This is a genomic window from Butyrivibrio sp. NC2007, from assembly GCF_000421405.1.
GTDB lineage: Bacteria > Bacillota > Clostridia > Lachnospirales > Lachnospiraceae > Butyrivibrio.
On record NZ_ATWY01000012.1, the window covers coordinates 1 to 57,671 of the forward strand.

General features: G+C 39.1%; 44 protein-coding genes (1 of these 44 running past the window's edge). 43 read left to right on the plus strand and 1 reads right to left on the minus strand.

The window, feature by feature from the left end; translation table 11 throughout:
• Positions 1 to 764 precede the first annotated feature (764 nt).
• From G632_RS21215 to G632_RS0110585, 33 genes are all read left to right on the plus strand, one after another.
• Entirely contained in the window at positions 765 to 1,655 is an 891-nt protein-coding gene (locus G632_RS21215) for a tetratricopeptide repeat protein (protein WP_022769078.1), read from the plus strand.
• A complete protein-coding gene (locus G632_RS0110430) occupies positions 1,648 to 2,424 on the plus strand; it encodes a hypothetical protein (RefSeq protein WP_022769079.1) in 777 nt (258 codons plus the stop codon). The genes G632_RS21215 and G632_RS0110430 overlap by 8 nt, the downstream gene beginning before the upstream one ends.
• Positions 2,409 to 2,804 carry an HIRAN domain-containing protein gene (locus G632_RS0110435; protein ID WP_022769080.1) on the plus strand — a complete coding sequence of 132 codons (396 nt, stop codon included), beginning with the start codon at positions 2,409 to 2,411 and terminating at the stop codon, positions 2,802 to 2,804. Before G632_RS0110430 ends, G632_RS0110435 begins: the two co-directional genes overlap by 16 nt.
• A gap of 521 nt (positions 2,805 to 3,325) precedes the next feature.
• The gene (locus G632_RS0110440; RefSeq protein WP_022769082.1) at positions 3,326 to 4,537 is read left to right on the plus strand and encodes a hypothetical protein; all 1,212 of its coding nucleotides are present in this window, start codon (positions 3,326 to 3,328) and stop codon (positions 4,535 to 4,537) included.
• 5 nt (positions 4,538 to 4,542) lie between these two features.
• On the plus strand, positions 4,543 to 5,961 hold the full coding sequence (locus tag G632_RS0110445) for a hypothetical protein (RefSeq protein WP_022769083.1): 1,419 nt from the start codon (positions 4,543 to 4,545) through the stop codon (positions 5,959 to 5,961).
• A gap of 21 nt (positions 5,962 to 5,982) precedes the next feature.
• Positions 5,983 to 9,681, plus strand: coding sequence for a DNA-directed RNA polymerase subunit alpha C-terminal domain-containing protein (locus G632_RS0110450; RefSeq protein WP_022769084.1), 3,699 nt, complete (start codon positions 5,983 to 5,985; stop codon positions 9,679 to 9,681).
• Between the two features lie 20 nt (positions 9,682 to 9,701).
• On the plus strand, positions 9,702 to 10,913 hold the full coding sequence (locus tag G632_RS0110455) for a ParB/RepB/Spo0J family partition protein (protein ID WP_022769085.1): 1,212 nt from the start codon (positions 9,702 to 9,704) through the stop codon (positions 10,911 to 10,913).
• Positions 10,914 to 11,067: 154 nt separating this feature from the next.
• Entirely contained in the window at positions 11,068 to 13,476 is a 2,409-nt protein-coding gene (locus G632_RS0110460) for an SNF2-related protein (RefSeq protein ID WP_242826720.1), read from the plus strand.
• A gap of 242 nt (positions 13,477 to 13,718) precedes the next feature.
• Complete coding sequence (locus tag G632_RS19645) at positions 13,719 to 14,972, plus strand: restriction endonuclease (protein ID WP_022769088.1); 1,254 nt, start codon at positions 13,719 to 13,721, stop codon at positions 14,970 to 14,972.
• A gap of 5 nt (positions 14,973 to 14,977) precedes the next feature.
• Positions 14,978 to 15,439 (plus strand): very short patch repair endonuclease, encoded by a 462-nt coding sequence (locus G632_RS0110470; protein WP_022769089.1) that lies wholly within the window; start codon positions 14,978 to 14,980, stop codon positions 15,437 to 15,439.
• 19 nt (positions 15,440 to 15,458) lie between these two features.
• On the plus strand, positions 15,459 to 16,883 hold the full coding sequence (locus G632_RS0110475; RefSeq protein ID WP_022769091.1) for a Sau3AI family type II restriction endonuclease: 1,425 nt from the start codon (positions 15,459 to 15,461) through the stop codon (positions 16,881 to 16,883).
• Between the two features lie 148 nt (positions 16,884 to 17,031).
• On the plus strand, positions 17,032 to 18,420 hold the full coding sequence (gene dcm / locus G632_RS0110480) for a DNA (cytosine-5-)-methyltransferase (RefSeq protein WP_022769092.1): 1,389 nt from the start codon (positions 17,032 to 17,034) through the stop codon (positions 18,418 to 18,420).
• A 187-nt stretch (positions 18,421 to 18,607) separates the two neighbouring features.
• Positions 18,608 to 19,429, plus strand: a complete 822-nt coding sequence (locus G632_RS0110485) for a hypothetical protein (RefSeq protein ID WP_022769093.1) — start codon at positions 18,608 to 18,610, stop codon at positions 19,427 to 19,429.
• Between the two features lies 1 nt (position 19,430).
• Complete coding sequence (locus G632_RS0110490) at positions 19,431 to 21,884, plus strand: UvrD-helicase domain-containing protein (RefSeq protein ID WP_035782517.1); 2,454 nt, start codon at positions 19,431 to 19,433, stop codon at positions 21,882 to 21,884.
• Complete coding sequence (locus G632_RS0110495; RefSeq protein ID WP_022769096.1) at positions 21,881 to 24,412, plus strand: hypothetical protein; 2,532 nt, start codon at positions 21,881 to 21,883, stop codon at positions 24,410 to 24,412. Before G632_RS0110490 ends, G632_RS0110495 begins: the two co-directional genes overlap by 4 nt.
• Positions 24,413 to 25,093 (plus strand): hypothetical protein, encoded by a 681-nt coding sequence (locus G632_RS21220; protein WP_022769097.1) that lies wholly within the window; start codon positions 24,413 to 24,415, stop codon positions 25,091 to 25,093.
• Positions 25,094 to 25,126: 33 nt separating this feature from the next.
• Positions 25,127 to 27,799 (plus strand): AAA domain-containing protein, encoded by a 2,673-nt coding sequence (locus G632_RS19655; RefSeq protein ID WP_022769099.1) that lies wholly within the window; start codon positions 25,127 to 25,129, stop codon positions 27,797 to 27,799.
• A 20-nt stretch (positions 27,800 to 27,819) separates the two neighbouring features.
• Positions 27,820 to 30,783 carry a hypothetical protein gene (locus G632_RS0110510; protein ID WP_022769100.1) on the plus strand — a complete coding sequence of 988 codons (2,964 nt, stop codon included), beginning with the start codon at positions 27,820 to 27,822 and terminating at the stop codon, positions 30,781 to 30,783.
• Between the two features lie 186 nt (positions 30,784 to 30,969).
• Complete coding sequence (locus G632_RS0110515) at positions 30,970 to 31,773, plus strand: hypothetical protein (protein ID WP_155828876.1); 804 nt, start codon at positions 30,970 to 30,972, stop codon at positions 31,771 to 31,773.
• A gap of 3 nt (positions 31,774 to 31,776) precedes the next feature.
• Entirely contained in the window at positions 31,777 to 32,826 is a 1,050-nt protein-coding gene (locus G632_RS0110520; RefSeq protein ID WP_022769102.1) for a J domain-containing protein, read from the plus strand.
• A 17-nt stretch (positions 32,827 to 32,843) separates the two neighbouring features.
• Positions 32,844 to 33,410, plus strand: coding sequence for a hypothetical protein (locus G632_RS0110525; RefSeq protein ID WP_022769104.1), 567 nt, complete (start codon positions 32,844 to 32,846; stop codon positions 33,408 to 33,410).
• 15 nt (positions 33,411 to 33,425) lie between these two features.
• Entirely contained in the window at positions 33,426 to 34,826 is a 1,401-nt protein-coding gene (locus G632_RS0110530; protein ID WP_022769105.1) for an AAA family ATPase, read from the plus strand.
• Positions 34,827 to 34,872: 46 nt separating this feature from the next.
• Positions 34,873 to 35,691: a hypothetical protein gene (locus G632_RS0110535; RefSeq protein WP_022769106.1), complete on the plus strand. Its 819-nt coding sequence runs from the start codon at positions 34,873 to 34,875 to the stop codon at positions 35,689 to 35,691.
• Between the two features lie 34 nt (positions 35,692 to 35,725).
• Positions 35,726 to 35,920 (plus strand): hypothetical protein, encoded by a 195-nt coding sequence (locus G632_RS0110540; RefSeq protein WP_022769108.1) that lies wholly within the window; start codon positions 35,726 to 35,728, stop codon positions 35,918 to 35,920.
• The gene (locus tag G632_RS0110545) at positions 35,920 to 37,023 is read left to right on the plus strand and encodes a hypothetical protein (protein ID WP_022769109.1); all 1,104 of its coding nucleotides are present in this window, start codon (positions 35,920 to 35,922) and stop codon (positions 37,021 to 37,023) included. Before G632_RS0110540 ends, G632_RS0110545 begins: the two co-directional genes overlap by 1 nt.
• Positions 37,024 to 37,026: 3 nt before the next feature.
• Positions 37,027 to 37,449 (plus strand): HIRAN domain-containing protein, encoded by a 423-nt coding sequence (locus G632_RS19660; RefSeq protein ID WP_022769110.1) that lies wholly within the window; start codon positions 37,027 to 37,029, stop codon positions 37,447 to 37,449.
• 11 nt (positions 37,450 to 37,460) lie between these two features.
• Positions 37,461 to 38,342: a hypothetical protein gene (locus G632_RS0110555; protein WP_022769111.1), complete on the plus strand. Its 882-nt coding sequence runs from the start codon at positions 37,461 to 37,463 to the stop codon at positions 38,340 to 38,342.
• 176 nt (positions 38,343 to 38,518) lie between these two features.
• Positions 38,519 to 39,025, plus strand: a complete 507-nt coding sequence (locus G632_RS0110560; RefSeq protein ID WP_022769113.1) for an Lrp/AsnC family transcriptional regulator — start codon at positions 38,519 to 38,521, stop codon at positions 39,023 to 39,025.
• Positions 38,958 to 39,338 carry a DNA-directed RNA polymerase subunit alpha C-terminal domain-containing protein gene (locus G632_RS0110565; RefSeq protein ID WP_022769114.1) on the plus strand — a complete coding sequence of 127 codons (381 nt, stop codon included), beginning with the start codon at positions 38,958 to 38,960 and terminating at the stop codon, positions 39,336 to 39,338. The genes G632_RS0110560 and G632_RS0110565 overlap by 68 nt, the downstream gene beginning before the upstream one ends.
• 216 nt (positions 39,339 to 39,554) lie before the next feature.
• Positions 39,555 to 39,938, plus strand: a complete 384-nt coding sequence (locus tag G632_RS0110570) for a hypothetical protein (protein ID WP_026512533.1) — start codon at positions 39,555 to 39,557, stop codon at positions 39,936 to 39,938.
• Between the two features lie 77 nt (positions 39,939 to 40,015).
• Positions 40,016 to 40,297 carry a hypothetical protein gene (locus tag G632_RS0110575; protein WP_026512534.1) on the plus strand — a complete coding sequence of 94 codons (282 nt, stop codon included), beginning with the start codon at positions 40,016 to 40,018 and terminating at the stop codon, positions 40,295 to 40,297.
• Between the two features lie 28 nt (positions 40,298 to 40,325).
• Positions 40,326 to 40,964, plus strand: a complete 639-nt coding sequence (locus G632_RS0110580; protein ID WP_022769116.1) for a hypothetical protein — start codon at positions 40,326 to 40,328, stop codon at positions 40,962 to 40,964.
• Positions 40,965 to 40,977: 13 nt separating this feature from the next.
• The gene (locus tag G632_RS0110585; RefSeq protein ID WP_022769118.1) at positions 40,978 to 41,934 is read left to right on the plus strand and encodes a DNA/RNA non-specific endonuclease; all 957 of its coding nucleotides are present in this window, start codon (positions 40,978 to 40,980) and stop codon (positions 41,932 to 41,934) included.
• Positions 41,935 to 42,044: 110 nt separating this feature from the next.
• On the opposite strand, the gene G632_RS0110590 is transcribed toward G632_RS0110585, so the two are convergent.
• On the minus strand, positions 42,045 to 42,551 hold the full coding sequence (locus G632_RS0110590) for a hypothetical protein (protein WP_022769119.1): 507 nt from the start codon (positions 42,549 to 42,551) through the stop codon (positions 42,045 to 42,047).
• Positions 42,552 to 42,569: 18 nt separating this feature from the next.
• Between G632_RS0110590 and G632_RS0110595 the strand changes: the two genes are divergently transcribed.
• The 10 genes from G632_RS0110595 to G632_RS21230 all read left to right on the plus strand — a co-directional run.
• Positions 42,570 to 43,043, plus strand: coding sequence for a hypothetical protein (locus G632_RS0110595; RefSeq protein ID WP_022769120.1), 474 nt, complete (start codon positions 42,570 to 42,572; stop codon positions 43,041 to 43,043).
• A 221-nt stretch (positions 43,044 to 43,264) separates the two neighbouring features.
• On the plus strand, positions 43,265 to 43,915 hold the full coding sequence (locus G632_RS0110600) for a 3'-5' exonuclease (protein ID WP_022769122.1): 651 nt from the start codon (positions 43,265 to 43,267) through the stop codon (positions 43,913 to 43,915).
• 135 nt (positions 43,916 to 44,050) lie between these two features.
• Positions 44,051 to 46,621, plus strand: coding sequence for a PD-(D/E)XK nuclease family protein (locus G632_RS0110605; protein ID WP_022769123.1), 2,571 nt, complete (start codon positions 44,051 to 44,053; stop codon positions 46,619 to 46,621).
• Between the two features lie 3 nt (positions 46,622 to 46,624).
• The gene (locus G632_RS0110610) at positions 46,625 to 50,050 is read left to right on the plus strand and encodes a UvrD-helicase domain-containing protein (RefSeq protein ID WP_022769124.1); all 3,426 of its coding nucleotides are present in this window, start codon (positions 46,625 to 46,627) and stop codon (positions 50,048 to 50,050) included.
• A gap of 11 nt (positions 50,051 to 50,061) precedes the next feature.
• The gene (locus tag G632_RS21225; protein WP_022769125.1) at positions 50,062 to 52,257 is read left to right on the plus strand and encodes an HNH endonuclease; all 2,196 of its coding nucleotides are present in this window, start codon (positions 50,062 to 50,064) and stop codon (positions 52,255 to 52,257) included.
• A 92-nt stretch (positions 52,258 to 52,349) separates the two neighbouring features.
• Positions 52,350 to 52,574, plus strand: coding sequence for a hypothetical protein (locus G632_RS0110625; protein ID WP_022769127.1), 225 nt, complete (start codon positions 52,350 to 52,352; stop codon positions 52,572 to 52,574).
• Between the two features lie 32 nt (positions 52,575 to 52,606).
• A complete protein-coding gene (locus tag G632_RS0110630) occupies positions 52,607 to 53,614 on the plus strand; it encodes a helix-turn-helix transcriptional regulator (protein ID WP_022769128.1) in 1,008 nt (335 codons plus the stop codon).
• A 61-nt stretch (positions 53,615 to 53,675) separates the two neighbouring features.
• Positions 53,676 to 55,013, plus strand: a complete 1,338-nt coding sequence (locus G632_RS0110635) for a DUF262 domain-containing protein (RefSeq protein ID WP_022769129.1) — start codon at positions 53,676 to 53,678, stop codon at positions 55,011 to 55,013.
• An 8-nt stretch (positions 55,014 to 55,021) separates the two neighbouring features.
• Positions 55,022 to 56,839 (plus strand): DUF262 domain-containing protein, encoded by a 1,818-nt coding sequence (locus tag G632_RS0110640; RefSeq protein WP_022769131.1) that lies wholly within the window; start codon positions 55,022 to 55,024, stop codon positions 56,837 to 56,839.
• 154 nt (positions 56,840 to 56,993) lie between these two features.
• Positions 56,994 to 57,671 carry the 5' end (the start) of an AAA family ATPase gene (locus tag G632_RS21230; protein ID WP_022769132.1) on the plus strand. Its footprint extends 1,392 nt past the window's final position, so only the first 678 of its 2,070 coding nucleotides appear in the window; its start codon is at positions 56,994 to 56,996; its stop codon lies off the right edge, out of view.

Consider the following 57,671-nt stretch of genomic DNA (forward strand, 5'->3'; position numbering starts at 1 on the left):
CTTCGTTTTTTTCCGCGACCGTCGGTTGGAATAATTTCCCCTGTTTCTTCGTTTAGCCTGCCTATAAGAGTTCTCTTTGACCGGGATTGTTTCTTTTCTTTGTCCCAAAAAGATTTGCATTCATAGACATACGTGATTCCGGATCTTTTATCTTTTTGATGAATTATAGACATGATTTCACCTCCTATATCGTCATGTATATAGTATAACACATGACGATATTTAACACAATAGAAAAATGCCAAAAAGCATAGGAAAAATCTAGGTTTTTGGCATTTGATGCTGTGGTGAATTAATGGTTATGTATTTTCCTTGTGGTGAAAAAATGAGTCCGGAATGCAGATAGGCTGTGAATAGTAACTTGGTTATAGCCCCAATATGCAGTTGGCGTTTTTATTGGACTGTTGATTTTTTAATATAGGGGTACAAGGAGCGGGTACAAGGAGCGAGGGAATGAGCGAGGGAATGAGGAAAAGCTGGGGTGGGAGATGATCATATATCATTTCCTGCCTATGTTTTTATAGAGAGGAAGGTGAGCATATGAGACGATTTATATATTGGATCAGAAAATGCGTCATGGGTCGGAACAAGTTCTGCAAACATTTCTGTGTTACCTGCGAGCACTATGACATCTGCCATAGAGATGGAGAACTGGGATAAAAACGTAGTCGCTTTTGAAGCGACCTTTCTGAACCCCTGATGCGTTATCATCGTACCAAACAAAAGTGTGAGATAATTATATTAGTCGTCCAAGGAGGATTACCATGACTATAAAAGAAGCTGAAAACATAGTAAGAAGTTTTGATGAAGGCCGTAAATTTTCTGATGAAGAAGAGTTCATGTTTGTCGAAGCAATGAACTTCCTGATCGAAGAACGTAAGGACCCAAGAGACATGATGCACCTGGGTGGATACTATTATGAACTTAAGCGCTTTGATCTTGCTCTTAAGTATTATGAGATGGCAGCTGCCATGGATTACGATGAAGCTTATGAGTGTCTTGGATACATCTGGTATTACGGAAGGACAGGAGAAAGAGATTACAAAAAAGCCTTTGAGTACTTCACAAAGATGATGAACAAAGGTAACCTTGTTGCCACCTACAAAGTAGCTGATATGTACAGGAACGGTTACTACGTGGATAAGGATATGGAAAAGTACAAGAGCTTGATCGAGGACCTATATGACAAGGTGCAAGACTGCAGAAATGTCTTTGATCCTGTACCAGAAGTGTACACAAGACTTGCCAGAATCAGAACGGATGAGGGAAGAGAAGATGATGCCATTGAGCTTTACCTCAGGGCAAAAGACTGGTTAGCTCAGCGAATTAGACACAATGCATTCTTTGGCAACCTTAATATTATGAAGTGGCTCATTGATGACCTTTATAAGCTGATTGAGTTTGGTGAAGACTACTTTGATTTCTTTGACCTTTATTATCTCCTGAACACTCCTCATAAGATAAAGTTCTTTTATGAAGATGAGGAGATGAGCCTGGAGTCAGTAATGGAAGGAGATGAGTGCGTGGTCTGCTTTAATGGCAAATGGTACCACTCAAAAGATGATTTCTTTAAAGATGCTACTACCAAAGATGGAACAAAGCTTACCGCCGTTTACGGCGATCTGTATGGATTTGAGGTGATGGATAATGGCTGATGTTATAAAAGGGCACAATACCTCCTACGCCAGGTATGAGGAACTCATAAACAGAAGAGATGAACTGAAGAAGGAAGCTTTCCAGTACCACGCTGAATATGTGAAAGTGTTCGGAGATCTCATCCTTGAGCTCTTCAGGAAAAAGATAGAGTGCATCAGAAAAAAGAAAACTATCGAATACTGTCAGGCAGCCATCAACCATGGAAACAACGTTGATCAGGCGCAGCTTAAGGCCTATTTGGAAAAAGAGATGGCTGATTTTCAGGCACAGTTGGATGACATGTTAAAAGAACATGAGGCAGCCCTTAAGGCTACAACTGTGACAGAAAAAGATATGCTGGAGATTAAGCGCATCTATCATAGGCTTGTAAAGAAGATCCATCCGGATATCAATCCTGCAGCTACCGGAGCAAGAGAACTCATGGATCTGTGGCACCGAGTGACCATAGCTTATTCCTGTAACAGCCTTAAGGATCTTCAGGAACTGGAGGTTCTTGTGATGCAGGCCCTTGAGTCGGTCGATCTTGATGACTTGGACATTCCTGATATTGAGGAAAAGATATCCGACCTGGAAAAAGAGATTATGAAAATAATGGAGACAGATCCATATCAGTACAAGTTCCTTCTCGCTGACAGCAAGGCAGTGGAGGCTAAGAAGGAGGATTTGAAAACGGAGCTTAAGACCTATGAGGATTACAGCAAGCAGCTGGATGAGGTCCTTGAAGACCTATTGGGAAGCGGGGTAAAGATAACATGGAAAATGAACTAAAGGTAACACAGCAGCAAAGTGCAGTAGCCACAATAGAAGGTCATGAACTTGGCGATATCATTAAGCCGCTCATCAAAGAGATCCATCTTTTTGATTCCTATGTGGCTGGCACAACACATCTGGAGGATAAGTCCGTTCTTGAATCCATCAAGGTTGGCGATATGCTGACCCTAAAGCGTGAGGATAACAAATTCGACAGCAACGCCATCCTAATCCTCAATGATGAAAAGAAAAAGCTTGGCTACGTACCTGAGAAGGACAATATTGTATTTGCCAGGCTTATGGATGCAGGAAAGCTTCTGAAGGCAAAGGTAACGGATATAAAACAAAAGGGAAGCTTTACGCAGATCAGTGTGGGGATATATTTAGTGGATTTCTGATTGATAAAGGTGTGAATGCACAGTTTTACAGGGAATGAATGGATTTGGTGATTATTTTTGTATAAAACAATAAAACTAAGGCAAAAAAAGAAGTCAAACATAGATATTTTCTGAGGCTGATAAGCTAGCATGCATGGCTACCAGCTTTTTCGCGATTTAGGGAGGCATCTCTGCAAAAACGCATGAATACTGGCTTGTACATGTTGGGATAAGAAGGGCTAGTTTTTCAGCTTGTTCTGGGGATATATGGCTTTAATACTGACCAATTGCCGTTTTCATGGAATTGTGCATATTGCACAAATCCAAAATATTTAAATATTAACCTTTTAAGGTTTTGAAGGCGCATATATACTGGAATCTATAAAATTTTTAACCTTTTGGGATTTTTGTTGACAATGCACAAAAATATTGTTATAGTCAATCATGTCAAAATGATGTGCGCACATCTTAAACGATTACTACTGGATTGGCAGACATTGTGATCCTGCCAGGATAATGATGAAGAATGTGAGGATGAAGGTATGTATTTGAATAATAAGCATGTCCAAATTGTGGTGGGTTTATATGATGAAAACGGGGAGGGCCCAAACTTTTATTTTGAAACTCCCAGCGCTGTTGAAACGTTTGTAAATGATCTTTCAGAAAATGGAAGATATAAGGGATATGAATATCAGATAACTTATTCAGTTGATGGAGAGGATACAGGTAGTTTTTCGGCAGATGATTTAAGCGTAGAAGATGGTTTCCCGGATGGTCTAAAGGTTCAGATGCTTTGTTCTTTATTGGGTGAAGCACGTGAGCAAAGTGAGGCGGGAGATGCATTCTTTCCTCTGATTTATTTGGTTGTCGAATATGAAGGTGGTAGACAAATCTTCCGTTATGCAGAGCGAAGTTTAATGGAATATGACTGGTGTGATGACTTTATGGAAAGAGCAAACGAGCACCTTAAGACACTGGATACAAGTGAGTTTGGCGTATTTAAAGTCTATGTGGATGTTGCGCCTTCTGATAACTGGAATGGACAGTATATTGTTAAGTCTGCCAGAAGAATTCTTATTTCAGAGGGCTCCGTAAAAGAATTAGATTATTCGGATATGGAGGCAATTATTCTCGCATCTGTAGATATGTTTGAGAAGGATTACTTTGATCTGTTGGATGATCTTTACTGGTTTACTAACGAAGAGGCCGAAAGGCGAAAGGCTGCTATCTTTGGAGAGGGATATAAGCACGCTGTTACATTCTATAGTGCTGCAGATGATTCGATGATACAGTGCCCAGAATACGCAGAACTTTCAAGATGTGTTGTTGAAGATGGCGGTACAACTATTTTGGAGGCTGTGAATATTCCATACTCTAATGCAAGTTCTAAGTCTGATGCAGTAGTCAAGGCAACTATGGAGAATAAAGCTGGCAGTGATAAGACTATTGAAGTTGAAGGTAATATATTTACAGCTATGATGAGAACTAGCAATAGTGTTACTGATGAGGAACTGATTGAATGTGGTGATTTTATCACGGTAATAGCAGATAAAAAGTATGTAGAAAGCTCTTTGCTTGAAGATGAAGTGCTTCCTTTAGCAGACAGATTTAAAGTTGTTATTATCTATGCGGATGAAACTAGGTTTGCGCAGGAACGTTTGGATATGTTCCCATCATATATGGTGTTTGGCATGGACGATGCAGACAGGTCAGGAAGGATTAACGCATATCTTGCGCTTAATGAAAAGGGATAATTGATATGGATGTTTCTAATAGCTTTGGCGCATCGCTCGATTTTTCGGACGTTATTGCCATGATAAATGAAGAAGTGGGGTATGGACATGGCGAGCAATATGATATTGTCTCCAAGGTCGCATATTTGCTCGGAGTAAACAAAAGAATATTTGAGAATGACCATGAGCCGCCTAAGATGGATGTTTTCAAGAAGCTCGAGCTTGATAAGAAAGCGCGAATTATTAGGAACTTGTGCCTTCTAAGGAATCAGCTTGAACACAACTTTTTGAAAGTGTGCCAGGGAATTCAGCAAGAAGGACGGAGTATCTTGGGGATGCCCGAATACATGTCTATTGATGCCATGCAAGTTTTGTCAAATGACGGAATTGACATTTATTCGCACCTAAAAGAGCCAACTCCATATTTGGCCAATCTTAATATGAATATTAAGAGCAGGATAAATAACTGTAGAGATTTGTTCCCTCAGTGGATTAATTGGGATTATTTATCTGAGATTTTTATTATGCCTGATGGCCTTTCTGAAGAGGGGCAAAAGAAGTCAGCAGCTTTTTTTTACGAGAATATGAGCTTTTACCCTTATGGACAGTACTTGAACTGGCCGGCGCAGGAGGAAGGCAATATTCTTCTTAATGACAAGAAGTTTGTTACTCTTCTGTACAGGTGGAATAATGATGAATTCCAGAATCTTAGCTTTGTATCTGATGTAAGTGATAGGACAAAAGCTAATATTTATACCTTCATAGAGAACAGCGAAAAGTGTGTGTTCATTGTGGATTGTGAGAATTCTGATCCTTACAGCCTATGTGCAGCCATAAGAAATCTTGAGCCTGCAAGACTTGAAAAGATTGAGAAAATCATACTGTTTGATGACGTTCATGCTGCATCTGCATGGGAGCTCCTTGCTTCTTATGTAAAGATTCCCGTAGAGTACATCATGATAGAACGCCTTAAGGATAATAAATCCTTGGCCGATGTGAAGGTTACAGCACGAACATGTAAAGAATTCTATGCCAATAATGTGGACTCTTTTGTTCTTGTTTCCAGCGATTCAGATTATTGGGGACTTATGGAGGAGCTTCCGCAGGCAAAATTCCTTGTAATGGTTGAACATGACAAGTGTAGTTTCGCTTTGAAGGAAACGCTCATGAAGAATGATATTTTCTATTGTTACATTGATAGCTTTTATGCTGGCGGAGCAGAAGATATCAAAAATGACGCTATTCAAAAGGAGTTGGCAAGATCTATTAAGGCCTCATTGGAGCTTAATCTCAATAGTCTCATGAAGGAAGTGCTATTTAGGACAAGAATTCAAATGACTGATGCAGAAGTGGAAAGCTTCATTAAGCGGAAGATTAAAAATCAGCTTGAAATTGAAGTTACAGATAATGGAGATGTTGAGTTGAGTTATAGGTTAAGAAAGTGAATGAAATAGAGGATAAATAATATGTTTCAGATTTTTGATTTGCTGACAGGTGAATTAATACCCAAGGCTGAGTATGCTGACTTGATACGGGTTGAACGTCCATCAAAAGTAAAGGATTCCGATAAGACAAAAAAAGAAATATACGAGATGTCATCTGTTGGATATGGATTTACAAAGAAACCGAGCGTTGATAGTATCAAGGAGCTCACTGCAGATTGGAAGAATTATGTATATGCAAAAGATGTTGAAAAGGTAGGCTTTTGGTACGCTTTACAGTTTGCTGTAAAGAATGTTGATGATGCCTTGATGGTTAGTATCGCCACTAGAATGCATGCAACAGTGATAAAAAGGGATGCTGACAGCGTATGGTTTCAAACAAGCATTCATGGATCATTGCATTTTGTGTCAGTGCATTTTTATAGATTGAAAATAGAGTCGGAAGACGTTTTTGATGTAAAGATTCTTGTTCTTAATGATAAAAGAGAAATAGTAGAAACTTTTGACTCAAATTATGATGATGTTTTAATGAAAATTGCTGAATTGATAAAAGCTTTTCCTAATAGCCAGAAAAAATCCACCTTAGATGATGAGAGTCAAATACCATTAAAGAAAAATGATAATAATATAAAGAGCAAGGAAACAGAACCCGAACAGATAAAAGTGCCATCTGATATAGCAGATAGACTTATCGGATGTCTCAAGTGTTCCAATAGACTTTTAAATGCACTATATAAACAACAAGTAAAAACAATTGGTGAGTTTGTTTCTATGAACAGAGCTGATTGCATGAAGCTTCCTGATGTAGGAGTTACCACAATAAGGGAAGCGATGGCATTGATAAATCACATTAAAAAAGGCGAAACGGATGCCCTTATCGAGTGCTCTGAAAACGAGTCAAAGGACGAGATTAGGTATGGCGAGAGCCTTTCTAATGAGGCTGAGATTGAGCAAGAAAAAGAAACAATTGTTGAATATCCTGAAGTATCAATTGATCAGTTAGGATTGTCTAGTAGAACAACAAATGCATTAAAGAGAAGCGGAGTGTTCACACTTGGGGAATTAATGTTTCTGACAGAGACTGATTTGAACAGTATGAACAACGTAGGATTAAAGAGCATTAACGAAGTCTTAGATTATCAAAGAAGAATCCACTCTGATTTGCAAGATTTTTCATGCGCCGACAGGGAAGATGTTTTATCAACAGGCTCAGGGGTGCACAGAGTGATAGATATGGCTTTTCCAGTATTGTTAGGAAAGGAGCATTATAGTGTATCCTATAGAGATATGTCTGGCCTAATAGAAGAGGACATAAGCATATTAAAAGTTGGATTTTCTATTAGAACGAGTAACGCGTTAGCTAAAAACGGAATAGATTCTGTTAATCAGTTGGCTTTTCTTGATTTTGATAATGTTAGAAAAATAAAGAATTTAGGAGCAAAGTCTTTATCTGAGATCATAGATTATTATAAAAATAATGCGTGTGTAAGTACAATAGATAGCGCTGGTAATGGCTATGATAAAGAGCTCTATGAATATATTTCTTTGGAATTGAAGGATTTACCTTGTTCGAAAGAAATGATGAATACAATTAAAAGGGGATTGATAGAAAATTATGAGCAGATAAACCATCTCAAGGCTAATAAAGACGTTGAATCATTGGTTTGTGATGAGAGGTTTACTAAACTAATTTGGGATAAAGAATCAGTAAGGGAGATCTACGCATCTTATCTTCTTTCTGTAGTTAGTGATGATGAAGATAAATTAGGTGTTTCCGCTGTTGAATTATTTAAAGAGATTGGATTGCATGATAAGACGATAAACTATCTGGTAGAAACGAGCAAAATTGAACTATTGGATGGGGTATATAGACTTAGGCGCCCAAGAATAAGTGACTGGTTAGCTTCTTTGGATGAGAGGGCATCTTCTGTTATTAAAATGCGCTTAGAAGGCAAAACATTAGAGGAATGTGGACAAATAGTGGGGGTTACAAGAGAGCGTATTAGACAGATTGAAAGTAAGGCTATACGAAAAAAACCAGTATTAAGAGAAGACGATTATGGGTATTGGTATCAGAGGTATTGCTATGATAAAGAGTCATTTTCTCTTATTTTTGGTAAAGGCCCAGTTTTGTATAAATATCTTGAATTAGTATACAAACACGGAACTGCTGATGTTGAGCAGATGCTTGATGATGATAAAATTTCAAGGGAGTTATATACACAAGTATCAAAATTTGTTAATAGAAACAGTGTCTTTATAGAAGATGAATATATTTTGTGTCGAAGGGACTTGATTTGTAGAAAACTAGCGGAACTGTATTGCTCGGATAAGGATATTTCTTTTGAAGATTTTTACATCCTATATATGGGATTCCTAAAGGACAATAATCTAGAGGATAATGAGAAACTACTATTCCCTTCTGAACGTGCTTTTGCTGCAAGAATAGAAGACAGTAAATATGCATTAATGAAATACGGCAGGAGATTTAGGTATTATCCTATAGAAGAAGTAGACATTGATGAATTGGTTGGAGGTCTTCACTTTGAGCAGTACAAAGATATTGAGATATCTACTTTAAAACTAATCAGAGATAATATCGAGCTTATGTCCGAGTATGATATACGAGATGAGTATGAGCTGCATAATCTGTTGAAAAAGACAGAGGGATCGTGGAATCATAATCTTGAATGTAAGGTTTTGATTACTCGAATGCCATTCATTTCCTTTGGGGAAGCAGATAGGGAAAGGCAGACACGTGAATTTTTATATAAGATTGCGCCTGTTAGTATGGATGAGTTTTGTACTCGTTACGAGGAAGAATATGGTGTGATTTCCAGAACTGTTTTGGCTAATTTTTCTATATATATTTCAGAGTATTATCATAATGGAATGTGTACAGTTAATCAGCCGCTGTTTAGTCAAGAAGAAAAAGAATTTATGAAAAATTATCTTCTTGGTGATTTTTACTTTGTAGAAGATATAAAGGAAGCATTTGCAGAAAAATTCAAAAACTCCGACATTGGAAAAATTAACCCAAGGACTATTAAGGAATTAGGATTTAAAACGTATATCGATTATGTTATTAGTTCGAAATATTCCTCGGCATATGAATACTTTAAGACATTTCTAACTAGAGCCAATACTATCGATCTGAGAAACCAAGATAGACGATTATCATATGTTCAGGTGTTGAGCGCAGTATTGGAAGATTTGAGGTCATCGTATGAGTTGCTAGAGTATGAGGATATGAAGTTTATAAAACTTGATCACGTCCATTCAGTATATCCACATATAAACAAAGAATATATCAATGAATATGTGTCAAAAGTATTAAAATGTGCTAGCGGAGAGCGCTATTTTACTATCAAGAAGCTCCGAAATGATGGATTTGAACATGATATTTTTGGAACGGCTTTAGGAGATTGGTTTGCATCTGGATTAGTCAAGAATTCTAGACGTGTTCGTTTTTTGAAAACGGCTGGAACAGTAATCTTTTATCAAGGTGAAAGGCAGATAACAACAGCAGATTTTATTAGATATATCCTGAAAAAAGAGAAGAAAATGGATATATATGATTTTATAAATTATGCTCAGGAAGAGTATGGCATTTCACTTGAGAAGGATAAAATAATACAGATGATAAAAAACACCAATATGTACTATGATACAATAATGGAAAAAATATACTTGTCAAAAGAGTACTATTACGATGAGATATAAATATAAGGAGGCCGATAAAGATGAATTTATTAAGAGACGGAATAGCAGACGAGTCCGTGCAGATGACAGAACAAGTTGTAAAACTGACTGTGGATGGAGTCACATCAAATTATCCAGTGTACAGAGTTCGTTTGGACAAACTGTTTTACAATGATCAAAACGATAGAATAGCAACTTGGATTAGTCAGTACAAAGCTGAGCATGGAGAAGATTCTCTTTCAAGGGAAGATGCAAAAAAGTATAACGATGTAATACAAAGCTTTATAGAAAAAAGTAATCCTGACAAAATGAAGACTACGCAAGAAAATATTAACTTGTATGGTCAGCAGCATCATGGGGTGGTATTAAATGATGGACGAATTATTGATGGAAACAGACGATATACATGTTTAAGGAACTTATCTTCCTCAAGTGATAATTTCAATTATTTTGAGACAGTTATTCTTGAAAGAGATTATGACAAGAGTGCAAAGCAGATAAAGATGCTAGAGCTTCAGCTTCAGATTGGATCTGAGGAAAGAGTTGACTATGATCCTATAGATCGTCTGGTAGGATTATATAGAGACATTATTGAAAATGGCCTTTTGACAGAAGAGGAGTATGCACGCAGTACAAATCAAAAGACTTCTGTAGTTAAAAAGGAATTAGAGATAGCGAAATTAGTAGTTGAATTCTTGGATGCGATTAAAGCACCTAAACAGTATTACCTTGCGAGAGAACTTGAAATAGATGGACCTATAAGAGAGCTCCACGCAGCATTGTCTAGTATTTCTGATGAAGACAAGCAGCAAGCTGTAAAATATATTGCTTTCACAAATCTTTTGATGAGACCAGATGGATCAATGACACCGTTTATTCGTAAGTTGAAAGGAATATCAAAATCAGTTTACTTAGATGAATTCATTGATAAGGAAGAAGATATTTGTGAAACTACCTTAGACAATTTGCCAGACGCAGGGAAAGTAAACTCAGAAGTTATTGCAAAAATTAGAACTGATGATAAGACTAAGGAAGATTTGAAGCGAATAATGACGGTTGTCGATAACAAAGTGAAGGTCAAGGAAACAAGAGACAAGCCAAATCAAATGGTGAAATCGGCAATTGATTCATTGAAAGCGATTGATGTAGAAATAATAAAACGTTTGACTGATGAGCAGATAGAGGATATGAAAGCAAATCTTGAAATGTTAGAGGAAGTACTTAACGAGGTAAAAGAATCTGTAAATGTTTAAAGATTTAAAGCTGGAACCAGTATATACATCAGACAGTAATGATATACCGAAAGAGTTCTATAATCCTACGCTGCGGTATGCAGTATCATTTGATAGGACAAGTGCGTATTTTTCTGCGAAGGCCCTCGCTATGTATTCGGAGGGCCTTGAATACATGCGCTTAAAAGGATGTCATTATCGCATGATTATTTCTCATGATATAGCATATGAAGATTACGAAGAGATTAAGCGAGGTTATGCCATCAAAAAATCAGTAAGCGATGAATTATTGGCGTCACTTTCTGAACCATTATCGTTAAAGGAAGAAATGTGTATATCAAATCTTGCTTTTTTTCTTGCTTCAGGGACTGTTGATATAAAGATCGCATTTAAAACACAAGGGATATTTCATGACAAATGCGGGATCATGACTGATGAAGAAGGAAATATCATATGTTTCAGGGGCTCTAATAACGAAACTGAAGCGGCTGTGGATGTAAATTATGAATCTTTTCAATTAACGTGTAGTTGGTTGGATTCAAACGGATTTTATATGCAGGGAATAAAAAAGTCTCAAGATGAATTTGAAAGATTGTGGAACAATAAAAAAGAGGGCTTAATTGTTATGCCAGCAGAGGAAGCAATCATTAAGGAAATAATAAAACACGACAAAGGAAGAGTCATTGTGGAAGATACATTAATCCGAAATAATGCTTTGGTTTTAGATTATGAGGATAATCAGCTTGTTCTTATAGTAAATACTGATAGCTTGGATTGGCTTGAAGGTAAAATGTTTTATAAGTCTAAGCTAAAGCATAGGGTGGAAAGAATAGAAAATAATACAATATATTTTAATACTGATTTGGTTTATCCGGATTATATTAAAATTCATTCTTTATTAGAAAAGAAGATACCTCCATTAGGATATGAGTATTATGCCACAGAGCGGCTAAAAGAGTATATTGCACAACGTAATCTATATATTGAAAAGCGTGCTAAACTTGGCATTGAATTAAAAACAGATGCATCTAATCTTAGTGATAAATACTTACAGTTTAAACAAATTGTCGATGGACAATTAGAGAGACAACTTCGCGATAAACAAATGCAGGACGCCTTTTTTATGTGTGCTATGATGCGTTCTGGAAACTTTTCGGTTCCTGGTTCGGGAAAAACATCTTCAGCTCTGGCAGTATTTAGTTTTTTAAGATTTAAAGGTTTGGTTGATAGAGTTGTGATGATTGGACCTAAGAATGCTTTTGGGTCATGGATTGACGAGTTTAAGGCGTGCTTTGGTAATAAGCTACAATTAAAATGTTTTAGTATACAAGATGGAAGGTTTACTAGTCCAGAAGCGAAGCGCCGAGCTTTAAAGTATGATTCTGCTGATTGCAATCTCTTTTTGTTCAACTATGAGAGTATTGGAAATTATATAGAAGAAATCGAGAAAATTGTATCAGAACGCACACTGCTGGTTTTCGATGAGGTCCATAAAGTAAAAGCGGTTAAGGGTCAACGAGCAAGCGCGGCGTTAGAAATCTCTAAGTATTCGACATATACTATTGCGATGACTGGTACCCCGATTCCCAATACGTATTTAGATTTATATAATTTACTTCATATCCTATATAATGACGAATACCGTGAATTTTTTGGATTTGATATTTCTTATCTAAGAGATCCACTTCCAACTGATATGGAAATTATCAATGATAAAATTCAACCTTTCTTTTGTAGAACAACAAAAAAAGAACTTCATGTGCCTGATGCTAATCCTGATATAATTGACTCTATTTACGCTACAGAAGAAGAACGAAAACTATTTAAGATTGTAAGCCAAAAATACCGCAATAGTAAACTTGCTTTGTTCATTAGGCTTCTTCAGCTTGAGTCTAATCCTAAGATGCTTCTGCAAGCTATTGATTTGAAGGATTTTAGCAGTGTACTTGATTTAGATGGTGACATTGATGAGATAGACTTTGTAGATTATGCCATTGAAGTTCAGCAACTTATTAGTAAAATAGAGCTCACTTCCAAGAAAAGAGAATGCCTTCAATTGGTTGCTAAATTGGTCGCTGAAAAAAAGAAGGTTATAGTATGGTGTATATTTGTGGATTCCATCTATAGTATTCAGCGTGAATTAGAAAAGCTTGGGATTCATGCAAGATTTATTATGGGAGAAGTGCCTCTTGAGGAGAGGCTGGGCTTGATTGAGGCTTTTAAAAATGATGAATTTGATGTATTGATTACAAATCCGCATACGTTAGCGGAGTCCGTTTCATTGCATAGTGTTTGTCATGATGCTGTTTATTTTGAGTATAGCTATAACCTGGTGCACTTATTGCAGTCAAAAGATCGAATTCACAGATTAGGATTACCAGATGGCCAGTATACCCAATACTATTATCTTGAAAACATATTCATGAATGATTTAGGTGAAGAGTATTCTTTGGATGAGCAGGTTTATCTGAGACTTCAGAAAAAAGAAGAAACTATGCTAAATGCAATTGATAACAACGAACTAGAGCCAGTATATACTCCAGAGGAAGACTTGAAGTTAATTTTTGAAAAGCTGTTTTCATGATGATAACTTGAAAATGGTGGCGTTAGTCGGTTCGAAATAGTAATTATTTGTAGTGAATTAGGAAGAGGTATCATTATAAGGCGGCTCATATCGGGCCGCTTTATGTTTTTTACTAGTAGGACGATGGCTTTTATAAATCTTTTCTTGAGATTTTCGATATTCATTCATTGAATTGTAATAAAATAATATAGATGGATAAATTATTCTTAATGATTGATTTTTTCTTGAAGGAGAATATCAATATGGAAGTTCAATTTGATGATCTTGAGAAGTCTGATCTATATGTTGACTGTATCTATAAGGGTGGTACTGCTCCCAACATGTCTGCTGAGCCTTTTCATAAGCTGATTCCAGATTGTGAAAACTCGGGTGGTTTCAGAAAACGCTTGAGGCAGGATGGAACAGGAAAGTATGCATACATTGTGTTATACACAAGTATGGAAGAGCTGGAGTGGCCTGATTTCCTTGAAGAAGAGACTGGGATATTTAGGTATTATGGTGATAATCGTGAACCTGGGCGCGAATTGACAGATACAAAGAAAAAGGGAAATAAAGTCCTAGAAGATACGTTTGCGCAGCTTAATTCTGGAATTTGCCTTGAAGATATTCCGCCGTTCTTGGTTTTTAAGAAGACGGGTAATGGTCGAGATGTTCAGTTTTTGGGGCTTGCAGCCCCAGGAAATCCAAAGATATCTCCTGATAAAGACCTGGTTGCTTTTTGGAGGACCGTAAAAGACAAGAGATTTCAAAATTATGAGGCATATTTTACAATCCTGGACACAGGAAAACAGCCTGTTTCTAGGAAATGGATTGAAGCCCTTATATATGATCACGATAATAGCCTTAGCTTAGCACCAGATGTTTGGAAAAAGTTTGTTAAGTCTGGGAGGAACGGTATTGAGCCATTAAGGGCGCCGAAGAGTTATTCTATTCCGACTAAATATGATCAACTGCAGAGTGATGAAGAAGGAATGTTGTGTTTAAAGACTATACGAGAGCATTATGATGGCTTTAAGCAGGGATTTGAAGCGTGTGCTACGGATTTGGTCTGTAAGATGGACACGAATTTTCAAGATTTTGCTTTGACGAGGCCATGGCGTGATGGTGGCCGTGATGCGATAGGAAAATACGCAATCTCAACAGGGGGTAAATGTAACCAGGCGCTTAAATTGGATTGTGCATTAGAGGCCAAATGCTATGGAGTAAACAATGGAGTTGGTGTACGAGAAATGTCTAGACTCATTTCAAGGATTAGATATAGACAGTTTGGAATTCTTGTTACAACCAGCTATGTAGATGCGCAGGCGTATTCAGAGGTTGTAGAAGATCAGCACCCTATTCTTATAGTGACCGCTTCTGATATTGCTGCGATACTAAGGAATAACTCTATCAGCTCATACAATATAGGGGATTGGCTTGATACTATTGATACAGATCTTACAAAGCAGAGACTTCGTGAATACGCTTCCAGGATAATGGCGATTAAAGGTCAGTAAGAATAATGACAAAAGAACCGAGATTTCATGGAAAAACAACCAAGCAAACTTCATATAACATGAGTAAGATCCGAGGGAAGGACACTAAGATAGAAGTTGTTCTCAGAAAGGCTTTATGGAGAAAAGGGTACCGCTATAGAAAGAATTACAAAGCTATTCCTGGATGCCCGGATATCGCATTGACTAAGTATAAGATTGCAATTTTTTGTGATGGCGAGTTCTTTCATGGAAAAGACTGGGATGTATTAAAACCAAAACTTGAAAAAGGGAAAAATCCTGATTATTGGATTGCTAAGATCCAGCGTAATAAAGATCGGGACTTGGAGAAAGATAAAGAGCTTACCTATCAAGGGTGGACTGTAATACATTTCTGGGGAAAAGATATAGTAAAGAAGACTGATGAATGTATCAAGGTAATAGAAGAGGCTGTATTTGAGACGAAAATGAGTGACTCTGATTTGGAATAATGGTATCAAGGAGCATAGCATGGATGTACGTGTTGAATTTGAATATGACAGAACAAAGCCAACTTCAATAGAAGCATATGCGCAGAAATTGGTTGGAAAATCATTCAGACAGATTATGGATGAAGATGATGCTATGCTCAGAGAAGAAGGCACTTCATATGGCGAATCAGATGTAGGAGAGCAAAAAAGAAATAAAGGGAATCTTGGGCAGATTATTGAGGAGTGTTTTTTCCATTATTCCTGTAATAGTGATGCTCGCGCTGATTTCCCTGAAGCTGGAGTTGAACTAAAAGTAACTCCATATAGGATGAACAAGAATGGATCTCTTGTTGCGAAGGAGCGATTGATCCTAACTATGATAGATTATATGACTGTTGTGCATGAGTCATTTGAAAATAGTCATTTCTGGAATAAATCTAAGCTTATATTGCTCGTTTATTATTTGTATTTACAGGAGGCAAAATTCAATCTGGATTACAAGATTGGTTATGCAAGATTATTTACTCCGCCTGAGCAGGACCTGAAGATTATAAAGCATGATTATGAGATTATTGTATCCAAGATAAGAGCTGGAAAAGCACATGAGCTTTCTGAAGGCGATACTTTATACCTTGGGGCAGCCCCAAAAGCAGCTACATCAGCTGATAGAAGAAAGCAGCCCTATAGTGATGAACTTGCTAAGCCTAGAGCGTTTGCTTTCAAGAATTCTTATATGACTTATGTCCTGAATAATTATATTATCCCTGGGAAAGAGACATATGAGCCAATCATTTCAGACTCAATAGTAGATTCATTTGAGGATTATGTTGTTGATACTATTGATGCGCTTGCGGGATATTCAGTAGATGATCTGTGTGTCAGATTTAACATTGATGTTTCTAGGAAACCCAAGAATCTTGAGGCTATGATAGCGTATAGAATACTCGGTATTAAAGGAAATCATGCTGCAGAGTTTGAAAAGGCGAACATAGTAGTAAAGACTATCAGGATTGGTAGTAACGATAAGATTAAGGAGAGTATGTCTTTTCCTGCATTTAAGTTTAAGGAATTAGTAGAAGAACAGTGGGAAGATTCAACTTTTGGAAATTACCTGAGAGAGACTCGATTTTTGTTTGTGGTTTATAAATTTGATCAAGATGACACTTTGAGGTTAAAAGGAGCGCAGTTCTGGAATATTCCATATGAAGATCTTGAGCAAGATGTAAGGCATATGTGGGAAAGAACAGTTCAGGTGCTTAAGGAGGGCCTTGTAGTAGAAAAGAAAAATGGTATAAACCATAATAATTTTCCTAAAGCTTCAGAGAATAGGGTAAGCCATGTAAGACCGCATGCGCAAAATGCAAAAGACACAAATGAACTTCCGGATGGTAGGCAGTATCCTAAGCAGTGTTTTTGGCTGAATAATACTTACATTTTGGAACAGATTGATAAAAGGTTGAGATGACTTAGTGCTGGATGATTTGTGCATAAAGCGAGATGGTTGATCAAAATTATCATCTGTGATAATATCATTTTGGAAGATTTTGGGGAGTTGATCCAAAATGCTATTCGTGATAAAATCATATTATTATTTTTGATTGGAGCAGTCTTAAATGAAAAAGACGGTATGTGAATTGTTTGCTGGTGTAGGTGGCTTTAGATGTGGATTAAACTCCATTTCAACGATAGAAGATGCCTCAAAGCCAGAAAAGTGGGAAACTGTATGGTTTAGTCAGTGGGAACCAGCAGATAAGAAGACACAGTGGGCACATGATTGCTATGTAAATAGATTTGGAACATGTTTGGATCTTGACGGGAAGGATACAACAAACGAGGATATAAATGCAGTGGAAAAGGCAAAGATTCCAGAGCATACACTCCTTGTTGGAGGTTTTCCTTGTCAGGATTATTCAGTTGCCTCAACATTGGCTACATCTAAAGGCCTAGAAGGAAAGAAGGGAATTCTTTGGTGGGATATAAGAGATATTCTTGAAGCTAAGAATGCTCCGTTTGTTCTTCTTGAGAATGTGGATCGTTTGATTAAGAGCCCAGCAAGCCAGAGGGGAAGAGACTTTGGAATCATTTTAGCATGCTTCAGAGATCTTGGATATACAGTTGAGTGGCGTGTCATAAATGCCGCTGAGTATGGATATCAGCAGCGAAGACGCCGTACTTTTATATTTGCGTACAGAAATGATACAAAGTATGCCAAGAAAGTGCTTGAGGAAGCGAATTATATCTCTATGCATGGCGATGAGATGCATAGACATAGTGTGGCAAAGATAATTCTTTCAAATGGCTTTTTTGCGACCAGCTTTCCGGTAGATCCACTTGACGCAAAATACGTTAAGATAGGAGAACTGCCTAAGGGTATTGGAGAATTATCTGAATCCTTCAGCTTTACATTTGAAAACTCCGGAGTGATGCTGGATGGAAAGATTTATACAGCTAAAACTGTGCCATCTTACGACGGAAAGCAGATTACTCTTGGGGACATCATGGAGACTGGGGATGTGGACAAACAGTTCTTTATCCCTAGAGAAAAACTGTATTATACAAGCCCTGATGTAACTCATAGTGATGAAACTAAGCAGAAGCTCACTAAAGAAGAACGTCAGACCTGGCAATATCTCAAGGGAGCAAAGAAAATATGCAGAACTGCTGCTAATGGACATGAGTATGTTTTCTCCGAAGGCCCTATTTCCCTTGTCGATGAGTATGATAAACCGGCGAGAACTATGCTCACTAGTGAAGGATCTTTTAGCAGGACCACTCACATTGTAAGAGATAAGCAAACAGGAGATATACGTCTTCTTACACCCGTTGAAATGGAGAGAATACAGGGATTTCCGTCTGATTGGACCAAAGAATGTCTCGTAAACGGAGAGACAGTTGAGATGCCTGTAAATAAGCGTAAGTTCATGATGGGAAATGCCCTGGTTGTTAATCTGATCAAGCAGATGGAACCAGTGCTTTCAGAAATAGTAGAGTCGGAAGGTTAATGACTAACTAAGTGAATAAATCTGTTAAAGGAGTAAGCAAATTGTGCTTGCTCTTTTTATTTATAAAGAATAAAAAATGCATTATATTTCGATAATAATTAACAGAATATGGATGATAAGTATTACAATTAAAATGGTGTAATGGAGCTTTTCGCATGTGTTTGATATATGTGTATGAGGTTTGCCGATGAATAAGAGGATCAGGGTATTTGAAAAAGAAGAAAGTTGTTACGATATTCTTTCTATGCTCATGCGCTCTGATTTAACTAAAGGCACTATTCATTGCAAAAGCGAGGAGATGAAGGATGCGCTTTGCTCGTATTTTGAACGTGTCGGAGTGCCGATTATTGGTAAAAATATCTTTGACGATTCAGATACGGGATATTATGTAACCTGTTCGGATAATAAGGAAACAAAAGGAAAGCACATTATCATCAACGATGAAAAAGGCAATATTGAGCATGATGATCTTGAGGTGATTACCATCGATGAGATTTCATTATCTTCGGACGCTGAAGAGATAAATATCGATGAAGTACCGATTCATCTACAGAATGAAGAAATAAAAAAGATGTTTGTGTATGCATTTCAGTGTGCCAAGAGCGAGATTGATATTATGAGTCCTTGGATGTCAAAGCAGGTGGTCATCAAGTTGAAACTGGCTGATCATATGGAGGAGGCACTTAAGCGGGGAGTGAAGCTGAAGATAATTTATGGTATTGGAACGGAGCATCAGGCTTTTAGTTCAACTAGAAATGTACAATCAGAAGATGTGGCGGAGTATCTTAGAAAAAGGTTTGAGCAGTATGGATCTTTGTTTTTCATAAGACGTGACAATAGCCATTATAAATTGTGCTTATGCGATGAGCTATACAAATTAGAGGGTGGGTTTAATTATCTTTCTTTTCCAGCTAATTATGATGATGAGAATACCTGGAAAGAGGGATCTCCATTTGGAAGGGATGTCAATGAGATAAGACATTTAAGAAGTCTATATTTTGGTGAATGATATGGTTGATATCAAATACTCTGCATTGTTTGCAGGTCAAGAGTTGGATTTATCCTATATTGAAAGATTACTAAAACAAGGGATAAAAGTCCTATGGTTTGGAAATGAAGAGGATGCAGAGATAATAAATAAAGCTGAATACAAAGACTATTCTGATGCAAATTATCTATGTGTTTATAAGAACCCTGAGAACATAAGCATTGTTATTTGTGATGGGAAAGTAGGGGATAACAAGGCAGCATTAGATAGTCTGGCTGATAATGATAACTCTTTTAATCTAGACCAGTATCTTGCTGAACATGCACCCGCTGACAACAATGAAATTGTTGAAGCACCGGCAGGGGCAGGCAAGACGAAGACTATGATAGATAGGATTTTGTTCCTTATGAGTACTGTAGATGGTCTGACTTTTAGTGATATAGCGATGATGACATTTTCAAATGATGCTACAGACTCCATGAGAAAGGACTTATTAGAAGCTCTTAATAAAAAGTATGAATTGACAAGGCAGATACGCTATTTCTCCATGATGGAAAGTATAGCTGATCTATCGAGTAGTACTATACACTCATTTTTCAAGAGAATAATGAGTGAAATGGGACCATCATTGGGGTATGGAACAAACATATCTCTTAGAAGTTACTTGAAAGAGAAAAAGGATATTGTAAGAGAGATCATTAACGAGAAATATGCAAATTCTGAAGGAAATGTTAAAGATTCCTTGGGTATGAGTACATATCAGATCCAAAGACTTGCAACTGATTATTGGGCGCAGTTGGATAATAAGGGACTTTCTTATGATGAGATAGAAATGCTGGATTGGGGGGAGGCTTACAGTGAAGCTGAGCGGATTCAGAGGACATTACAATATATTTTTAAGCTTGCGGATGAACGCTATGATAAGCTCAAATATCGAAATAATTCATTTTCGATGCAGGATATTCAGCATGAACTCCGCAGAGCAATGGACTCAGGTGCAGTAAGCCAATTTGTATCCAAGAAATATAGATATGTTTTTGTGGATGAATTTCAAGATAGTGATTCTAATCAGATAAGGATAATCGCGAAATTACTAGACTACTATAAGGGGCAATTATTTGTGGTAGGAGATCTGAAGCAAAGTATCTATAGATTCCGTGGAGCTACTGATACTGCATTTTATAAGCTTCGTAAGAATATGGAGAAAGAAGGGATAGATGAGGCACAGGATGTTGTTTTAAAGAAAAACTATCGTACAGCAAAAAATATTTTAGAGATTATGAATCCAATCTTTTCTGAGTGGAATCAACAGGGACTTATAGATTATGAAACACAGATCGAACCGACTAGAGATGATATAGATGGAGAATACAAGCAGATTATTGTAGATAACGATAGCAGGAGAAGTTTAGTAATCCGTGAATTACAAAGGATAATTCATTTGTTGGAAGAAAAAAGAGAGAATGCAAAGAAAGAGGAGAAAGAATTTAAGGCTGAGCGGATCATGGTCTTAACAAGGCAAAATGTTGAGCTTGCTAGAGTGAAGGAGTGGTGCGATGAGGCTGGGATAGTTTGTGCTATCCGTGAGCATGGAAAGTTTTATAAATCTGATGCGGTTCTTGACTTTGTTGCCTTGATAGAGTCATTGCATTATTGTGATGAGCCTATGTACGTGTATAACTATCTCAATAGTTCGTATTGTAAGTTGCAAAGTGTACCGGACGGCATATGGAATGCAAATGGCGATAAGCGACGCTTATTGACTGTGTTCGAAAAAATAGATGAGTATAAGACATGGAAAACGTTTGTGAGTCTTTCAAAGGAGAAACCTATATTTTCCGTTTTGTATCATATTGTTGAGCAGACAAATCCGGTAGTAAATTATGCAATCAAACAAAAAAGAAAATACCTAGCCCAGGGAATGGCGGAAATTGAAGCTAAACAACAAGCCAAGCTGGATTCGATACAATATGACTGTGATATAAAAAAGCTGATGTCATTATTGAGGAGCAGCTTTTCTGGAGAACGTGCTACTTTATATGACATATGCGGATTCTTACGTAACAAGATCAGTACCGATAAAAGCACGGATCAAGATATTCCGGATATACAGATGGATTTTGCCTTTGTGGAAGGTATGACTGTGCATCGGTCAAAAGGTCTACAGTTTGATAATGTATTTATCCCCTTTATGGATTTTCCTTTTGGAGGTCAGGGAAATTCTGAGATACTTATCTCAAATGATAAAAAAATGCTGGGATGGAGATATAAAAAAGGAAAGAACCAGTACATAACTAACATTAATTATCGGAACATGGCGGCCGAGGAGTACGATGCTGTCAAAAGAGATGAAACAAGACTTCTTTATGTTGCAATGACAAGAGCAGTAAGTGGACTGTATTGTTTTGTTACAAGAGGAACGCAGGATGCTGATACATGGTCCAGGCTTCTTCCAGAGGAGAGGGATTCTGATTGAAGTATAAAGTGTATGATTTCAAGGACATCAAGTTATTAGACAGGTCTTTAATTGCCGATGAGCTGAGAAATTCAGTTATAGTAACTGCTACAGCAGATTTGGCTAAAGAGTTGTCTGCTTATTATGCTGATTACAGTGTATTGGATGTTCATCAGATCATTCACGTATTACTTCAGGAATGGGAGAGTACTTCTAGAGATTTTAAGAACTATATTTCTTTGAGAAATTCACTTGAGGAATATCTTTTTGAATATGGTATTGATGAAGTTCTGGCCACGAGCTTAAGAAGGAATGCATATGACATGTGGAATGCCATTAAGCTTCTTATTGAAGCTGATGTCTATCCAGATGACATACCGGATGATATATCAGGGCAGGTAAGATGCTTTAAGGAAATTTGGAAAATAACTGAAAGAAACAATGATAAAGTAATGAAGCTTAGGACAAAACTAGCTTTTTCTTTGTCGGTAGCAAAGAATGTAAGGGAGATGATGGAGGACATCTGTAAATCCGAAAAGCTAGTCATGATAGGCTTTTATTTTATCACGCCTATACAGCAACGTCTTTTTGAAGTATTAGATAATGCCGGATATCAGTTAATCTTTTTGAATTGCAGGAATAAGGATTATCCATATTCTCATGCAATCTGGGAAAAATCATTTCATGAGATATATAGTGATGAAAAGCCACTCGATGTCCAAGAAGGCATGGGGAAGCAAAACGGATTTGGCGACGCGTTAGAAAATGGCATTCCTTATCGTGAGTGTGTCTTGAAAGCATATGATTCCGAGTTCGAATTCGCGAGATCTCTTAAGGAGTCGTTGGATAAAGGACATTTGGTGTATTCACCGGCTGCTAAGGAGTGTAATAAGTTACTAACAGAATTATATCCAGAAACAGACAAAGAAAGGCATTTTCTGTCTTACCCTGTGGGACAGTATATCTATAATCTTCACATGATGTGGGATGATTTTGATAATAAGCTTGTCTTAAAGCTGGAATACGTGAATAAATGCTTTGCGTCGGGATGGCTCTGTGCTGATGGAAAAAATGGCCGCTCATACACATATAGTTTAAAAAGAGTTGAACCACTTTTTGAAGGATGTAGGTACTTTGATAAGTGGAAAGAACGGATAGAAGAAGTGAAGAGAGCTAAAAGTCATGTTAGAGAATATGAGGTTGCGGTTTCGGATAGATATGAAAGAATCCTGTGCAATCCGTATGAGATGGTAGGTGCGTATTCAATTAGTGACGCTGAGCTTGATGATATATGCATGTTGTTGTCGCAGCTAATGAGTGACGCTGAGATGCTGTTTGGCGGTGAAACAAGAACAAATCTTTTTTCTCATTTGCAGAAGATAAAAGATCTTATTCAACTGCGGGCAAATGAGACGGAAATTGAGGAGGATGAAAAGGAAGTAGCAAGGGAGCTGATTGAGCGTTTAGATACCATTGTAGATGAGGATATGGAGTGTCCGCTTAACAGTATAAAGGAAGCAATTGTCTCTCTTGTGGGCAACAGGATAGACGAATACCAGGGTTTTGATGACGAAGTTACATATTCAGGTAATCTTGTTAGACCGTTAGCAATGGTAGAATCTTGTGCGTTGGCAGATTATGGGCAGCCAATTCATCTTGTGATGGCTGATGAGCTTACTCTTCCTGGTAAGAGAAGAAGTCTGCCATGGCCACTGACTGATAAAGTGATTGAGAGAATACGAGATAGTGTATCCGACAGGAAAAATGTTTTAGGCTATATTGAACGGATGATAGATGTTATCTCATTTCGGCCATTGTCATATAGATATTTGTTCTATTCATTCATTGGTAATAGGGATTGTATCTCTAATGGTGATTATCATAACAGACCTGAGTTATACATTGAATGGATGAAGAATAATGGAGATAAAAAGACAGCTGCATCTCCATATGTATATGTGATGGGCGAAATATTGAATGACCATCTTGATAGAAATGCAGATCAATTGTCTGTAGATGTAGAGTATGCTCTTAATACCGACAACCAGGAAGAAAACTCTGTAGACGAAAGACAGATTACTTTGCCTGTTGGAGTAGAGATGGAAAGGATGCTCTGCCCGTATAGATTTATATATGGATATGTTCTTAATAGTCATCCTGAATACAATGAGGAGTTTCATCTGTACAGCTATTATCAGCAATTGATATCTCTTTTTGGTGATAATAGGTCAGATAAAGAATTCAAAACTGATAAATACAACATAGCAAAGCAGCTAGAAGAATTATTTCCATTTCTTAATAAAGCCGAAGCTCATCAGGCTGCGGATTATGCAAAGAAGAAAGCTGCTAAAACGATTTTCAATTATAAAGGACATCAATGTTCTGATAAAGATCTTTCTTTGTACTATCTTGATGATAGATTAAAAGAATATGTTGTTAGGCTATATGAGGATTCTTTAAGGGGAAGGCGCAGTAATTCTGATTATTCAGGTAAATGTATGTATTGCCCATATAGGCATGTTTGTATAGAACAGTTCGAGGAAAGATAAATGAATGATGAAAATGTAGTCCAAAAGGCTAGTCGAAGAATTACCGATTATAGAGGTGAGAAAGCACTGGGATTGTTTCTTGATGAATTTTTTTATTCTGTCCTTGAGCAGGCAGGAATTATTGATTCGTTTGAACGCGTTTATTCCAAGAATGAGCAAGTAAATGGGAGTGACATCAAGATCCATATCAAAAATGGAACTCTTGTTATTGATGAGAAAGCACAGCTGTATTATATCAATCATCCTGTAGATACTTTTGCCCTCGAAGTGGATTATATTAAACCGGAGACAGGTAATTGCGTTGATGGATGGTTTATGGATTTACAGAATAAGACAGATAGTTACTTGTTCATATGGATACCAAGAGCAAAGGAGTCGAGGATTGAAAGAATAGTGTCGCATGACTTTTTGGAGATTGAAGCTTATTTAGTTGGCAAGGATAAGATAAAGGAGTGGCTCGGTAAGATTGGGTTAAGTACTGATAAGATTAAAGCCATTGCGGCAGATATGCGGAGTAAAGACGAGGACAGAAGGAAGATAAACGAAGATATCAGATTTAGAAAATCATCTGCTGATAAATATGTGGAAGCACCTGTGAACATAGTTATTTCCAAAAGAGTTTTGGCGGAACTGACAAGTAATAGATACAAGATTAGTAGAAATGGTTATTCTCTGATTTAGAATTAGCATTATGTTGAATAAAGGAATATTACTATGCTTAAGCTAGACAATATAAAAGCTGGGACACGTATATACCATAACATTTATAAAAATGGAACAATAGAACATGTAGATGAGAATACTGTTGATGTCAGGTTTGATAATGAGACAAGCAAGTCATTTCCTCTAAAAAAGGCACTTGTAATTCTCCAAGAGTCTAAAAACATTTCCGAAGTAGAAGAAATACATGATAACAAGAACAAAATTGGAAATGATTTGAATCGAGTTCAAAAGGCACCCGTAAAAAAGCTTCAAGCAGGAAATGCTGCTAAAGCTGCTAGCGATGCGTGGGTTAGCAAGCAAATGATGGGAAATGATCCAGGTTCTCCGTGGTATGACCCTGAAAGAGACGTTGATGTAAGCTATACAGGAGGCATGAATTATGGCGTTGTTACGACCAAACCTGTTCACTCTGTGTATGCCTTTGTGAAACTGGCCGCTGATTCCTTGACGGAAGAGATTGATGTAGCAAAGAAAGGGCAAGGGGCAAAATACCATCTGTCAGATGGCCGCCTTGTAGAACGTGGGCTTCGAGGAGGATATATTTACTATTTCGAGACAGATGCTGAATTACATTTACCTGAAGGTTCTGATATAAAAATCTGGTTTTCTTCAACAGAGTTTCAGTTTGGATCAGTTGTTTCCTGTGGCGAATATTCAGTAATGTTTTATACAGGAGTATCTATTGGGGATTCAGACACCTTACCTGATGTGGAGATATCGTCTTCTCCATGGCAGCTACTAGAGCATTTAAAAGAAAATATATTACAGCTAAGAAATAACATTGGGAACATAGCAAGGCAACTCATATTAGACGGATTTAATAACATAGACGGCGGTGCTGAAATTATAAGAGGGCAGGACAATGCCGAGACTATGGCGAGAACGCAGGATATCACTTTTGTATGGGGGCCTCCGGGAACGGGTAAGACAACAGTATTGGCAGATATAGCGCGCGATTGTTTGAAAGAACACAGGCGTGTTTTGATGGTTTCGTATAGTAATGTTGCTGTTGATGATGCCACTATCCGAGTTTTTGCTAATTGCAACAAGAGCATGACTGTGAAGCCTGGCGATATTATTAGGTATGGATATCCAAGAGATGAGTGGTTACTAAATCATGAATACATAACTTCATATAACATGGCGCTTTCTTCAAATCCAGATTTATTAGAAGAACGTGACTCTCTGCTAAAAAAGTTAAAAGGGTTAAAAAAGGATAGTAGCGAAAGAAAAAGAATAAATGACAGGCTTGGTGAGATAAGAAGAAGTTTGTCTGATGAAGAGAGGAAATATGTAATGGAAGCGGGCTTTGTTGCAACGACTGTGGCAAAGGCTGTTTCTGATACAACAATCTCTAGCGAGTATTTTGACACTGTATTGTTTGATGAAGCAAGTATGGCATATATTCCCCAGATAATATATGCGGCTAATCTTGCAAAGGTGCATTTTGTATGCTTTGGCGACTTTTGTCAATTGCCACCAATTGTACAGTCAGGTAAGAAGGGCTTTTTGAATGCAGATATCTTTACATACTGTGGGATAAAACCTGCCGTAGACAAAAAATGGGGACATAACTGGCTCTGTCTTCTTAATATCCAACACAGAATGCACCCAAGTATTTCAGAAGTCATTAACAGTGGCATGTATTCCGGACTCTTGGAGAATGATGAAGGAATAATTAAAGATGAAAAAAGAAACAAAATTGTTTCATATGCTCCCTTTGCGAATGAAGCCATTGGACTCTTTGATGTTTCTAACATGAATGTTTACTGTAGGAGAACGAGGGAATACTCCCACTATAATTTGCTGACTGCTTTTATTGATTATGCTACTGCTATTAGCATGGTTTCTCAGGATGAAGAAGTCAGAGTTGGCATCATAGCTCCGTATAACGTTCAGGCACGTTTGATAATGGCTATGATCAGAGATACATATGGTGATGAAGACAAAGACAAAAAGGTTGTAGCAGCGACTGTTCACCAGTTCCAAGGTTCTGAGAAGAGCATAATAATATATGACTCTGTGGATAGTTATCCATTAAGAAAAGCAGGAGGGCTTCTGGTAAGCACTGAAAATAATACTGCGAATAGACTTTTTAATGTTGCAATATCTCGAGCAGAATCAAAATTTATAGTTGTTTCTGATCGAAGCTTTGCATTGGGGTCTAATATCCCGAGCACTAATCTGTTCAAAAAATTACTTCTAAGCATTGGATATTCGGAGTTTAGTATGTATGATCTTACCAATGAATCAAACTCTTCTAGTTTTGGTAGAATGGGAATTTATCAACAGAAGCAGAGCATGTATGAAATAAAGTCCGATTTATTGAACGCTAAGAAGAGTATTCTTATAGAAATAGCAAAACCGTCTCTTATCGAGGATGATGATTTTAAGGAGCAACTAATAAGTGCTGGAAAGAGAAACGTGGCAATACGAATTAGATTAAAGAACGGGAAAATGCTTTCAAAAGAGCTTCAGCAATATGCAGTTGAAACTGAATATGTTGGGGAAAATGTTGTAGTAATCGATGACTTGGCAACTTGGTATATCGGGGACGAAAATGTCGCTGATGACAGAAACTATAGAGGCTATTTTGCAATAAAGTTTGAAGGTAGACTTACTTCGCGGATGATTACTAATCTTATGTATTTAAAAGGAAACTGAGGACATAGGAGATCTGGTATATGACGGACCAATCAAGATTAAAAAAAGAGGAGCAAGAGTCTTTTGACGGAGTCATAAAAGAACTTGATAATGCAGTACATAGAATATCTGGGAATAAATTTCATGGTCAGACTTCTGAGCTTAATACAAATACGGACTCATACGCAGATATAATTCAGGTTTCGCAAGGTAATAAAGACGCAGATGCAAAAATAAAGAATATAAAGGCTGCAGAGAAACAATTATATATTGCGCATGTGGTTCTGGATGAGACAGATGAACAAACAGGGCTTAAGACAAAACGAGATCTTTTTATTGGAAAACATGGATATAGTGATAATGGCAAAATAATTATAAGTTCATGGTATGCTCCTGTAAGCTGGCATTACATACAGAGTAACGCTTCGATTAACTATTCCTATCGGGATAAAAAATCAGGAGAAGCATTCAATTATCATTTAAAAAATAGGCGAGACCTTAAAATCCTGAAGCGCGTTGTGGAAGAGGTTCATGAATTATATGCTGAAGGAATGAATGAAGAAGAGATACAGCGTGTCTATTATGATTCATTTCTAGCGGATTTAGCATCACGGCGTGGACAGAGTGGCCCAAGTGACATAATAATGTCAATTCAAAAAGAACAGGCTGATATTGTCAATGAGCCTTTTGATCAGGATTTAATTGTGCAGGGATGCGCTGGGTCTGGCAAGTCTATGATCATGCTCCATAGATTGCCTGTTATTTTATACGACGAAGTAAATCAAAAACAGAGAAGCAATGTTGTAATTATTTCTCCATCAAAAGCATATATTGCGAGTATAGAAAACTTGATCTATGACTTGGAGATTGATGATATACCTAAGTTTACGCTGGAGGAATATTTTGCAGAGAAAATCAATTATTTAGATAAACAGATAGGGCTTTCTAAGATCATCCTCCCAAGAAGTAATTATCTTGTAGATAGGGAGACGGTTGAGCAGGTTTATTCATCAGACATGCTTGACTCAATCTATGGTTATGCCATTGAACTCGCGCAATGTGATATTGTTTCAAATCCTTACTTAGATAGATATATTGAAAAGACGGGAGATGAGATTCCATCGTTTGAAAGTGGAGTATTAGTAAACTGCGCAGAAAATCGTTGGAACTATATAAATAAGGTCATTTCATCTGATGGAAAGTGCATTGCAGTATTTGAAAAGGTCGTGCAACTTGCAGATATGGTTCGCACTGATCTTAGGTCGCTGATAGATGAACTAAAGATTGCGCAGGATGTTCTTAATGAAAAAGAAAAATCTGAAGAAGATATATCTGATGAACACGATAATAGAGGTGGCACAAATATAGATAAAACAGAAATCGAAGATATTGAAGAAGATGATGACTATATAGATACCGCTAATACACAAAGTGCAGGAGGTATTAGGGATAATACAGAAGCATTTAATTACTTGACAGACCTTTCAGCTTTTGTTCGGAAAATTCCGGCAGCTGTCGATGATGAAATTATCAGAAGAAATTATGAAATCGCCTATGGGGCGTATAAGATTATTTCTGAGGTCATGCAGGATCTGAACCATATCAAGGAATATCTTGAAGACATTAATCAGGAAACTATAAAAAACATTTCCGTATTGTCGACTGATAATTTTAAGAAAATAATAAATGGTGTAAGTAGGATTTCCAAAGACTTGAACCGATTAGAAAACCAATGCTCTATGGCACAGGATTATAGTGAAGTGTTTGATATGCTTGAATCTTCGCATAGCCGGGTGTCCTTGTGCGAGGAAATCCTTAGAAAAGTCATGGAAGAGATACATGACTTCAATAAGAAAATCACTGTTAGTAATTCGTATTCTTTTACAAGATATCTGATTTTGTGGATATATTTGTATATTAATTATGACCCTGAGTCCGATTTTAAGCCTTTCTCACGAGACAGATTAATAATGATTGATGAAGCGCAAACTCTTATGCCAATGGAGATTGAGCTTATTAAGAAGGTCAACTACAAAGTGGCATTAGATTTGTTTGGGGATACAAACCAGCGAGTACCGGAAGAAAAAGGTATGAGTGTTTGGCCTGAAAGAATAATTGATGGATATGGGTTTAAGTACTATGAGCTGAATAATAATTATAGAAATTCGGCAGCCATTACATCGTTTTGTAATAAAAACCTGAATCTGAAAATGGTGCCGGTTAACCTACCGGGAATCATGGTAAAAACAATCTCTTTTGAAGGATGGGGAGATGCTGTAAAAAAGGTAGAAAAAGAGTTAAAGAGCAGAGATAAAGAGTATCGAACCGCAATAATTTATAAGAGACAATCTGTCAATAATGCATTACGACATATAAGAGATGATAATTATTGCAACGAAATAAATGGACAGAATAGCACAATCACAAAGGCGAAAGTCAATTTTGTAAGGGTAAGGTATGTTAAAGGTGTTGAATTTGATAGCGTAATTGTTCTTGATTCAGGCAAATTCAGCAAAGAGGAATTGTATATTGCTTATACTAGAGCGCTGTCACGATTAACAGTGATTAAAATTGAAAAGGATAATCAGGATTATGAAGAACCTTCTGAAGACGTTGTTAATGATGACAAGATTTATGAAGTAACAGGAGTATTTAAATGTCCTGAATGTGGTAAGTCAGGGGCGAAAAAAGATCAGAGGTTTTACACGACAAAACAAGGCGAACAAATTGGATTTGAGTGTTTTGTGTGCGATTGTGGGGCTGTATATATGAGTCAAAAGCAGCATAAGAAATATCCAATGATTCCCACAATATTAAAAAATACGCCGGTTATTCAGAAGATTAAAAACAAGCCTAAGATTAACAATAAGCCTGCAAAAGCAATTATCAAAGCTAAGACATCATTTGGGATATGTACTTCATGTCGAATGCCAAATACTTTGTATGAAGGGGAATTATGCTGGGATTGCTTACAGGGAAAAAGAGGAAGTATATATACTGATTAAACCACGAAATGTATGAGAACCGCATGGGAGACGGCTTTGCGAGCTGTCATTATTATCGGACAGCATTTGAGTACAATAGAATTATAAGAACCACAAAAGTTGTTGGGGCACTGGGGAGAAAGGTAACACGTCATGGAAGATAATGGCGCTATTAGAGAGTATTCTTCATCCGGGGTCTCAACTTTTTTGCATCATACAGAACTCGGAGAGGCAATAAAGCAGATTACCTTCGAGAGAAAAACATATCTTGGAGTAGTGAAGGTGTACGGGCTTAGGAACAAGGAATATCTGCTTGAGAATGTCCAGGGACTTCAGATAGGTGATTGGGTAACTCTTTATCGAAAATATAATAGTGAATCTCCTGATTGCACAGCAGTAGCGTCTGCATTTCCTGATGATGGATCATCAATAAGGGTTCATACGCTGGCAGGGTTATGTCTGGGATATATTCAGCCTCCGGAGAGATATGTTATGGCTGAGCTTATGAAGGCAGGGAAGCACCTTTATGCAAAGGTACATTCATTAAACGTGGATATGCCAATGGAAGAGCTGGACACGCAGAAGGCAGTTACACTTGACCTGTACTGGATGGAAGAGTCTAAACCGCTTAATCTGGCCAATACCTTCGAAATAGGTGAGACAAAGGGTGAAGTTATGGAGAAGAATGGTAATGCTATTTGGCTGGCATATTCTTTTCCTGACAGGAATTCTAAGTATCTTGACGGCATTAGTGAAGCAATTGACCAGATGGAAGTAAATGATCATCTAAGACTGATAAAAAGAGCTACTGAAGACAATCCCTGGGCCATTGAAGTATGGAGTGATGACAAGAAGCGCTTTTACGGGCACATGGACTCCCGGGATACTAAGATTCTTTCGCATATGCTTGATGCGGGAAAGCATGTTTATGGCGTTGTCAGGAACAGGCAGAGATCAGAGCTTCCGCATCTGTTACATTATGACTTTGACATTTACGTTGAGGATAAGTGATTTATGGGAAATGAGATTGTTTTAACTCAGATCATAGATGAATATGAGTCCCTGATACAGGAAGTGCAGAAGCTGAAAATGGTGGTCGCCGCACTGGAAGCAGAAAAGGATGATCTTGAGCTTAATGTCTGCAGAAGGCTCAGAGCAGAGTATGACGAAAAGATTGGACATCTTGAGTTGCAGATAACCAGCTATAACCTGGAGATTGAAAGACTTCGTTCTATCATTGAGAGCATGCAGGCGGCAGTAAACAGGGATGAGAAGATCACTCCAGAAGACGCTGGAAAAGAAGCGGACGAGAAGCTGAAAAACTTCTATGACGACCTAGGCAAAAGAGCTGAGCAGGCCAAGGAAGATGAAGAGTTTGCCAAAAAGCGTGCAGAGCAGGATGAAAAGAATGCCCAAGATGCCGGATACAGTGAAGATGAGCCCGAGGACGAGGAGCCATTTGACTGGGATGAGTTCTTCAAGAACATAGATGATTTTAATAAGGTCTTTGAGGATTTCTTTAGAGCTTTTGGGAATGCCTTTGGTGGCGGTTCTGAAAGCAGCAAAGATTATTCAAGAGCAGAGTCATTTGACCAAGGCGGTTCTGCTAAGAAAAATGTCAATCCGGCCAAAGAGCTTAAGAGCCTGTATCGTAAGATTGTTAAGGCTCTCCATCCTGACAACAAGAAGAACAGAACACCGAAAGATGATGAACTTCTTATGGAAGCAAAGAAGGCCTTTGAGGAAGGCAATCTTGAAAGACTTCGACAGATTGCTGAGATGATTGAAGATGAGGATATCGAAAAGAGATTCAAGAATACTCCAGAGGACATCGAGGCTCTTAAGAATTTGAAATATAGATTAAAGACCAGGCTGATGTACCTGCAAAGGGAGGTTCAGCGAATTAAGAATAGCTTCCCTTATAACGAGAAGGACTTCCTTGCTGATGATGAAGCCGTTGCAGCTAAGCAGAAAGAACTCAATAAGATCATTGAAAGCTGTAAAAATACAATTGCAGCACTTAAGGAGAGAATAGCTATTCTTCAGGAGCAGATGAACAGCTGATTGTATGAGGTTCTGTTATGGACATACAGGAATTAAAAAACACAATAAATGATTTCGGTCGAGCTATGAAGCTCATTCAGGAGAAGTCAAACGCTGATTCAGATCTTGTGGAACCTGCAAGAGCAGAGATTGCATTCTTTGGACTGTATCTCATTTTTGAGGAAGGCTCTTTTGATGAAAAGGAGCTAGAGCTTATAGAGGAAGCCTCAGGATTTAAGATAAACAGAAATCATTGGAATGAGATCATGGAGCTTGGGAGAGTAGATTCGGAGGAGAACTACCTTTCACAACCACCGCATACTTTCTCGGTGATGGTGGATGTAGACAATATGCTTTATGAAATCGGCGAGGAACCGACAGCATATAACGCGGCATATGAAGTTTATAAGCTTGTTGGGGATACATTAGCAAACATAAAAGGTTTCACTGATGACAAGAGGCAAGGGAAGCTTGAAAGATTCATGGAAATGATAGAGAAGTATCGAAGAGAACATTCGGATGAGCCTGAAATTAGGAATGGAGCGAATGAGGAGAAGGTAGTCATTCCTTCAAAGAAAGGCGTTCCGGCACCAAAGAAGAGTTAAAGAGAGGAATTTACTATGAATACAGCACTTAAGAGAGCAATGGATGAATTATATACGCTGTGTGATCCGAATGGAGCATCAGTTAGCGGAGCAGCTGCCAGCAATAGCTCAGAGAGAGAAGCACTGAAGACAGAGATGGTTGACTTTTTGTCATACCTTTCTGCTGCAGATGGGACAATCTCAGAAGTTGAGACTTCTTTCATAAATGAGTACTTTAGCCTTAATTATTCTGCAGAGGAACTGAAGGCATATATTGAAAAAAATGGAATCTATTCCACTGCTTTTGAGAAGAAAGCTCCTGGTACGCTGGTAAGGCTGATTGAACAGGATAACAATGCGTTTAAACAGAGATTGGAACTATCTGTTTCTGCCAGTGCATCATACATTGATGTATTTGATTGCTTGGGCAAAGAGTTCATCGTTTGCGATGGTGAAGCTGAGAAGCAGGAGATTGAGGATTTCTCAACTTATATGGATACGCTTAGGAAATATAAGAGAGAACACAGCTCTTTCTCTGACAAGGTGAAAGGCTCAATAGATATCAGCGATGTGCACCCAGGAGAAACTATTCCTAAGTTTGATGCCGATGGAAACAAGGAGAAGACCCTGGAGGAGCTGCTTGAGGAGCTTAATGAGCTTATCGGCCTTGAGTCAGTTAAGAAGGACGTTAATACTCTGATCCATATGCAGGAAATCAAGAAGCTTCGTAAGGAACGCGGCCTTAAGGAGATTCCGGTATCTAATCATCTTGTGTTCTATGGCAATCCCGGAACCGGAAAGACTACAGTAGCGAGACTTCTGGCACAGATTTACCACGTGATGGGAATTCTTTCGAAGGGACAGTTTATTGAAACGGATCGCTCAGGTCTTGTTGCCGGATATGTTGGTCAGACTGCTCTAAAGGTTCAGGAAGTGGCTCAGAAGGCTCTTGGCGGAGTACTGTTTATAGATGAGGCATATTCCCTGACAAGGAGTGATAGTGGTAACGACTATGGCGCTGAAGCTGTGGATACTCTGCTTAAGTTCATGGAAGACCACAGGGATGACTTCATTGTTATCGTTGCCGGATATCCGGAGCTTATGGCTGAATTCATCGATTCTAACCCGGGTCTAAGGTCCAGGTTTAACAAGTATATTAACTTTGAGGACTACGATGATATAGAACTTCTTGAAATCTTCAAGCTCATGTGCAAGCATTCCGGATATATACCTACAGAGGAAGTAATCAAGCACTGCGCATATACCTTTGAGAAGAAGTACCAGAATCGTGGCAAGAACTTTGCTAATGCACGAGAGATAAGGAACTTCTTTGAGACTGCCATGATGAACCAGGCAGACAGGCTCTTTGAAATCAAAGAGCCAACCAATGAGCAGTTGAGTACACTGGAACTGGCGGATGTGGAAGGAATAGTGTAATCAGAAAAAGCTGGCTAACAGTTCGATATATGGGGGAACGCTGGGGATGAATACGGATATTTACAAGATTTATGAACTTTTTGATACTTTGCCCATAGAAGATAAGGAGATGGTTGTTAGAAACCTTACTGCAGAGATGAAGAATGCCGGAACAAAGAAGGTTAAGAAAGTTAATAAGGCTCAATTTTCAAAGTCGCATCTGGAAAAGGCTTGGGAGCGTATTGGCGAGGAGATAAGTGAGCTCAGGGATGCGCCGTACATTGATGATAATATCGAGATTACTTATGTTTGGAATATATGTGACGAGCTGATTGAGAGTGGAAAACTTGGCAAGGAATCCTGGGAACTGCGAAAGAAGATCATTAAGGATATTATCAAGAACCATTATTATGATGAATACAGTGTTGATGACCCTCTTGAGCAGTTGATGCAGGCTATGTGTACCAACAAAAAAGAAAAACAGGAATGCGCAGATATGCTTTTGAATTCAGGTTACTCATATCTTGCATTTGATGGGGCGAAGATTTATAAGGAATTGGGGCAGCCTGCGAAGTATTACAAAATGATAGAGAATTATCTTAGTAGTAATCCGCGGGAGTATCTGGAGCTGATAGAGTACTACAAAGATACTGATCCAGATAAGGCGTGTGAAATAGCGGAGCGGGGTCTGAAAAAGTGCTATCAGAATCGCACCGAGTTCCTTATATGCTTGATTCAGCGAGCGAAAGATAAAGGCGATGAAGAACGATATTATAAGCTTCTTCGTGGGGCACGGCTTCGCAGCTATGTTGATGTCAGCAAAATCTATGAAAAGTTTGGCGTAGATAAAAACGCGTTGAGAGCAGCAAAGGCGAAAAAGAAATGAAGATGTCCAATATTGGACAGATTAGAGGAATCTTATGGGATTATTTGATGTTGATGAAGTGAAACTTCAGGCTTATTACCACAGAGCCTGGCTTGAGTGTAATAGGGGCTATGTTGATCCGAGGAAATATCCTTACCTCGATAAGGCACTGTATATCTTTGCCAGAGAGAATAACTGCACATACGATGAGGCATATCTACTTGCCAAGACAGGAAAGAAGTTCTTTTAATGGGAAAAACTACTGATAATGTGGGAATTATCCCGGTTATAAGTGAATATGACAAGCTTATCGAGGAAATCCTTGAGCTTGAACTTAAGCTGGCGGCTCTAGCAGAAGAGATTGATGATTTGGAGAATCACATATGTGTGGAGCTGAGGGCAGACTATGACCAAAAGGTAGGAAATCTTGAGTATCAGGCTCAGGCATACAGACTTGAGATTGCTCGCTTGAAAAGAGCTATTGAACTGCTACAGGCAGCTATCAATCGTCAGGAAGCTGCCAAGTATGAAGAAGTTCAGAAGAAGGTCGAGCAGGAGTACAAGCAGTACGAGGAAGACCTGAACAAGAAGGCTGAAGATATGAAGCGCGACAAGGAGTATAAGGAACGTCGTGCCAAGCAGGATAAAAAGAACGAAGAAAGAGCCGAGGAAGAGAGAAAAGCCAGGGAAGAAGGAAAGGATTCGAAGGGAAAAGGTCCTGGTGGAAAAGACGATGAATCTGTTGATAAAGATGATTCATCCAAAGGTAAAGACAATAAAGAGGATGAAAAGTCTTCTGAAAATGGCAGTGAGGACAGAGAAAAAGCTGAGGATGCTGGTCTTGGTAATGACAGCGAGACTATCCATGAGACTCCGAAGGAGGAGCTCAAGCGTCTATACCGGATGATCATGAAGAAACTTCATCCTGATGCTAATCCTAATGCAACAGAGAAGGACAAGGCACTTTTGCTAAAGGCACAGAAAGCATATGCAGAAGGTGACCTTGAGACTCTTCGTGAGATAGCAGACCAGCTGGATGATACAGATATTACTGAGAAATACAGCGATAATCCTGATGATATAGCTAAGCTTCGAGAGCTTAGGGCTAAGCTCGCTGAAAAGGTCGAGATTCTCCTTGCACATATTGATGAGATCAAGAACAGCTTCCCTTACACCGAGAAGGACTTCCTTGCTAATGAGGATGCTGTTAAAGCAAGGCAGGAAGAGTTGGCAGAGTATAACAGGCAGTGTGCAGATAAGATTATTGAGCTTCAAGAAAAGATCCTTGAGCTCAGCAAAGTGGCTGAAAAGAACGAGAAAGAAGCCAAGAAGCGTAAAGCTAAGAAGGAGTAGCCTATGGGAGATAACAACGAGCTTGCAAATGTTCAGAATGCTGCGCTTACGTCAAGTATTCTCAGTAAAAATGGCATCGATACGAGTCTTCCGTTTTCTAGGGATATCTTTTTAATGAATACCATGATCAACGGTGCTATGCACGTGAAGACTATTTACAAGCAGGCTAAGGCACTAAAGAAAGGCGACAGGCTCAAACTGCTGTTGGAACCCAAGAATAAGTATGATGAGAAGGCAATTCTTGTTCTTGATCCTAAGGGGAAGAAACTTGGTTATATCCCCAGAGTTAAGAACGAGGTTCTTTACCATTTGATGGATGCAGGAAAGGAACTGTTCGGAATTGTTCATGGTGGTGATATAGGGGACCATCTTGACGAACGGGATTCCTGGATTGAGATTTACATTGATGTTTATATGTGTGATTGAGGCGACGAAAGTTGTTAGCGGTTGCAAAAAAGAGAGGAACTATTACTCAAATGAAAACATGCCGGTTGTGTGGGTCACAAGGACCACTTACATCTGAAGGTTTTTGCTATGCGTGTCACAATAAAGAAGTAGATAAGCGGACGGGAGGACTGCTTATTACAATCATTGTACAGGACAGTGACTGGGAGCGAGAACGGTTTTATGTGACTGTTCGTAAGAAGGATACAAATCACGAACAACATATTTTTTATTTTGCAGATGAGATTGGAAGGTCTATCATTACAGAAATCCAAAAGAAAGCGGAAAAAATAGAAATTCAAGGTAAGCTTTATGCAATAAAGGAAGTAATCAATCATGATGACAGGTACGCTAATTGGAATGCGCTTATTGATATAAGATTTCTTGATGTGGTTCAGGATGATCAATATAACAGGCTTTTAACTCAAAAAGGAATTCATCCTCAAGACATTTTGATATGGTCTGACATTGTTACTGGCTTTGCGCCTATTCAAGTTGTATTTGACAAATCCCATAGCGAATACATTACGAGCGTTAGTAGATATAAGAGCTTTTTTTACAAATATGGAAAGGGAAAGTTAGGAATACACTATTGCAGAAATGGGAAAGTTCATCACAATTATGACGATGATAACGCATTGTATGACTTGAGGGATAAATCATTATTAAGTGAGTTTGGATATTCGGTAGCGGGTAATAATCTTACTGAAGATGAAAGACAAGGAATTCTTGAAGAGATTATTGAAACCGGATTGGCAAGCAAAGGCGATGTATTGAAAATTCTCAAATTTAATATCCAGTCACATAAAAGCAGTAGTTATATGAGTGCTAGAAAAAAGTGGGAAAAAGACGTCGAATTTGTTGACTCGTTATGACTTGTACGATGACTTGTACAGGCTTGTGGCTTGTACGGGCTTGTACGGAGCCCGTTGAAAGTTGGGGTTACGGAATGAAACTGAAAAGTTACGTTTCGTAACCTTTGCTATTGCCACAATTTCTTTTGCCAAATATAATCAGCTCATCAGAGTCGACACTGATAAGGAGCAAAAGCATGGATGAAAAAGATAAGCAGATTTTGAATATGATTAAAGGCGATGCCCGAAAGAGCTATCAGGAGATTGGAGATGCGCTGGAAATCTCCAGAGTGGCTGCAAAGAAGAGGATAGCTAAGCTTGAGGAAGCCGGAATCATCCGCCAATATAACACTTACATCAAGAGAGATGATGAGATAACGATGCTGATCGATATCATTACCACACCCGAAGGGTTCGACAGGGTGCTGGAATATGTCGCCACAAGAACAGTGTATGTGCGTCAGATCTACACAACTCTCAAGGAGTATCATATTCATCTTGTTGCTGTATCCGATTCTCTAGAGCAGATCAATTACATGGCCAAGATAATCAAAAAGGCCTGCATTGATGATATCGTTGAATATCATGCGCGCCAGGTCCGGGAGATTATCAAGGACGTCTATGGAGGAATTGAATATGAGCGCAGATCAGAGTCAGACACTGTCACAGATAATCGAGCAGATAACAGGGGACAGGATTCATGAGAAAAAGGGCGGGAAGTTCTTTTTCAATATTTACCTGAATTCCAAGATGAGCGAGACGCCAATTGAGGCTTTGGACCTCGGGGTCAGAGCATATAACAGTTTGAAGAGAGCTGGATACGGAACCATCGGAGATCTGGCAGAGGCAATTGCCGGTGGAACAGAAATCAGTAAGATAAGGAACTGTGGATCCAAGAGCTGCAGAGAGATAATGGAAAAGCTCTTTTTGTATCAGTACAGTGCACTTCCTAAGGAGAAGAGAGCAAAATATATCCTGGAAGTTGTGCAGATGAATGCAGCAAAACAGGGCTCTTGAGGTCAAAAGAACTATTGTTCGTGGATATAGGGAGGTTTATAACCCTAATAGAGTATTAGACTTAGGTCATAAGATAAAGCAAGGGCTAAAGCTCTTTTTCCAAAACAGCGATTTAAAACGAGTTAAGTGACGGAAGACAACATTTATTCCAATGAGTCCGAGCTTTATCATAGGAGTAAGATAACACACAGTTCACCCACAAGGAGGAAAGAAACCATGAAAAAGACAATGATTGGTTTGATGATAGCATTAGCAATGATGTTCCTGACAGTCAGCGTTTCACCTGTAACTGTAGAGGCATCAAACAAGACAAAGAAAACAACTTCATATTCAAAGAGTTCAAAGAAAAAGAAGACAACAAGTTCCTCTTCCAAGAAGAACAAATCTTCCAAGAGTTCAAAGAGCTCCAAAAAGAGCAGTTCATCAAAGTCAAAATCAAAGAAGTCAAGCAGTGACTATTATGATTCAAACAAGTACAAATCAGCTCAGGACTTCGCAGATGACAAGTATGAAGAGTTCTACGATTACGAAGATGACTACGATGATTACGACGAAGCTTATGAAGCAGCAGAGGATTACTGGAACGATCTTTACGACTGAGGAGAATATTTAGGGGATGACAACGGGGGGAGATGGCAGAGGCTGTTTCCCCTTTTATAACAAAGGAGGATTTTATCATGGAAGGACCTATGGATAGATTATTTGGGCATTCAGCATTTGATCTCAACAGAGATGGCAAGATTAGCGGAGCAGAATGGGCTTTTATCAATGATACATTTTTTGAGGACAACAATGGTATCTCATCCGGAAGCTCTGTGGATGAGGATGATGACGTTTTAGACGAGATCGAGATGGCAGGTCTTGATAGAGACGAGCTGGAGCTCATGGATGAAGATGAACGTAGATCTGCTCTAGAGGATGCAGGGCTGGATCCGGATGATTTTGATGATGAGTTTTAATGCATATTCGTAGATTGTGAGGAACTACATGGATATCAGAGAGTACAATATCAAGAAACTTCCATACCATTTTGTATTGTTTTACAATCTTCCAGCAGATAAACTTTTGACTTTCAGAAGCCTGTATCAAGGGCAGGAGAACGACAATGCTTTATTGACATATTGTTACCTAGACCAGCAATGTGGCCTTAGTTACAGAGCAATATGCTGGGCAACTGTCTTTGAAGATAATTCCATTAAATACCATCACGATAGAGAAATGACAACGATGCTGATTCTTCGAGAGGGTGGCCTGAATTCTGATGCATTGGTGTTTGAGGAATCGGACATGCTGTTTTACAAGCATCATGCAGACCATATAAAAGAGGCTTACGGCTATATGCCGGACAACACAGAAATACATGAAGAGGTGCTATTTGATGATTTCAGACACCCTTCATATCCCAATGATATTCTTGTAGTATTTCTTTCACCAGATCAGAAAGTTGAGAAAATGTGGGTAACAGAGCTTGGCAAAGCAGAAGATGGAGCTATCATGGTAAAGTTGCTTAATGAGCCAATGAATCCACTGATGGGAGTCCATGAGGGAGATCTTGTAAGGGTAATACCTTATGATTTTGGAGATGGAAAGCAGACTCCAGTCGCAGTGTTGGATTGGATGAAATAACGAGGATTATGAGATGAAGCCAAGGTTAAGAATGGTTGGTTCTGCAAATAGAATATACGCATTGTTGCTGGCTCTTAGCATTACTATGTCTTCATTCCTGTTCTGGAGCGTTCAGACTCATGCAGAGGATGAGATTTCAACATATGATGGAAATGCGTCTGTTGAGCTGAGCAAGAACGTTCCTGGCTTTACAATGGATGAGATCACAACCAAGTCTTTTGAAAGCTATGGAGACCGTGATAAACTCGGCAGAGTTACAACAGCGTATGCCTGCATCGGTCAGGATCTAATGCCTAAAGAGGAGCGTCAGTCCATTGGCGATGTACGTCCTACAGGATGGAAACAGAACAAGTATCCTGGACTTGTAGATTCAGATCCTCCGTATCTATACAACAGATGCCACATGATTGGATTCCAACTGACTGGTGAGAATGCCAATGAGAAGAACCTGGTGACCGGAACAAGATACATGAATGTTGACGGCATGCTGCCTTATGAGAACGAGGTTGCTAGCTACATCCACAAAACCGGAAATCATGTAATGTACAGGGTAACTCCTGTGTTTACTGGCAAGAACCTTCTTTGCGACGGCGTTCAGATTGAAGCATATTCTGTAGAGGATAAAGGAAAAGGCGTTAGCTTCAATGTCTTTTGCTACAATGTGCAGCCTGGGGTCACAATTGATTATAAGGATGGCAGCAACAAGGCTGATCCGAACCATAAGAAGGTTGTTAGTGCTGATGAGTTTGTTATTACTGGAGGAAATACTGGTACAAGCGTTGACAGATCAGCTCCATTGCAGACAGATAGAGAAGCAACCTACATTCTGAACAAGAATTCCAAGAAGTTCCATCTTCCAACATGCGATAGTGTTACTGACATGAAGGAAAAGAACAAGGAATACAGTACAAAGACCAGGGAAGAGATGATTGCTGATGGATATGATCCTTGTAAGAGGTGCAATCCATAGTAGATCAGAGTAGACAAGAGTCGGGATCAAACTAAGGCATCCCGACTCTTTGTCGCTCCTTCGGCGACAAATATGGTAGTGGTATAAGTTATATTTAAAGTGTTGGGAATTTAACTGGCGGAGTAAAAGTCATCATAATCATCTGAGGCATTATTAAGTCCGAATAACTCCAATCTTGGAAATGAAAATCGATTTAATAGATCTTTTATGGGATTTTTGACCTTTACAAGATGAGGAATATACTCGAGGTTTGAATAATTGATATCTAGAATCCCGGGATTATACATATCAAAGTGCCTGATGAAGTTATCAAAAAGGAATTCACTTGATAGTCTGCTACATTCATCTATTTCTGGAGAGTAGACTATAATTGAATCAGCGCCAGTTTTTCTTACTTTACCCAGGATAGCCACAACGAGATCATAGTATGCACAGGGTTTTGAGAAGAACTCTTCAGGAGATTCATTTAGATCCTCTTCCAGATCTTCGACAGTGGCGTATTCCCATGACATTATATCGAAGATAAAGATTCTTTCTGCATCACTGTGATGATTGAGAAAAGCTCTTACTTTTGTCATCGAGGAATTGTGGCTTGTGTCGATAATAATTATTTTCATTGAGAGGCTTCCTTTAGCATGAAACAAGAACACATATTTTATCTGTTTGATCTTGAAAATCCGGATAATGACATCAAAGAGGCAATAAATAAAGATGTTACCGAATCCAAGATTGTTGCCGAAGTGAATAACATGCTTTCTGATATTGATGAAACAACAACTTTTTCATCCATGGTCCGATACTATATGGACACCAAGCGGCTTACTACAAAAGATCTCTACGAGAGAGCCTATATTGACAGAAGGTTGTTTCACAAGATAATCAAGAATCGCAGGTATCATCCTTCAAAGAAAACAGTGTTTGCTTTATGTATTGCTTTTGGACTGGATTATCTTGAAAGTGTTGAATTGCTTGGACTTGCAAGTTATTCCTTTGCCTCGAATAACAGAGGCGATATGATTCTGAGATACTTCCTGTCAAAGCGGATTTATGATATAGACCTGATCAACAGTGTGCTATATCAATTCAAATGTCCTTGTATTGGTGATTGATTACATTGTAGTAGTTGTTTGTTGTGGATGTGTCGCCGACTCGGCGACTGGAATATGGTTATAACGTAGTGCGGAGAGCTGATCCAAGAACTTGGACGCTCTCCGCTCTTCGCTCTTCGCGCTCTTCGCATGTTGAGCAGTCCTTTTTATGACCCTTCTGAATTGCTAGGATTATATCATCAGGAACTAAAGTTTTTGTTAGAGAAAGGTAGGAAACTGCTATGAAATATGCCGTATTAGACCTCGAAATGTGCATGGTTCCTAAGGGAATCAGGAAATATGGGTATAAATATCGCCAGGAGACTATCCAGATTGGTGCGGTTCTTCTTGATGATAATTATGAAGTCATAGATGAGTTCAATACTTATGTTAAACCTGAATATGGCTGGATTGATGACTTTATTGAGAAGCTGACAGGGATATCTCAGCACGATGTAGCAGAGGCTCCTTCTTTTGAGGAAGCTTTGGAGGCATTCCTGGATTGGTTGCCAGCTGACGATGTGAGATGTGTGTCCTGGAGTGATTCAGATCCAAAGCAGATAATACATGAAGCTTTTGCAAAGGGGATAGAGGATGATCGTTTGGAGATTATCTTTGCAAACTGGATTGACTGCCAAAAGACCTTTGGGCAGAAGATGGATAGGAAGAAGTCTTACAGCCTTGAAGATGCGCTCTTTATTTCAAACATTGCTCCTGAAGGCAGAGCACATAATGGCCTTGTAGACGCGGCTAATACAGCAACTCTTTTTACTAAGCTGGAGACAGAACCAGATTACAGACTTAACGAATGGTACGAGACAGCTAGAAAGGAAGATGTTGAGCATCTGAGTTTTTGTATGGGAGATCTGTTTGCTGGGATAGTGTTGGCATGATAGAGCTAAACAGGAAATTTATTGTTATTTAGGAATTGTGTTGTCGGTATCATGATACAATTATTGTGATATGTTATGAACTATATTAAATGACTGTGGATATAAAAATATCCTAGTCACGAAGGGTTTCAATATATGAGAGAAACAATCGTATTTGCCCCTGGCCTAAACGGCCAGGAACTGATAAAGAATCTTGCCATGCATGGCAAGAATTGCATCAATCTGCGCATTTGCAACGCTGGGGAGCTTGCTCGCACAGCCCTAATGCGTTCCGGTATTTCTATTAAAGAGGATTTCGTAGATTCTGATGAAGAGACTACTCTTGTGGCAAAGGCGGTAGAGGGTGAGAGCTACTTTGAAAGGCCCTCATACTCAGATATCAAGGAGCTTGCGTCTGCCATCAGGCGTATGAGGAGCCTTGTTTCTGATGCTGATGAAGCCAAGGCGATAGAGGGTACCCTCAGCAAAGGCATCTTTACTGATAAAAATACTGCGCTTATCAGTGTGTATAAGAAGTATATGGATTTGCTCACTTCCAAGAAGGTTGTGGATGCCATTACCCTTGAGCGCAGGGCAGCAATGAACTGTGATCCGATAGATGCCGACTTCATCACGCTTCAGGAATGCCCGTTCACACCTCTTGATGAAGCTCTTTTGACAAGAGTGTCTGGTGGAAAGTATCAGCAAAAAGATATCTGCAGCCTTTTTGACAAGAAGGATTCAGGAACTAAGATTTCAAGCTTCAAGAACTGCTATGGTGCGCCTAATGAGGTGGAGACCATCATTGCAGATGTTTATAATGGCAAGAAGCTTGATGAATGTACCGTGGCTGTGACTGATGTTACGACCTATGCGCAGCTATTCTTTGACTATGCGCTTCTATATGACATCCCCGTGACCTTCGGATGCGGGATTCCTATCGTTAATTCTAACCCGGCAAAACTTCTGTCCCTGTATTATAACTGGATGACCAGGGGCTTCTTTGGCGCTGCGGCAATAAATGAGATGCTTGGCAGTGCATCTTTTAACAGATCCAAGTTATATGATATGTTCCCGGAAACCGGGGAGGGCTTTAGCTGGAGAGTGTTCTACGAGACTCTGGGGAGCCTTAAGCTTACTAATGATAAAAAGACAAATGATGAGAGGATAGCTGCTCTTAAGAACACTACTGATGAGAAAAAGAAGCAGGTGATCCCTTGTCTTGAAGTTGTGGCAAATGAGCTGGCACTTCCGGTGGAAGAGTTTATCTCCAAATATTCCTATATCCGCACTGGAACTGACAAGAACAAAGATGCCCTTCTCATGAGTCTGGATATAGCAGCTTCAGCAACCATCTACGGCGAACTTAGTACGATTCATAAGGCGGGGATAGAGCAGGATACTGAAGGTCTGATCCTTTCTATTCTTAAGAATAATGTCTGCTCGCAAAGGAGCGAGGCCGGAAAGATTCATGTGACAAGTATCAGTGGGGCTGTTTCTGCTGTCAGAAAGAATCTGTACATTGCAGGGCTGTCTGCGTCCAAATATCCCGGATCGCCAAGAGAGAATTACCTTCTCCTGGATTCTGACCTTAAGCTCTTTGGTACTGGAGCGGATTTCCTGACTGCTGATGGAAAGATTCTTAGGAAACGAGAGAGCCTTCTTAAGCTGGCAAGTGTTGCTTCGGCTTTGGGTTCAGATATCCATGTGTCATACGCAGGGCTAAATGTTTCTGACCTTAAGCGCGATAACGCATCGTCACTACTCTTTGAACTGTTCCGTCAGGAGCATGGAGCTGATGCTACGGCAAAAGAACTTGAGGCAGTAGTAGAGAAGGTTACTTACTTTGCACCAGCTGTTTCTGTTACCAGAAAAGTTGGTGATGCATACGATAAAGGACTAAAGATTTCAATGGGCACGGATAATTCCGAGGTGGCCCTTAACTTCGGCTGGAACCTTGAAAATGAATATTCACCGACCGCTCTTGATACTTTCTTTAGCTGTCCGAGAAGGTTCCTTCTTAGTTATATTCTTGGTATACCTGAGCCTGAAGATGATGACCCATTTGAGATCATATCTGCAGCCGAAAGTGGTTCCATGGCTCATGCTCTGATGGAAGAGCTTGGCAATTCCACCATTACCGGTGACGAATTCCAGAAGATGTCCGAAAGCTCTTTTGACAGCTTTATATCTGAGAATCCGCCACTGATCAGCGGTAAGGTTGAAGCTGAAAAAGAACAGTTCCTGGAAATGATGGAGACTGCCTATGAAATGGATCCTCACAGAGAAGTAGTTCTGGAGGAAGAGGACGTGCACTGCGTTCATGAGAGCGGAGTTAAGATTCATGGATTCCCGGACCGTGTCGAAAAACTGGATGACGGCACCTGCCTTATCGTGGACTTTAAGACCGGCCGTAGCGTTAAACACGTTCAGGACGACATCGAGACCTGCCTTCAGGTACTCATATATGCCTACCTTATGGAGAAGAAGGGGCTTAAGATCTCAGGCGGGGAATACAGATATATCCGTTTGGGAGAAACTGTGACTTGTAAGTATGATGATGAAATGAAGAATGCCATGCTTGAGAGGCTGAATTCTTTTAAGGAAGCCATGGTTAATGGAGAATTTCCGGTGCCTGATCCAGAGGAGATTAAGGATAAGAACCCTTGCAAGTATTGCAAATATTGCAACATATGCGGCAAGAGCTCCGCAGAAAGCGAGGTGTGATCTATGGGGAATCCTAAGTCAAACCTTGAGATAGATTCTTTATCCAGAAACAGGATCATATCTGAAATAGATACTAATTTCTTTGTTGAAGCCGGCGCAGGATCCGGTAAGACGACTATGCTTGTAAGCCGCATGGTTGCTATGGTTGAGGCTGGTATTGATATTGGCAGGATATGCGCCATTACCTTCACAAAAGCAGCTGCCGGAGAGTTCTACGACAGGTTCCAAAGGGCACTTATTGAGCGCAGTAACCCTGCTTTTGTCTGGAAGGATAAGGGCTTTGCAGGACAGCTTCCGGCTCCGACAGATGAGACCAGGGCAAGGTGTGAAAAAGCTCTTCAGAACATTGATCTGTGCTTCATGGGGACCATTGACTCTTTTTGTGGAATGGTCTTGTCTGAGCATCCTTCTGAGGCCGGCATTCCTTCAGATTCAACGATAGTTTCTGACGTGGATGTTGAGACAATATATAAACAGCAGTATGTGAAGATCTGTGATGGTGAGTACGGAAAAGAGATACAGGACCTGGCCAAGGGCTTCCGCTCAGTCAACAGGTCTGCAGAGGAGGTGTTTGTAAAGGGAATGCAGCTTCTTATGGACAACCGGAACGTGCATTTCAATTACAAAGAGATCACTTCTTTTGACATGGATAAAGAATATGGTAATCAGAGAACCGAGATAATAAGAGCCGTAAAGTGCCTTAAGGATCACCCTGAAGTCATGTATGACGGCAAAAAGGAAAGCAGAGAAGCATGGGCAAAAATTGAATCCATTTATAATGTGCTTAAGCGAAAGTGGTCTAATGACTTTACCGGTATACTTAGTGCGCTTAAGGATCTGAAAGATATTCGAACAATTCCTGGTGCAGTTGATGATTTTGGAGCTTCTCTTGGAGGACTCTTTGAACCCGGCGGAGCTAAGGGCAAGTGGCTTGAATGTTCTGTTGGTCAGGAAGAAGGTTTGTTTGTAAAGGCCGGTGAGCTTAAGTACAACATTTCCATGACTTTTTTGAATAAATGCATTCCAATCATTGAGCAGGCTATGCTGGAAAAGGGATGCCTTACCTACTTTGACTATCTCTTTTACCTGAGGAATATGCTCAAGAAGGATGCTGAGAAGGATGGAAAGCTCATCAATTACATCTATGAGCGTCATAGCTATTTCCTGATCGATGAGTTCCAGGACACAAATCCTATGCAGGCGGAAGTGTTCTTTTATCTGACGGCAAAAAAGCCTGTGCCTCAGTGGAGAGACTGCGAGCCCAAGCCGGGATCTCTTTTCATAGTTGGTGACCCCAAGCAGTCCATTTATAGGTTCAGAAGCGCGGATGTTACGTCGTTCCTGAATGTGAAGAAGCTGTTTGAGAAGAATGGCGGTGCGATAGCAATGCTGTCCAGAAACTTCAGGTCTACACGGGCTTTGTGCACGTACTATAACAAGGTCTTTTCTGAGATGCTGCCTGAAGAGACTGATGATCAGAGTAAGTTCGAGGAGATTCCTCTTCCCGAAGAGATAAATGGCGAGTTCCAGGGCATATATTCGTATAAGGCATATACGGGACAGGCGGCCAAGGATAATCCGGATGAGGCAGATCCGGTCAAGATTGCTGACATGATAGAGCGGCTTGTAGGAAGGCCGGAGTATCTCGTATCCCCCGATGGTGATGATGCACCGAGGCCTATCAAGTACAGCGATATCATGATCATTACTGGTGCAAAGAAAGGGCTTGCGCCTATTGGTGCTGAACTTAGTTCAAGAGAGATTCCGACTAAGGTTGAGGGTTCTGTTCCCTTCGGAGAAAATGAGGCGCTTCGGGAGATTCTGCTGATCTATACTGCTGTGGCAGATCCTGAGGACAAGATTGCCCTTTATGGCGCGCTGAGCGGTAAGGTTCTGGGAATATCGAAACAAGATATTATGGAATTCCGCTCTAAGGGCGGAGTTCTTGCGCTGAATTATGCAAAAGAGCTATCAGACCAGAGTGAAGCTGTTCAGAAGGTAAAAGAGAAGTTGGATATGCTGAAGGACTTGAGCCGGGAGGCGCAGAGATTGTCGCCGGCAGCTCTTTTCTCCAGAATAATGGATGAATTCAAGGTATATGAGTCGGTGGAAGCCGATAACCTTGAAGTGGTTTATTACACGCTGGAGCTTATCAGGAATGCAGAAAAGTCCGGAGAGGTTGTGACTTTGAAGGATGGAGCAGCTCTTTTGGATGAGCTGATTGCCGGGGAGTCCGATGAAGAGAGATGCCTTAGCTTAAATGACAGCAAAGACTGTGTTCATATGGCGAATCTTCACAAGGTAAAAGGTCTTGAGGCACCGGTTGTGATACTGGCGGCTTCTTCAGGCAAGACATTTGGCTCCACATCCAGGTTTGTTCATGGTGAGAAAGGTTCGGAAGGCTATGTGTTCTCTCTCGGTGAGAAACTTGATAATGGAGGCACTTGGAAATACTTTGAAACTAGTAGCTTTGCTGATGAGAAGGCGGCTGAGGATGCTTCGCTTAAGGCTGAGGGGCAAAGGCTCGTTTATGTTGCAGCAACCAGAGCCCGCAATGCGCTGATCATCTGCAACAGTGTTTACTTAAGAGGCGGGAATGAAGTGCAGGATTGTAAGTGGAAAGACCTGCTTGCTTCAGTAGATGGCGATATCTTCTCAGTTCTGACTGAGCCTACAGAGAAGAGAAAGGCAGAGGTTCATGTTGCTGACGCTGAGAAGCTTTATGAGGAAGCCCAGGAAGGATGCGCACTTAATGATAGGGACGCTGAGACCGGGACATATACTATAGAGAATCCGAGTAGATTGGAGCTGAAGTCAAAGCTTGCTGATAAAGATGAGGTTCATGCTGGGGTTATCACAGCTAGTAATGAAGCTGCAGAAGCTGATTCAGCAAGGCGTAAAGATTCTAAATCCGCTGATGATGTAGGTTCTCGCGGTGGTATGGCTGCTCTTACAGGAACCATGGTCCACAAGCTTATGGAAATGATGGTCTCCACCAGGAATAAGCTTGACGTTTCTGGTGCAATCGTGGAGATAATTCGTGAGTACAGAACACCTGAGTTCGAACCATATGAGAAGGTTATTGCTAAGAAGCTGACGGCTGTAGCAGAACATATGCAATCTGGCGGCTATGCCCAGACAAATGGCCTCCCACAAGATATGTTGAATACGCTTATCAGCGCTGATGAAGTATACTGCGAGGTTCCATTCTGTTATCGTGATGACTCTAATGGACTTGTTATCTGGAACGGAATCATGGATGTGATTTACACCAAGGATGGTCAGTGGCATATCGTAGATTATAAGACCAATGCTGACGGAAGCGATTTGGATACCAAGTACCAGGAACAGCTTTCGGCTTATATAAAGGCTTTTAAGGCTACAACCGGAGAAGACGCTGATGCGCTGACGTACCATATTGATGTGTGAAGGGAAATACTATGAGTATTCTTTATTGCAGAGTAGGCTGGATGAATGACTATCAGGGAGTTGATAGTGAACGTCCACAAGGTGGTGGAAAGTATAATCGGAATAACATCGGACATGAAGTCCATAATTATTTAGGCGTTAATGGAAAGTATTATGGATTTGTAGAGTCTGGTGTAAATAACACCATTCATGTAGAAAAACTATGTGGTGATACTAACGCTGCATACGCAGAGAATGTTCTTGTAGTCTGGGTTGCCCGGAAGCCTTCAGGTGGCGGACAATTTATCGTTGGCTGGTATAAAAATGCTACTGTTTACAGAGAATTACAGGACGTTCCAGAAGAAGCAATGGAGGTTCGCTCATTAAAATCGCACTCTGTTTACAATATATATGCGGAAGATGTTTTTCTGCTTGATCCCAAGGACAGACTGTTTCAAGTTGAGGGCATGGGGCAAAACAATATTTGGTATGGGGATAAATCCGGAGATTTGAATGAACGGGTTATGGAATACATATCGGATTATAAAAGTTATGTACCAAGTAGCGAAGTTGGCAAGCTTCGTTATATAAAAGCGTCTGACAACATAAGTTTTTCATATAACTTTGAGGTTCTTAATGCATGTTTTGGGGCAGATATGCATGCTTCTTTGCAGCATGCCACATGGGAGCCTGGAGATGGTTGCTTGGTTTGGTTCCCTCATCTTGCCAAGATTGAGAATGGTAGATATGTCCCAGGATCATCAGAGGTAAACTGGAAGAATTACTTTGAGGATGATAATAAAGATATCATTATTCAAATGCTTTATCCTGGGGAAATGGTTAATGCAAATGGTAAGGAGCCCTCATTACACTATGGTGTCGATATCAGACCATCTCATACTTTTATGAAGATGGGAGAAAGGGATTTTAGGTATGTTGGCACATTTATGCTTGACTATAACAGTTCAAGTCTTCGATACCATGTTTCTCGACGTATAAAGGAGGGCATAGATTTATCGATCTGGGAATCTGGACATGATATGAAGTATTTTGACATGTCTCAGATTGGAAAAGATGTTTTCAAAAGCTTTTATGTTGATAAAGACTATAAGCAGCAAAAGGCATATATTACGAGGTTCTTAGAAAAAGATAAGGAATATTTTGACGACGAAGTACAGTATGACAACATAAGGAAGACATTTACTGAGAAATATAGTCTGATAGCACTAAGCAGGATGGGGGCTGAGCAATATGAGAATTCATTTGCACCTGAACTAGCAGATGTACTTAATTCGTTATTTGAAGCTTCCTATAACAAGGAATTGATTCTTGAAAAGATTGGCCAGGTAAATGAGTTTGGCAGAGCCCTTGTGGATCTGTTACATGATACTGATACAAGTATAAATGACCGGATTCGTAATAGCATTTATGGAAGTGAGTTGGCTGCTCAAATATACACCTTATACGATAAAGATGGATATGCGTATCTGTACACTTTAAGTGGCCGAGTTGTTGAAAACTTTAATTATGCACTTGGGATAAAATCAGACGAATCTGTAGATTTGGTGGCAAAACAGTCCTATCTCTATTTCTGGCGGTATTGTGATGAAACAATATTGGACTGGTCTATATATAGGTTTTATCAGTTTTTATGCTTCATGGCTTCTATAAAGAGAAGAACTATACAGTATGTAGCAGCCCCAAGAGCCGATGTAAAGAAGCGCATTGAGGAAGAATCAAAGAAGCTTGATGATGAAGTTTGTGGTTCTGATTTGGCAGAAGCCCCAAAGAACTTTGAATATAGTAGTTCACCAAGGGCTAGTGAGATTAAGGCCAGTGCAAAAGTACCTAAGGAAGGGAATATTGTTCCTCGACACGCTGATCGTAGAGTTAATGCACTAGTCAGAGCAGGATATCACTGTGAGATTGATAAAAACCATCCTACATTCAAAAGAAGGAATTCAGATAAAGACTATACCGAGACACATCATCTAATTCCGCTAGAGTTTTCTTCGGAGTTTGAGTATACCCTTGATACTGAGGAAAATATAGTTTCGCTGTGTAGTAATTGCCATAATCAGATTCATTATGGTGAAGGAGCTGAAAAATTGCTTAAGCAGCTCTTTGATGAGCGTAAAGATGCATTGTATGCTGCGGGACTTGATAAGACAATTAAAGGCGTGACAATGGACTTCCAGCAATTACTGCACATGTATGGTTTAGATTAGAAGAATATGCACATAAAAATGTACAGCCCCATGTCTTATGATAAGCATAGGAAAGATACTTATCGCTGTATTTTATAGAAAGGGGCAGATTTATGTGGACAGATCATTTTGTATTAAAGGACAAAGACGGAAATGTTCTTAAGGAAAAGAACAAGGTGGAGCATCTAAAAGTATTTCTTGATGAAATGGGGATAGGCGAGAATGATGTCTATCACATCAAGTCAGATGTTTCCGGATATGAGTTTGAAGTTACTGCTAAAACAACGCAGGAAGATTGGCGAGAGTATGCTAAGGACTGCTACATGGCTCTAGACTGATACTGAGCATTGAGTAACTGTGGGAGAATCTCATGATCAAAGTATATGGAACTGAAACGAAAAAGATGCTGAACTTACTCATATTGGATGTACTTCAGCGATATTCTGATGCGGACCATACTCTGACCCAGCAGGCAATCATCAGGATTCTTAGGTCTGACTATGGAGTTGAGAAGATTGATCGTCGTTCTGTGAAGGCTAATGTTCTGTCTTTGGTTGATATGGGCTATGAAATATCCATGGAAGAGGGAAATGGGTACTATCTCATGAGCAGGGAGTTTGAGGATGCGGAACTGCGTCTGCTTATTGATTCTGTGCTCTTTTCCAAGACTATTTCAGATGCTTATGCCAAAAGACTCATCGAAAAGCTGAAGTCCTTTGGCAACATATATTTTGATATGCGTGTTTCTCACGTTAAACCTACTCCAACCATGAACCGCACCGATAACAAGCAGGTTCTCTATAACGTCAGCGCTATTGATGATGCAATTGATAATAAGAAAAAGATTTCTTTTCACTATTGTAAGTATGGCCTCGATTTCAAGATGCACGATCTTGGTAGGAACTATGTGGTCAATCCGTACCAGATGGTAGCTTCGGGTGGGCATTATTACCTTCTCGGGAATTTGGACAAATACGATGATGTGGCCTATTACAGGATTGATAAGATGACCAATGTGGTGATTCTTGATGAGAAGGTTAAGCCTCAGAAAGAAGTGGTTGGCCTTGATGGTCAGCTTAACCTGTCCAAGCATATGGCAGAGCATATCTACATGTTCTGTGGAGAAACGCTTAATGTTACGCTTAAAACCACTCCGGGGATGATGGATGCTCTAGTAGATTGGTTTGGTAAGGATTTTAAGATTCTGAAGAGTACTGAAGATAAGCTTGAGATTCTGGTCCGATGCAATGAGAATGCCATGTTCTGTTGGGCTCTTCAATATGGGCCGCAAGTAGAAGTTCTGGCACCCGCGTCGCTAAGAGCAGATCTAGCAAAAGAGATAAAAAAAATGAACGATAAGTACCACAATGATAATTGATGAACGATTAAGAAAGAAAAGTATAGATGCTTTAATATAAAACTGATATCTGGAGGACGATATGTCTAATGAGTATGAGCATTTACAGATAGTTACACTTAAGACTATTTTAGGAGAAAAACTTGATATTCCTGAGTATCAAAGACCATATAGATGGACAACGGAGTCGGCGGTTACGCTATTTTCTGATATCTATAATGCGTTTGTTTCGAAAGTACCAGAATATCGAATAGGTTCGGTAGTTTTGCATAATAACGAAGGCAAAATGAAAATAGTAGATGGGCAACAACGTCTAACAACGTTGTCTATTCTTGTATATTGCTTTTCAGAAATAAAAAAAGACAAGGCGTTAGCATCCTTACCGGAGTTATTGAAGGCAGAATTTAATGATCTTTCTTTGGAAGCAATAGTTAATAACCATCAGATTCTTTTGCGTAAGGTAAAAGAAATGGAAGAATCTGAGCTGGATAAGTATTTGGCATATTTGCTAGATAGATGCACTATGGTTCGTATTGTAACAGATAGTGAGCAGGAGGCTTTTCAGTTTTTCGATTCTCAGAATTCTAGAGGTAAAGCTTTGGCACCTCATGATTTGCTCAAATCGTATCATCTTAGAGAAATGCGAGATGATGATGAAACAGAAAAGATTAGTATTATTGAGAGATGGGAGACGACCAATCAGAAAAAGTTGGAGCATCTTTTTAAGGATCATTTGTATCCTATGGTTCGTTGGTATAAATTTCAGGATGGAATTGGTTATTCTGCAAAGGATATTAAGACTTTCAAAGGAATAAAGACAAGTAATAATTTTAATTTTTCGATATATAATCGAGCAGCAAATCTCTATGTTGAACATTTCAATAGAGAAGGCATGTATGAGTTAGCATCAGGGAAAATGATTAATCAGTTTCAGCTGACGCAACCGGTCATAGCAGGAAAGAGATTCTTTGAATACAGTTTGCATTACCTTAAACTAAAAGAAACTGTAGAACAATTAGTAGAATTCAAGTATAAAGCTACAAATGTAGATGGGCTTATCCCTGAAAGCGGTGTAGGAGATAGCTACATTAAGAAATTATTTATAAATATTGTTATGTTCTATGTAGATAAATTCAACATTGAGGCTTTGAGTGATACTAGACTCGAACAAATGTATAAATGGGCATATTCTCTTAGAGTTGTCATGAAAGCAGTTTATTGGGAATCTGTTAACCGCTATGCTCAAGGGATTAACGATCGTGTGAATTATGGGGTTAACTTATTCGCAAGAATAAGCGAAATGCAAGATCCGTCTGAAATGGACGCAATTATCCTCGAGTCTGTTGATATGGCAGATGCTGAAACATATAAGGTCAATGTAGATAGGTACAAAAATATTATTGATAGAATCAACTCATAGGTGGATATATGGAATATTTAGAAGAAATTGTGCAGCCAGAAGAATATAGTCTTGTAAATTTATTCAGGGGTACTGAGTATATAGTGCCAATCTATCAACGAAACTATGCTTGGGAGAGTGATGAGATTGAGCAGCTTCTTGAAGATATTAATGATTCAACGGGAAAATACTATCTTGGAAGTCTTATTGTCAATCAACAATCAGCAAGTGTCTTTGAAGTAATAGACGGACAGCAGAGACTTACAACTATCTTTTTATTGTTATCATATCTGAATGATGAGTCCGTTAATAGGAATTCATTAAGATTTGAAGCAAGGGAAAAGTCGAATAAAACACTTTCAGAAATAAATAAAATAAAAAATACAACGGATGAATTAGAAAAAGAACCATGGTTTTCAGAAGAAATAATAAATGGATACTCCATAATTAAGAAGTACTTTTTGAGGAAAACAGAAGAATCAAAAGGCTTTGCGGATGACTTCAAGAATAAGCTTGCGCATATTGCTATTATTCGTACTCAGGTACCTAAAAAGATTGATCTCAACCATTATTTCGAAATAATGAATACGCGCGGAGAACAACTCGAACTTCATGAGATAGTTAAAGGCAACATTCTTTCTGTTATTGATTCTAGAGAAGATAAGATCATAGCGGCATCAATTTGGGATGCGTGTGCTCTAATGGATAGATATGTACAGATGTCATTTCCTAAGCAGGTGCGAGAAAATGTGTTTGGTGATGATTGGGTATCTTTTCCATATCAAAAATACGAAGATATTCGACCGTTATTTATGATCGAAGGAAAAGTAATGGGAAATAGTGGGAGTGATGAAAACAAATACACTTTGATCAGCAAGCTCCGGGAAGGATTTAAGAGTACTAAAAAGGAATCTAAAGACAATAAACCCGAGGAAAATGAAAGGTTCGAATCAATTATTTCGTTTCCAAATTTTTTATTACAAGTAAATGAGGCTGTGAGTTCGGCAGGTATAGAAGATGATGCGGGATTAGATGACAAGAAATTCATATCCTTGATGAAGCCTCATTATGCGGATAATGATAGTGCATTGAGTTTTATTTTTTCATTATTGAAGTATCGAATGCTTTTCGACAAATACATTATAAAACGTGAGTATGCTAAGGATTATAGAATTGAGGGTCGGTGGTCTTTACAACGCATCGAGAAATATATAGGAAACAAAGGACCCCAACCAACCTATACAGGAACTTATAATACTGGGGACACAGATAATAACTCTACAAAACGAGTGCGCTTATTACAATCTTGCCTTCGTATTACTTATACATCGCCCAAAACAATGCATTGGATATCTAAAGCATTAGCAGAATTAGCCAAAAGTGAAGGTATCGATTTGCAATTTGTTTTGGAAAAGTATTGTTGCGATAAAATCTTGGATTCAGAGTACAAGAGCCGAGAAGGATTTGGAATTGATAGGATTGTGTTTACTTACCTCGACTATGTTCTTTCACGGGATAAAGCAGATAATTATCAGTTCCAGTTTAGAACCTCAATAGAACATTTTTTCCCACAACACCCAATTACAAAAAATGTTTGGGATGCAAAGAGTTTAAACTGTTTTGGAAATCTTGCACTTATTACGGTGTCGGCTAATTCCAAGTTTTCTAATATGTTACCGCATCAGAAAGCAGAGGATTATCCTGAATACATTGAACAAAGTCCAAAACTTATGCTTATGCGTGATTTGATGATGAAGAATAATGGAATATGGGAGATTAAAACCGCGAAGGATCATAACGATGAAATGATGAAGATTCTTGATGATGAGATAAAGAATCACAAGTAGCGTTTGGGCCATTGTATCTTGGAATGAAACATCATAATACATACTTAAAAGAGCCTCGTCAAGGGGCTCTTTTAATGTGCAAATTTTTGTACCACCCCTTTGATACTATGAAGATGAAAAGAAGGAAAAGCGTGATTCAGACGGAGGTACAAGGATGAATTTTTATAGTGCCATTGTAACTTATAAGGCTATGAGCCTTCCATTTGGCTGTGATGAGGACCGCAAGCTTACTTATACGCCATCCAGTGATGAAGAAAAACGAAGCTTTAATACCAAGCTCAGGAATATGAACGGAATCTTCAGTAACAAAGATGGGCACGAAGATCCATTTTCTCTTTTGGTGTACTCAGCCAGAGCAGAGGAACTGAAAGTCGTCTTTTCCATTGATCTTAATAAGTATTCAATGAAGAATTTTAAGAAGAAGATCACAGGCTATCTGACAGAGTACTTTGATGTTGACGATATTTCTTTTACCGAAGTTCGGGAGATAACCGTTCATGAGTTTAACATAATGATCAACAAGGCTCCTTTTTATGAGCTGTTGAACAGTTCCTATGACACCATTTCTGAATTGGGGACTGATTACTTCAATGAAAGAGCCTTCAGCATAAAAGAAAAGCTGATGGACGGCAAAAAGTGGAGCCTTTCGAAAGCCAAAGAGGAAGCCACTAAGATACTGGCAGATAAGTCGTTGGTTGAGGAGATTGAGAGAATTTATTCTGACAGAAATGAAAAGAAATATTACGGAAATCCGGTGCACTACAAGGTTTCTGCGTCAAATATGGATTCGGCCAATGGGATGGTCGATGTTCTGGTCAACTCCTTAAGGTCA

Bases quoted from the DNA above. Each gene is read 5' to 3' on its own strand.
- G632_RS0110440 (WP_022769082.1), top strand. From the start codon at position 3,326: ATGTATTTGAATAATAAGCATGTCCAAATTGTGGTGGGTTTATATGAT.
- G632_RS0110625 (WP_022769127.1), top strand. From the start codon at position 52,350: ATGTGGACAGATCATTTTGTATTAAAGGACAAAGACGGAAATGTTCTT.
- G632_RS0110605 (WP_022769123.1), top strand. From the start codon at position 44,051: ATGAGAGAAACAATCGTATTTGCCCCTGGCCTAAACGGCCAGGAACTG.
- G632_RS0110635 (WP_022769129.1), top strand. From the start codon at position 53,676: ATGTCTAATGAGTATGAGCATTTACAGATAGTTACACTTAAGACTATT.
- G632_RS19655 (WP_022769099.1), top strand. From the start codon at position 25,127: ATGCTTAAGCTAGACAATATAAAAGCTGGGACACGTATATACCATAAC.
- G632_RS0110460 (WP_242826720.1), top strand. From the start codon at position 11,068: ATGCGCTTAAAAGGATGTCATTATCGCATGATTATTTCTCATGATATA.
- G632_RS0110510 (WP_022769100.1), top strand. From the start codon at position 27,820: ATGACGGACCAATCAAGATTAAAAAAAGAGGAGCAAGAGTCTTTTGAC.
- G632_RS21215 (WP_022769078.1), top strand. From the start codon at position 765: ATGACTATAAAAGAAGCTGAAAACATAGTAAGAAGTTTTGATGAAGGC.
- G632_RS0110470 (WP_022769089.1), top strand. From the start codon at position 14,978: ATGACAAAAGAACCGAGATTTCATGGAAAAACAACCAAGCAAACTTCA.
- G632_RS19645 (WP_022769088.1), top strand. From the start codon at position 13,719: ATGGAAGTTCAATTTGATGATCTTGAGAAGTCTGATCTATATGTTGAC.
- G632_RS0110490 (WP_035782517.1), top strand. From the start codon at position 19,431: ATGGTTGATATCAAATACTCTGCATTGTTTGCAGGTCAAGAGTTGGAT.
- G632_RS0110535 (WP_022769106.1), top strand. From the start codon at position 34,873: ATGAATACGGATATTTACAAGATTTATGAACTTTTTGATACTTTGCCC.
- G632_RS0110445 (WP_022769083.1), top strand. From the start codon at position 4,543: ATGGATGTTTCTAATAGCTTTGGCGCATCGCTCGATTTTTCGGACGTT.
- G632_RS0110575 (WP_026512534.1), top strand. From the start codon at position 40,016: ATGGAAGGACCTATGGATAGATTATTTGGGCATTCAGCATTTGATCTC.
- G632_RS0110530 (WP_022769105.1), top strand. From the start codon at position 33,426: ATGAATACAGCACTTAAGAGAGCAATGGATGAATTATATACGCTGTGT.
- G632_RS0110590 (WP_022769119.1), bottom strand. From the start codon at position 42,551: ATGAAAATAATTATTATCGACACAAGCCACAATTCCTCGATGACAAAA.
- G632_RS0110585 (WP_022769118.1), top strand. From the start codon at position 40,978: ATGAAGCCAAGGTTAAGAATGGTTGGTTCTGCAAATAGAATATACGCA.
- G632_RS0110565 (WP_022769114.1), top strand. From the start codon at position 38,958: ATGAGCGCAGATCAGAGTCAGACACTGTCACAGATAATCGAGCAGATA.
- G632_RS0110455 (WP_022769085.1), top strand. From the start codon at position 9,702: ATGAATTTATTAAGAGACGGAATAGCAGACGAGTCCGTGCAGATGACA.
- G632_RS0110640 (WP_022769131.1), top strand. From the start codon at position 55,022: ATGGAATATTTAGAAGAAATTGTGCAGCCAGAAGAATATAGTCTTGTA.
- G632_RS0110430 (WP_022769079.1), top strand. From the start codon at position 1,648: ATGGCTGATGTTATAAAAGGGCACAATACCTCCTACGCCAGGTATGAG.
- G632_RS0110600 (WP_022769122.1), top strand. From the start codon at position 43,265: ATGAAATATGCCGTATTAGACCTCGAAATGTGCATGGTTCCTAAGGGA.
- G632_RS21225 (WP_022769125.1), top strand. From the start codon at position 50,062: ATGAGTATTCTTTATTGCAGAGTAGGCTGGATGAATGACTATCAGGGA.
- G632_RS0110630 (WP_022769128.1), top strand. From the start codon at position 52,607: ATGATCAAAGTATATGGAACTGAAACGAAAAAGATGCTGAACTTACTC.
- dcm (WP_022769092.1), top strand. From the start codon at position 17,032: ATGAAAAAGACGGTATGTGAATTGTTTGCTGGTGTAGGTGGCTTTAGA.
- G632_RS0110540 (WP_022769108.1), top strand. From the start codon at position 35,726: ATGGGATTATTTGATGTTGATGAAGTGAAACTTCAGGCTTATTACCAC.
- G632_RS0110560 (WP_022769113.1), top strand. From the start codon at position 38,519: ATGGATGAAAAAGATAAGCAGATTTTGAATATGATTAAAGGCGATGCC.
- G632_RS21220 (WP_022769097.1), top strand. From the start codon at position 24,413: ATGAATGATGAAAATGTAGTCCAAAAGGCTAGTCGAAGAATTACCGAT.
- G632_RS0110595 (WP_022769120.1), top strand. From the start codon at position 42,570: ATGAAACAAGAACACATATTTTATCTGTTTGATCTTGAAAATCCGGAT.
- G632_RS0110545 (WP_022769109.1), top strand. From the start codon at position 35,920: ATGGGAAAAACTACTGATAATGTGGGAATTATCCCGGTTATAAGTGAA.
- G632_RS0110485 (WP_022769093.1), top strand. From the start codon at position 18,608: ATGAATAAGAGGATCAGGGTATTTGAAAAAGAAGAAAGTTGTTACGAT.
- G632_RS0110520 (WP_022769102.1), top strand. From the start codon at position 31,777: ATGGGAAATGAGATTGTTTTAACTCAGATCATAGATGAATATGAGTCC.
- G632_RS0110450 (WP_022769084.1), top strand. From the start codon at position 5,983: ATGTTTCAGATTTTTGATTTGCTGACAGGTGAATTAATACCCAAGGCT.
- G632_RS0110525 (WP_022769104.1), top strand. From the start codon at position 32,844: ATGGACATACAGGAATTAAAAAACACAATAAATGATTTCGGTCGAGCT.
- G632_RS0110570 (WP_026512533.1), top strand. From the start codon at position 39,555: ATGAAAAAGACAATGATTGGTTTGATGATAGCATTAGCAATGATGTTC.
- G632_RS0110475 (WP_022769091.1), top strand. From the start codon at position 15,459: ATGGATGTACGTGTTGAATTTGAATATGACAGAACAAAGCCAACTTCA.
- G632_RS0110435 (WP_022769080.1), top strand. From the start codon at position 2,409: ATGGAAAATGAACTAAAGGTAACACAGCAGCAAAGTGCAGTAGCCACA.
- G632_RS19660 (WP_022769110.1), top strand. From the start codon at position 37,027: ATGGGAGATAACAACGAGCTTGCAAATGTTCAGAATGCTGCGCTTACG.
- G632_RS0110580 (WP_022769116.1), top strand. From the start codon at position 40,326: ATGGATATCAGAGAGTACAATATCAAGAAACTTCCATACCATTTTGTA.
- G632_RS0110610 (WP_022769124.1), top strand. From the start codon at position 46,625: ATGGGGAATCCTAAGTCAAACCTTGAGATAGATTCTTTATCCAGAAAC.